Annotated in this window: 45 protein-coding genes, 2 tRNA genes and 1 other RNA gene (2 of these 48 only partly in view); 26 read left to right on the top strand and 22 right to left on the bottom strand. The window is 55.2% G+C overall.

The features are described 5' to 3' along the window. From ACI514_RS21520 to ACI514_RS21505, 4 genes are all read right to left on the bottom strand, one after another. Nucleotides 1–4,079 carry the 5' portion of a DEAD/DEAH box helicase gene (locus ACI514_RS21520; RefSeq protein WP_405122333.1) on the bottom strand. It extends 1,789 nt beyond the left edge of the window, so only the first 4,079 of its 5,868 coding nucleotides appear in the window; it begins with the start codon at nucleotides 4,077–4,079; the stop codon falls past the left edge of the window. Between the two features lie 12 nt (nucleotides 4,080–4,091). Then, the gene (locus tag ACI514_RS21515; protein WP_405122332.1) at nucleotides 4,092–6,128 is read right to left on the bottom strand and encodes a hypothetical protein; all 2,037 of its coding nucleotides are present in this window, start codon (nucleotides 6,126–6,128) and stop codon (nucleotides 4,092–4,094) included. An 81-nt stretch (nucleotides 6,129–6,209) separates the two neighbouring features. Continuing rightward, nucleotides 6,210–8,750 (bottom strand): hypothetical protein, encoded by a 2,541-nt coding sequence (locus tag ACI514_RS21510; protein ID WP_257356989.1) that lies wholly within the window; start codon nucleotides 8,748–8,750, stop codon nucleotides 6,210–6,212. Nucleotides 8,751–9,012: 262 nt separating this feature from the next. Then, nucleotides 9,013–10,233: a DNA cytosine methyltransferase gene (locus ACI514_RS21505; protein ID WP_257358465.1), complete on the bottom strand. Its 1,221-nt coding sequence runs from the start codon at nucleotides 10,231–10,233 to the stop codon at nucleotides 9,013–9,015. Between the two features lie 510 nt (nucleotides 10,234–10,743). On the opposite strand from ACI514_RS21505, the gene ACI514_RS21500 reads away from it, so the two are divergent. Then, nucleotides 10,744–11,280 carry a LasR-specific antiactivator QslA gene (locus ACI514_RS21500; protein WP_257356990.1) on the top strand — a complete coding sequence of 179 codons (537 nt, stop codon included), beginning with the start codon at nucleotides 10,744–10,746 and terminating at the stop codon, nucleotides 11,278–11,280. A 1,394-nt stretch (nucleotides 11,281–12,674) separates the two neighbouring features. Here ACI514_RS21500 and ACI514_RS21495 read toward each other — a convergent pair. The 4 genes from ACI514_RS21495 to ACI514_RS21480 form a co-directional block, all read right to left on the bottom strand. Continuing rightward, nucleotides 12,675–13,001: a hypothetical protein gene (locus ACI514_RS21495; protein ID WP_072432041.1), complete on the bottom strand. Its 327-nt coding sequence runs from the start codon at nucleotides 12,999–13,001 to the stop codon at nucleotides 12,675–12,677. Between the two features lie 349 nt (nucleotides 13,002–13,350). After that, nucleotides 13,351–14,214, bottom strand: a complete 864-nt coding sequence (locus tag ACI514_RS21490; protein WP_095125356.1) for an integrase domain-containing protein — start codon at nucleotides 14,212–14,214, stop codon at nucleotides 13,351–13,353. Between the two features lie 1,079 nt (nucleotides 14,215–15,293). Continuing rightward, complete coding sequence (locus ACI514_RS21485) at nucleotides 15,294–16,943, bottom strand: hypothetical protein (protein WP_257356992.1); 1,650 nt, start codon at nucleotides 16,941–16,943, stop codon at nucleotides 15,294–15,296. Nucleotides 16,944–17,065: 122 nt separating this feature from the next. Continuing rightward, a complete protein-coding gene (locus ACI514_RS21480) occupies nucleotides 17,066–17,590 on the bottom strand; it encodes a hypothetical protein (RefSeq protein WP_405122331.1) in 525 nt (174 codons plus the stop codon). 322 nt (nucleotides 17,591–17,912) lie between these two features. Between ACI514_RS21480 and ACI514_RS21475 the strand changes: the two genes are divergently transcribed. After that, nucleotides 17,913–18,314 carry a hypothetical protein gene (locus tag ACI514_RS21475; protein WP_257356994.1) on the top strand — a complete coding sequence of 134 codons (402 nt, stop codon included), beginning with the start codon at nucleotides 17,913–17,915 and terminating at the stop codon, nucleotides 18,312–18,314. Between the two features lie 431 nt (nucleotides 18,315–18,745). Here ACI514_RS21475 and ACI514_RS21470 read toward each other — a convergent pair whose 3' ends face one another. The 10 genes from ACI514_RS21470 to ACI514_RS21425 all read right to left on the bottom strand — a co-directional run bounded on the left by ACI514_RS21470 (nucleotide 18,746) and on the right by ACI514_RS21425 (nucleotide 30,609). Continuing rightward, a complete protein-coding gene (locus ACI514_RS21470; RefSeq protein ID WP_405122329.1) occupies nucleotides 18,746–19,117 on the bottom strand; it encodes a hypothetical protein in 372 nt (123 codons plus the stop codon). A 196-nt stretch (nucleotides 19,118–19,313) separates the two neighbouring features. After that, on the bottom strand, nucleotides 19,314–20,186 hold the full coding sequence (locus tag ACI514_RS21465; protein WP_405122328.1) for a hypothetical protein: 873 nt from the start codon (nucleotides 20,184–20,186) through the stop codon (nucleotides 19,314–19,316). A 490-nt stretch (nucleotides 20,187–20,676) separates the two neighbouring features. Beyond that, the gene (locus ACI514_RS21460; RefSeq protein WP_405122327.1) at nucleotides 20,677–21,933 is read right to left on the bottom strand and encodes an integrase domain-containing protein; all 1,257 of its coding nucleotides are present in this window, start codon (nucleotides 21,931–21,933) and stop codon (nucleotides 20,677–20,679) included. Between the two features lie 183 nt (nucleotides 21,934–22,116). Beyond that, nucleotides 22,117–22,505, bottom strand: a transfer-messenger RNA (tmRNA) gene (gene ssrA, locus ACI514_RS21455). 96 nt (nucleotides 22,506–22,601) lie between these two features. Next, the gene (locus ACI514_RS21450) at nucleotides 22,602–22,880 is read right to left on the bottom strand and encodes a hypothetical protein (protein WP_160055761.1); all 279 of its coding nucleotides are present in this window, start codon (nucleotides 22,878–22,880) and stop codon (nucleotides 22,602–22,604) included. A gap of 130 nt (nucleotides 22,881–23,010) precedes the next feature. Further along, nucleotides 23,011–25,821 carry an FAD-binding and (Fe-S)-binding domain-containing protein gene (locus tag ACI514_RS21445; RefSeq protein WP_405122326.1) on the bottom strand — a complete coding sequence of 937 codons (2,811 nt, stop codon included), beginning with the start codon at nucleotides 25,819–25,821 and terminating at the stop codon, nucleotides 23,011–23,013. Beyond that, nucleotides 25,818–26,489, bottom strand: a complete 672-nt coding sequence (locus ACI514_RS21440; RefSeq protein WP_405122325.1) for a lactate utilization protein C — start codon at nucleotides 26,487–26,489, stop codon at nucleotides 25,818–25,820. Before ACI514_RS21440 ends, ACI514_RS21445 begins: the two co-directional genes overlap by 4 nt. Then, nucleotides 26,489–27,943: a LutB/LldF family L-lactate oxidation iron-sulfur protein gene (locus tag ACI514_RS21435; protein WP_405122324.1), complete on the bottom strand. Its 1,455-nt coding sequence runs from the start codon at nucleotides 27,941–27,943 to the stop codon at nucleotides 26,489–26,491. The genes ACI514_RS21440 and ACI514_RS21435 overlap by 1 nt, the downstream gene beginning before the upstream one ends. After that, complete coding sequence (locus ACI514_RS21430; protein ID WP_405122323.1) at nucleotides 27,940–28,764, bottom strand: (Fe-S)-binding protein; 825 nt, start codon at nucleotides 28,762–28,764, stop codon at nucleotides 27,940–27,942. The genes ACI514_RS21435 and ACI514_RS21430 overlap by 4 nt, the downstream gene beginning before the upstream one ends. A 150-nt stretch (nucleotides 28,765–28,914) precedes the next feature. After that, nucleotides 28,915–30,609, bottom strand: coding sequence for a lactate permease LctP family transporter (locus ACI514_RS21425; RefSeq protein ID WP_405122322.1), 1,695 nt, complete (start codon nucleotides 30,607–30,609; stop codon nucleotides 28,915–28,917). Nucleotides 30,610–30,871: 262 nt separating this feature from the next. Between ACI514_RS21425 and ACI514_RS21420 the strand changes: the two genes are divergently transcribed. Continuing rightward, nucleotides 30,872–31,639 (top strand): FCD domain-containing protein, encoded by a 768-nt coding sequence (locus ACI514_RS21420; protein ID WP_007915207.1) that lies wholly within the window; start codon nucleotides 30,872–30,874, stop codon nucleotides 31,637–31,639. Between the two features lie 119 nt (nucleotides 31,640–31,758). Here the strand turns inward: ACI514_RS21420 and smpB are convergent, their stop codons facing one another. Next, entirely contained in the window at nucleotides 31,759–32,241 is a 483-nt protein-coding gene (gene smpB / locus ACI514_RS21415) for an SsrA-binding protein SmpB (RefSeq protein ID WP_008088297.1), read from the bottom strand. Between the two features lie 119 nt (nucleotides 32,242–32,360). Between smpB and ACI514_RS21410 the strand changes: the two genes are divergently transcribed. The 3 genes from ACI514_RS21410 to ACI514_RS21400 are packed head-to-tail and all read left to right on the top strand — an operon-like array spanning nucleotide 32,361 to nucleotide 34,513. Then, nucleotides 32,361–33,764, top strand: coding sequence for a sodium-dependent transporter (locus tag ACI514_RS21410; RefSeq protein WP_016986511.1), 1,404 nt, complete (start codon nucleotides 32,361–32,363; stop codon nucleotides 33,762–33,764). A gap of 7 nt (nucleotides 33,765–33,771) precedes the next feature. Then, the gene (locus ACI514_RS21405; protein ID WP_053117014.1) at nucleotides 33,772–34,206 is read left to right on the top strand and encodes a type II toxin-antitoxin system RatA family toxin; all 435 of its coding nucleotides are present in this window, start codon (nucleotides 33,772–33,774) and stop codon (nucleotides 34,204–34,206) included. Further along, nucleotides 34,199–34,513 carry an RnfH family protein gene (locus tag ACI514_RS21400; protein WP_405122321.1) on the top strand — a complete coding sequence of 105 codons (315 nt, stop codon included), beginning with the start codon at nucleotides 34,199–34,201 and terminating at the stop codon, nucleotides 34,511–34,513. The genes ACI514_RS21405 and ACI514_RS21400 overlap by 8 nt, the downstream gene beginning before the upstream one ends. A gap of 59 nt (nucleotides 34,514–34,572) precedes the next feature. Here ACI514_RS21400 and ACI514_RS21395 read toward each other — a convergent pair whose 3' ends face one another. Next, a complete protein-coding gene (locus ACI514_RS21395; RefSeq protein ID WP_160055773.1) occupies nucleotides 34,573–35,100 on the bottom strand; it encodes an outer membrane protein assembly factor BamE in 528 nt (175 codons plus the stop codon). A gap of 97 nt (nucleotides 35,101–35,197) precedes the next feature. On the opposite strand from ACI514_RS21395, the gene fur reads away from it, so the two are divergent. Next, entirely contained in the window at nucleotides 35,198–35,602 is a 405-nt protein-coding gene (gene fur / locus ACI514_RS21390) for a ferric iron uptake transcriptional regulator (RefSeq protein WP_064119476.1), read from the top strand. Between the two features lie 82 nt (nucleotides 35,603–35,684). Here fur and recN read toward each other — a convergent pair whose 3' ends face one another. After that, on the bottom strand, nucleotides 35,685–37,358 hold the full coding sequence (gene recN / locus ACI514_RS21385) for a DNA repair protein RecN (RefSeq protein ID WP_405122320.1): 1,674 nt from the start codon (nucleotides 37,356–37,358) through the stop codon (nucleotides 35,685–35,687). 240 nt (nucleotides 37,359–37,598) lie between these two features. On the opposite strand from recN, the gene grpE reads away from it, so the two are divergent. The 8 genes from grpE (at nucleotide 37,599) to ACI514_RS21345 (ending at nucleotide 48,070) form a co-directional block, all read left to right on the top strand. Then, entirely contained in the window at nucleotides 37,599–38,165 is a 567-nt protein-coding gene (grpE, locus tag ACI514_RS21380) for a nucleotide exchange factor GrpE (protein WP_007915219.1), read from the top strand. Nucleotides 38,166–38,267: 102 nt separating this feature from the next. Further along, complete coding sequence (gene dnaK, locus ACI514_RS21375; RefSeq protein ID WP_007915221.1) at nucleotides 38,268–40,184, top strand: molecular chaperone DnaK; 1,917 nt, start codon at nucleotides 38,268–38,270, stop codon at nucleotides 40,182–40,184. Between the two features lie 297 nt (nucleotides 40,185–40,481). Continuing rightward, nucleotides 40,482–41,606 carry a molecular chaperone DnaJ gene (dnaJ, locus tag ACI514_RS21370; protein ID WP_160055779.1) on the top strand — a complete coding sequence of 375 codons (1,125 nt, stop codon included), beginning with the start codon at nucleotides 40,482–40,484 and terminating at the stop codon, nucleotides 41,604–41,606. Between the two features lie 9 nt (nucleotides 41,607–41,615). Next, on the top strand, nucleotides 41,616–42,422 hold the full coding sequence (dapB, locus tag ACI514_RS21365; protein ID WP_160055781.1) for a 4-hydroxy-tetrahydrodipicolinate reductase: 807 nt from the start codon (nucleotides 41,616–41,618) through the stop codon (nucleotides 42,420–42,422). A 257-nt stretch (nucleotides 42,423–42,679) separates the two neighbouring features. Beyond that, nucleotides 42,680–43,816 carry a glutamine-hydrolyzing carbamoyl-phosphate synthase small subunit gene (gene carA / locus ACI514_RS21360; protein WP_007915228.1) on the top strand — a complete coding sequence of 379 codons (1,137 nt, stop codon included), beginning with the start codon at nucleotides 42,680–42,682 and terminating at the stop codon, nucleotides 43,814–43,816. A gap of 126 nt (nucleotides 43,817–43,942) precedes the next feature. Further along, nucleotides 43,943–47,164 (top strand): carbamoyl-phosphate synthase large subunit, encoded by a 3,222-nt coding sequence (gene carB, locus ACI514_RS21355; protein WP_405122319.1) that lies wholly within the window; start codon nucleotides 43,943–43,945, stop codon nucleotides 47,162–47,164. Continuing rightward, the gene (greA, locus tag ACI514_RS21350; RefSeq protein ID WP_064119469.1) at nucleotides 47,161–47,637 is read left to right on the top strand and encodes a transcription elongation factor GreA; all 477 of its coding nucleotides are present in this window, start codon (nucleotides 47,161–47,163) and stop codon (nucleotides 47,635–47,637) included. Before carB ends, greA begins: the two co-directional genes overlap by 4 nt. Nucleotides 47,638–47,665: 28 nt before the next feature. Continuing rightward, nucleotides 47,666–48,070 carry an MFS transporter gene (locus ACI514_RS21345; RefSeq protein WP_405122318.1) on the top strand — a complete coding sequence of 135 codons (405 nt, stop codon included), beginning with the start codon at nucleotides 47,666–47,668 and terminating at the stop codon, nucleotides 48,068–48,070. 9 nt (nucleotides 48,071–48,079) lie between these two features. On the opposite strand, the gene ACI514_RS21340 is transcribed toward ACI514_RS21345, so the two are convergent. Beyond that, nucleotides 48,080–48,388 (bottom strand): YhbY family RNA-binding protein, encoded by a 309-nt coding sequence (locus ACI514_RS21340; RefSeq protein WP_007915235.1) that lies wholly within the window; start codon nucleotides 48,386–48,388, stop codon nucleotides 48,080–48,082. 101 nt (nucleotides 48,389–48,489) lie between these two features. Between ACI514_RS21340 and rlmE the strand changes: the two genes are divergently transcribed. The 11 genes from rlmE to infB form a co-directional block, all read left to right on the top strand. Further along, complete coding sequence (gene rlmE / locus ACI514_RS21335) at nucleotides 48,490–49,119, top strand: 23S rRNA (uridine(2552)-2'-O)-methyltransferase RlmE (protein WP_105705404.1); 630 nt, start codon at nucleotides 48,490–48,492, stop codon at nucleotides 49,117–49,119. Between the two features lie 202 nt (nucleotides 49,120–49,321). After that, nucleotides 49,322–51,226, top strand: a complete 1,905-nt coding sequence (gene ftsH, locus ACI514_RS21330; RefSeq protein ID WP_160060049.1) for an ATP-dependent zinc metalloprotease FtsH — start codon at nucleotides 49,322–49,324, stop codon at nucleotides 51,224–51,226. A gap of 8 nt (nucleotides 51,227–51,234) precedes the next feature. After that, complete coding sequence (gene folP, locus ACI514_RS21325; protein ID WP_160055785.1) at nucleotides 51,235–52,086, top strand: dihydropteroate synthase; 852 nt, start codon at nucleotides 51,235–51,237, stop codon at nucleotides 52,084–52,086. Nucleotides 52,087–52,102: 16 nt separating this feature from the next. Beyond that, nucleotides 52,103–53,440 (top strand): phosphoglucosamine mutase, encoded by a 1,338-nt coding sequence (gene glmM, locus ACI514_RS21320; RefSeq protein ID WP_064119464.1) that lies wholly within the window; start codon nucleotides 52,103–52,105, stop codon nucleotides 53,438–53,440. Nucleotides 53,441–53,505: 65 nt separating this feature from the next. Continuing rightward, nucleotides 53,506–54,261 carry a triose-phosphate isomerase gene (tpiA, locus tag ACI514_RS21315; RefSeq protein ID WP_016986498.1) on the top strand — a complete coding sequence of 252 codons (756 nt, stop codon included), beginning with the start codon at nucleotides 53,506–53,508 and terminating at the stop codon, nucleotides 54,259–54,261. 4 nt (nucleotides 54,262–54,265) lie between these two features. Continuing rightward, entirely contained in the window at nucleotides 54,266–54,652 is a 387-nt protein-coding gene (gene secG / locus ACI514_RS21310; RefSeq protein ID WP_016986497.1) for a preprotein translocase subunit SecG, read from the top strand. A gap of 21 nt (nucleotides 54,653–54,673) precedes the next feature. Then, nucleotides 54,674–54,759: transfer RNA gene (locus tag ACI514_RS21305), tRNA-Leu, on the top strand. 97 nt (nucleotides 54,760–54,856) lie between these two features. Next, nucleotides 54,857–54,933, top strand: a tRNA-Met gene (locus ACI514_RS21300). A gap of 139 nt (nucleotides 54,934–55,072) precedes the next feature. Then, nucleotides 55,073–55,531, top strand: a complete 459-nt coding sequence (gene rimP / locus ACI514_RS21295) for a ribosome maturation factor RimP (RefSeq protein ID WP_007993601.1) — start codon at nucleotides 55,073–55,075, stop codon at nucleotides 55,529–55,531. A gap of 47 nt (nucleotides 55,532–55,578) precedes the next feature. Further along, nucleotides 55,579–57,060: a transcription termination factor NusA gene (gene nusA / locus ACI514_RS21290; protein ID WP_008088341.1), complete on the top strand. Its 1,482-nt coding sequence runs from the start codon at nucleotides 55,579–55,581 to the stop codon at nucleotides 57,058–57,060. 27 nt (nucleotides 57,061–57,087) lie between these two features. Continuing rightward, nucleotides 57,088–57,671 carry the 5' portion of a translation initiation factor IF-2 gene (gene infB / locus ACI514_RS21285; RefSeq protein WP_160055787.1) on the top strand. It continues 1,948 nt past the right edge of the window, so 584 of the gene's 2,532 nt are visible here — the first part of the coding sequence; its start codon is at nucleotides 57,088–57,090; the stop codon falls past the right edge of the window.

Raw genomic sequence — 57,671 nt, 5'->3', positions numbered from 1 at the left:
ATGGTTGTGGTAAGTGCATCATGCAGGCGCCGAGGCCAGTTCGCCGCGGTATTATGAAAATAATCTTGAGTTGATACGTATTCACCGTGAACATCAGGTGGCATTACTAGGTCGCCTGGATATAGATCGCCAACTCTTGCACACTCATCACGTAAGTATTTGAATGCGGCACGCAACCAGTTCTTGCGTACTAAACGCAGAGGAATGGGGTCGTGACCAGTAGCAAGGAAAGGAGGAGGCGGTGGGTCGCCAGTAATTGCACGTGGGTGCGCGAAATAATACGCGTCATGACTTCGACCGCGACAGAAGGTAATGACCAGTGAGAATGCTTGACCTCGGCGGCCAGCACGACCAACTCGCTGTTGATAATTGAATCTCTGCGGAGGCATGTTAGCCTGATATACACTCTGCAAGGCTCCTATGTCGATTCCAACCTCCATAGTGGTTGTGACAGATAGCATATCGATCTCTTGAGCTCGCTTTTGTATTTCACTTTCGCCATCAACAAAGATCCCTTTGAACTTGCGTAGGCGATCCGAAAAGTCATCCGTTTGCCCCGTCAGCTCTTCCACACGCAGACGGAATCGGGCAACTTTTTCTTCTTGCCCTCGAACGATCCGGCGACCTAGAAAGTTATTACGCCACAACTCTCCTGCTTGCCCCGTCGCCTGCTCGGCAAGTCCTTCTCCACAGCGAGTACACCTTCCCGGTCCACGGTGAAGATGTACTCGCTCGCAATTGTTGCAGCGCCAATAAGGATCATCTTCCTTCGCTATTTTCAGAAATAACTTTCCGACATGGATTATGCCGCTTGGATAGCCTAAAGTTGAGAGCTCATTGAGAATACTGCTAAGGCCATCGATTGAACCTTCTGGAAATACAACCTGGGCAAATCGATGCACTCGTTTATTTTTTATGTCCGTGCCTGAAAGCCACTCTACTACGTCATCGCCTTTAACAAATTTATTATCCAAAACACGATAGGCCCCAGCAAAAACCCGTAACCACGCATCGAGTCGGTCTGCTTTTTCATCATTCCCATCCATGATGGACGGATATGCCAATCCGGTTTCTTCCAATGCAAAGAAAGTGTTTGCAAAAATTACGTCGTCGATAAGTTCATATTGACCTTTTAGTATGTCAGCGTTGAGATCAGCTTTTTGAACGTCATTTAACTTATGGGAGTAAGCTGATTTCCCTTCGTGTTGAACAAACAAATCGTGCCAAATTTTCCCTTGGAAATGTTTCTTTCCTAAACGATCAAATGGATGGACACCGAGAGAGACAAAGTCTGATGTAAGGGCGCCAAGACTAGAGTCAGAGCTGCACTGAAGGAGTTTGCTAAGGGAAACCCTGTCGCTGTTTTTCTGCGTTCCTGAGGTTATTTGTTTGGTGAACTTTTCGGCAAGCAATTCCATTTCCGACTGCTTCGTAACAAGCGACTGCATAAGCTGCCCAAATTCGAGTGGATCGATCCATTCTTCTTTCGACTTCTTAACCATTTCTCTCGCTGCATTTACTAAGACTTCACGCCGCAGATCTCGCAGATGCAGAGTCTCGATCTCTAACGCCTGATTAGCTGCATCCTGTCGACTGTCAGAAAAAACAATACCTTTTGGTTCAGCCCCAATCGCGTGCAATAATTCGAAAAGCTCGGTAGCAACCAATTGGGAGGTTTTAGTCACACCTGTTCTGAATGCTCGAATTGGCGAACGGGAGCGGCTGAAAATCGGGCGGTTGGAGTAATCGGTGCCACATTTCGGACAGCAGAACGGCTGGGCCATTAGAGGCCCCGTGATTTTACCGTTACGACCTTTCACTGCTGTCTCTTGCTGACGATATAAATAACCTCCAATGTGTCCGGAGGGGACATTTGCTTTAATAGACACCAGTCCTGTTTCTGGATTTAAACTTGCAGCCTCCCAGTCATCATAATCTCGATCCGAGGCCGCCCACTGCACCCTGCGAGGCCAAAATACGGCAAACTCATCAAGTGTCATTTTGTCGTAGTATTCAGAACCTACCTTCTCAGGCATATTGTCTAAGTCTGCCGCAGAAGGGAGAAGCTCTGTCTCTATACCGTCTGCGACTTTTTGACCTCGTTGGCCGCCGATCAAAAGATCCCCACAGGCCTCACAGTACAGCAACTCAAACAATCGGCGGCCTCGCCCACCGTCTATTCGAGGCTTCGCGTGGGTTACGCCACGCTCCACGGTAAAATCCTCGAACACTGGGGTAATACCGTCAAGCGTGACTGAAGCGAAAAGTCCTTCAATATTTCGGATAAACGTGTGTACGCGAAAGGCTGTAGTGGTCGGAGAAACACTCGAATCCCACGCGCCTGATTCCGGGAGCGCGCGAGCCAATAGTAGTCCTCGTAATGCCTTGTCCTCATCACCGGAATCGGGGAGGAAGATACGACTGACCAAATCTTTCGCTGACGTAGCGCGAACGTCGCTTCCTTCACGGCAGGCTTGCGTCAATACAGCGGCAGCTAACTCGGCTAATGCTTTGACTCGGTCGACAGCTCCGCCTGAGGTACTCCCCAAAGCTCTAGCTGCGTGCTCCACAGCGGGGTTGAGAGCTTCAGCATTAGAAATTCTAGCGACGAATCCGTCTTTGCCTCTTAACGCGGTTTCGAATAAATCAACAAAGGGCTGAGCTTTTATCAACCCTCCAGAAAACTCCGGTAGGTGTGGAGTACCCACGACAATACAGTCTCGCCAGAACTCAGGATCAATGGCTCCCAGATCATTTGCGTTTTGGCTCGTACCATATGGAGCGAATAGATCGCGCAGATAAACAAGCGACTGTGCTTCAAGACTCCCGTCTATTGGCATAGAAGCGGAGGAGGCGAGTAAGCGCAATTTGTATCGATGAGCTGGTTGATCGAGCCCCAGTCGTTGAATAAGCGTCTTAACTAAAAATGCTGTCTCGGTACCTGCTGAGCCGCGAATTAAGTGCAACTCATCGAATACAAGATAAAAGTAAGAGTCATCATTACTCAGCAGCCAGTCTCGTGTCTTAGTGAACACAGATTCTTCTACTTCTCGCGAGAGCATTGTGCCGAGCATGGATGCGTTCGTAACCAGAATATCTGGTGGATCTGCCTGCATGTCCCAACGCGAAAGCATTTCACCACCGTCTACGGAAGGGAAGATGTAACGAGTCTCATCGGAAGCCTTTTTCCCCTCCTCGGTAGTTAACTCTGCCTGGCAGTCAAAAGCGAGCGCAGCATCCTGATCACGTTTGAAACCCTGCATAGCATCTCGCAGCCGCGTAACGCGCCGGGTGCGACGCTGTTTTTCCTCTTTATTGTCGGCAATGCGCGGATGACACTCAAAGCCGGTAACAGGCGTGGAGCTGGTGTACTGACCGAAGTAAAGTCGATTGCCTTTGAAGCGCTCTTGCATCACCTCTCTTGCATCGTCAGAGTCTAGTGTTTTTCGGAGGCGTTGCATTTGGTCCTCGACCAAGGCGTTCATCGGGTAGATCACCAAAGCTCTGACCGCACTTGGACGATTTTCACCATGCCTCCGGGCGGACCACTGCCCTTTATCTTCAAGCCACCAATTTTTCTTTAGATACTCGCTGCCAGGGGCAACCCAAGACACTGCCTCATTAGTAATTGCAGCTAGTACCGGCAACATGAAGCTTTCTGTTTTTCCGCTGCCGGTACGAGATGTTACGATACCCGGCTTGCCCGGCAGCAATCCGCGCCTTAGCATTTCGACCTGATGGTCGTAAGGCGCAAATAAGGATTTTCGTCTAATCTCGCCCTCGCAACGCGCACCTTGGAATAGCCCGGAAAGCGCTAGCTCGACGAAGGCTTGCCTGCCGTCTTTACTGATCGGCGCGAGCGGACCATCATCCAACTGTGCAAGCTGTTCAAGATTCTTTGAGTGCGACTGATAGCGCAGTACCGGCTCGATAAATGGATCGGTAGCCAATACGTCGACCGTCATCAGAAGATTCCGACGCGCCTCCGCTGCCGCTTTATTAGAAATGCGGAAACTTGTCTCAACATAGTTGATGACAAAATCTTGGATTCGACGGAAACCACCAATTGGGTCTAACACAGACTCATCTCCTTATGACTTTGATTTCATGCGCCCAGACTGGCCAGACTGATTAATGAAAAACTCGGCAAGAGCTAATGGAATTTGCTCGTATTGATTTCCTGGGTTCAAACGGATCCACTCCGTTGCCGCTCGGGCTAATCGCAATGAATTCGCCAGTGTGAGCTGGTTTGCAAACCGCGCAACCGTCACCATCGCTGGAGAGACATCCCTGCTACGCGCTCCCGGATCAAGCTGTCGAATATTGCTGGGTGCGAAAACAACGAGCGCCAAGGCCGCCCCCGAAGGAGTAATCGCCCCACTGGTGTCGATCCAGGGAGCTTGGCTCCGAATTGCCTGAGCCTCCTCACACTCTTCGTCTTCAACCGTTGTGCAAACAAGAAAGCGCCTTGGCAATTCACCCCGGCGGCACCGGTCCGAGAGCGCTGGTAGCCAGAAACGGGCCCCAGATCGCTCAGCATGTTCGATAATGGCAAGTACGGTTGTAGGTGACTGTCCGCAGGTGAGTTCTAGTCCATGAGTTAGGCTTGTCGGGAGCTGTGTGCCTGCTCGAAGCCAAAGGTCTTCAAAGGTAATTACAGTTGGGTCGGCCTCCAGGCGCATCGATCGTCCGGAAGAAAGTAACGTCTCAGCAGTAAGAAGAAAATCCTGCGCTTCCAATCCATGAATTACCGGCACTTCACCGGCCAGTATCAATGCAAGAAACTGGGACATTCGCTCTTTACCTACAGTCGTAAGTAGCATGCAGCTCGTGATGGCTTGTTGCATGTCCCCAACGCTGAGGATCGGAACGGTCTGTGGCGGATCGAAGCGCAGTACAGACTCAAGCTTGACACTCTTCGGCACGTGGATAGAGGCAGCCTGCTCTTGGAGCGTAGTAATCTCCAGGACTGCTTTAGACTCAAGCAATCGAAGGTCCGACAGGGTCGTTTGGCTGTCCTCTATTTGGGTGCTTAGTGTTCTCAGTTCGCCGAGTATTGTCTCGCGTTGCGCCGCAAGGAAGTCCAAGCCTTGCTGCAGGTTACCGCGCTGCGTCTCAAGTTCGCCCTCCATTACCGCTTGGCGAGCGGCAATCTCGTCGCTCATTGCCAGCAAATTGGAAGTCATATCTTGATTGAGTTGAATATTCAGTGATTCGCGCTTCTCCGCCTCAAGCAACTTCAACTCAGAATCAACTGCCAAAAAACGCTGTTCGCGCAGTGCGTTAATCTCCCTCTCTAGCTCGGTCGAGAGGGAGGCAAGGATGGATCCTCGCTCCTGCTCGGCGATCAATTGAGTTTCGCTTTCGAGACGAGAACGCAGCCGTGGATCAGCTAAAAGCGCTTCAGTCAGTTCCCCAAGTAGTTCTTTGTCAGCCAATAAGCGCTTAGCTAACTCACCTGATCTCGCGTTTTGTTGGGCTGCAAGGCAATCTACCAGACTGGTTCCTACTTGGCCGGTTGCCTCGTCAGCATGGCGCTTCAACCAATCTATGACTGTGTCAGCACGTGAGTCGTGCACAGCTGCCATAGCACGCACAATTCGCTTAATGTAATCCTCGTCAGATGCCCAATCTAATTCCTCAATGCATTCTCCGCCTCTTTTTAGCTCGTAGAGACCAACATCAGCACCATCTGACGGCACGCTATGCAAATACTCGGGTTCGTAGGCATAGACATTGAAACAGCCGCCAGTCGCCATACGGTACCGATTGTCTGATGAGCGCATGAGGCCGAGCATGAGGATGCGATCTCCTGTATAGCGAATCACCCAATTGCCGCTATGACTTGGTCCATCTAAGCCATCCACAGTCAAACGACTACGCAATACTTCAAGACTGCCAATATCCTGGAGATCAAAAAAGGGTATCAGGTGGCGGTAGGTCGAAGCCTTCCATTTCCCACGTGGCTCTCTTTGAGCTACCTGAAAGATAATCCAATCGTTTATATGGTGTTCTGAGATGTTCTTTAAGCGAACTTCCACTTCGCCCATTTTTGGAAAAAGCTTTTGGGGATTATCGAGAAGCGACCATCCTTCTTCTGATCGAATGGCAACCACTTTCACAGTCATATTGACATCATGCCGTTTTACGCATTGCCCGATATACCACGCCAAGTTTGCCGCCATGGTGAACCTGATTCCAAATAAATACTAAATTGTGGTTGAGCCGTTACGCCACTGTAGGCGCAAACGACCAGAGGAGCGACGAGTGACCCCAATAAGGCTCAGCTTAGCCTGCTGCGGGCCATGGAATGACCCGCCAATGCAACCGGGTAGTACCCTATCTAGCCAGCACACCATCTCGCGATTCGCGGGATATATATATTCCCAGCTAGAAGGCCCCCCATTGCGTAGCATTCGCCGGCGCATTGCTGCAGCTAGTGCGTCGGGAAGTCCGCCCTCAAGCGTTGTAAGGACGATTAGGTTTTTTTCGGAACTCCATTTAAACAATGGCTTTCGGGCCAAAGCATAGGCCGAGACGATGGCTGCTGTATGCGAGAAATAGTGACGTATGAGCCCATTTTGTTCGACGCTGTAGACATCGTGGTCACGCTCGCCGGTATGGGTCAGGCGCACTAGACGAACGCTCTCTTGAGTTTCGTCAATAGATACAAAACGACCTTTCGTCCAAGACCAGGCTCTAGTCTGTTCGTAGTGCAGGGCCTGATGCGGTGTTTCCACAAACGCTAGCGGTTTCTCAGATGGCGATAAAAACGCGCTCTCGAAGCGCCAGCCAAGACATTCGGCAATGGCTTGACCTTGAACGTTCTGCGCACCGAATAGAGGCACGGCCCAATCTGTAACTCCTAAACGTCGGAAGGGAATCCCGCCCAGTCCTTCAGCTGCTAGCTTGAAGTCTTCAACCATTCGCGTGCAAAGTGCACCTTCCACCAGCACTAAAGTCTGCCCATCGAGATAAACCTCGATGATCACTGGTTCCCTTAATGTCCAAACTCGTCCTTTCCAGCCGCTGCGTAGGCGCGGCTCAACAATGCCCGCATCTCTGAGACTACGCAAAAGCAGCCAAGGACTCATAACATCGTCGGCACATTTGAGGAGCGCAATAATCTGCGCCTCCTCCCATCCGCTTTGTCCGCTTGCGTAAACCGCCTCAAGAAGATCTACACAGGCGGGCTCACCCAACTCCCAGCCCAATATGTCCTGAGTACTAACATCGACAGGAAGGCTCTGATCCGCAATCCAGTCCTTTAATGGTGACAGTCTGTAGCGTGCGCCGTCGAGCATCGGGTGTACAAAAGCATTGCGGACGAACTGCAGGCGAATATTCCATGGGGCTTGATCTTCACCGCGAAGCTTTACAGGATGAATGAAGAAGGCGCCATCAATTGATTTAGGGGCCATGAGCTGCCCCTTCTCAATTTTCAGCAAACAGCCCGATCCTCGTGGCAGTGCATCCCGTATTACATAGTCACAGGTATCGGAATCGAGGCTTGGGAAGAAACGCGGACGGCCCAGCCAAATACCACCGCTACGAATGCCGCCAGAAAGACACGGTCGTACGATCAACTCCTTCTTGGAAGGAAGCAATTTTGCTTCATTAAGCGCATCCTTGAGCACTTCAACGCTCAGAGGATTAGTTGTGATCGCCCAATCACCGCTAGTTGCAAGGGGCCCCAGTCGATCACCTATTTTTCGTTTATGTCTATCAGCAACAGCGATATGCAACCCGAACGCTGAATCGCGTGCCTCGGGCTCTGCTCGCCAACGGCCAGTACCGATCAAGCGGAAGAACACTATCCCCAGTGAGGCGGCTGTCGACAAGTTCTCGCTATTTTCAGCGCCGACTGCAACCAGCGCACTATTTAGAGTAGTGAAAGGCGCAGCCTCGCCATGCTCATCACGATAAGCAAAAAAAAGCGCGCACTTATCTGCGTCAAAAAGCATCTCGATCGTGACACTACTGCGTGACGGACGACCAATAAGGGTGGAAGCACGCTCCAGGAGTCGCCAGAAGCGAAGGTCGCCCAAGGCGCGGCGTTGCAAGTAGTAAGCGCCTCGAAACTCTTCAAACGCATTGCGAAGCCCCCAAGAGGCACGATCATCCACCAGTTCTCTCGGAAACGCTGCGATGCTGATGTGCAGATCTCTATTTGCTCCTGGATGACCCTGACAGAAGTTGGTTACAAGCTTCAGATCTGCCTTGCTCGGAAAGGACAGACGGCGTGTATAACCTATATGTGTCCAATTGCCGGGGTCTGGCAAGACTAGGCGACGAAACGGTTCGCCTGCTTGAATGCGCTTGTCCAGCCATCGCTCCAAGCCCTCCCACATCAGAGCAATGCCACGCAGGTTGGAGACAGTAGTGTTAGCCCCCAGCCATTTCACAAGCTTATGACGATATTCACCGCTCTGCGGTGCATTGCCCTCTAGCAGATTGTCGATCAGCAACGTGAATGCGAGGTAGGAAAAGCAGTTGGGCACATTGTTATTTTCAAACCGCTGAGCACCGTCGCGAAGCGAATCCATCAATAGAGGATCACGCGATAGCATTTTGCGAAAGAGCTCTTCAACCGTTGCTTCGTTTCCGCGCTCGGCACCGCAAGCAAGGGTCAACGTGCTCGAGGTGACTTCAAAGGCTCGGATTGGGCTAGCATCGCCATCTGGGCCAATTGCCAGAAAATAGTCGACGAGACGCTTCTCCCAAGCGTCAAAAGTACCTGGCAAATCCACTTGATTTCATCCTTGTCGAAATATAAACCCCAGCTTAATTGAGAACATAAGTCTGCCAGATTCTTTTGTAACACGAATTGCTGCGACGTTCGATGGCTGTCATCGGAACATATTAGGACAGTACAAATTGTACGCCATCTGCCATGATTTAAAAAAACTCCATCTGCTCATTTTGAGCATAAGTAACTGAATATTGCGGCAACGAGAAGAGGATCTTACCGGATTTATGATCCCCCTAATTTCAATGATCCCATTGAATCAGTCAGGCGAATGCGGCAGTCTGCTTTGTGGCTCCTTCAAAACCCCGCCCAATGTCCTCCCGAGCGGCCAGAATTAGAGGCTCAAGAAGTCGATCAGCGAGAAAACGCACGGGGGGGACAGCGACACCATCCCCTATAACTTTAAAAGCATGTTGATAAGCTTCAGGCAATACGTAGGTATCTTCTAGTCCCATCAACGCTGCGGCCTCCCGAATTGAAAGCAGGCGAGTTCTAACTTGACCATTTCCTGCCACAATTAGCCTTGAACGTGAGCCACCACCTCTCGGCGTTCTTAGGCAACCCAAGACATCAGAGAAAGTTATCTCCGCGCGCTGCTTATTGATGCCTCCCTCTCTTCGCATTCGATAATAAAGGCTACCAACGCTGATATTTTCAGCAGCCATAGCTTTCTCAAGACGTGCTATATGAATGGGAGTCATCCTACTTATTATTTTTGTAGTTTCCTCAGGTGTATGCCAGTCAATCCCTTCAAGTTTAACAATGCTCTGTAGAGCATTTTTCTTTAAAGTTGGCACTAATCCCAAATCCCACCAAACCCAGTCTGCATGTATCTGCGGAGATAATGATCCGTATGCACGCATCAACGTCGGCGTATGCCAAGACTCCGTTGCCATTTCACGATAAAGGTGGTGCGGTGTGTCAATGTTGCGTAGGACAGCAATAATGAACACCCGAGGGCGAGACTGGGGCAAAAAGTGCCTGGTATCAATAACTACGGCGCCGTAGCGGTATCCAATTTCACCAAGGCGTGAGCAAATCGCTGCAAAGTCACGCCCACCCTCAAGAGACAGCAAGCCTACGACATTTTCTAATACTAATAGTCGGGGTTGACGTGACTCTTGGCGGAGCCCATCAATCAACTCAAGAAAGGGCCATAAGGCACCAGATCTTGTAACTCCCTCGCTACTAGTATTTCCAATGCCTAAACCATTTCCAGCTACAGATAAATCTTGACAAGGAAATGATGCCCAAGCTAAGTCGGCGTGGACTTGTAAATCCTCAATTTTAACTTCGTGAATATCACGATTATCAAAATGACTATCTCCCCAGTTTTTTTTATATGTTGCAGCTTTGATCCGATCCATGTCGTTGGCAAACATGCACTCCCACTCGTCACCAAGACCCGAACGAGCCATTCCTCCGCCTGCGAAAAACTCAAAGAAACTATATTTTTCGCTTATTTTGTCACTGGTATCTAACATCGATCTGGATCTCAGCCTGCCAATTTTATCTGGAAAATAATCTGTTGCTTTTTGGACGCAGCGCATAGGTGCAGCTTTATATCGTTCGCCACCAGCTAAGTCGGCTCTGTCAGCGTGGACGGAATTTGTAGTCGCTACTTTAGACCTGATGCGGTAGAACTGCCATCCGCCAGCAAACGTTAGCTTCTTGGTATCAGATTTCATTCGGTTTCTGAGCTTATTGGTGCCGTACTTTTGTTTTTTTCCGGCTTCATATTTATGCTTTGCTCCGTCGCGGTCAATCCCGTGGCCGGCTGTCAGAACCTGAATTGTTCGAGGCGCATAGCGCCATAGCTAGTAATTAAGTGCTTACTGAGGCTTAGCTGCTGCTTTTCTATGGCGGTCCGTGCGGGGCAGGCTTCGGCCTGGCCGGTTCCCTCGGACGACGGTTTCTGCCCCCGTACAGTTTTAAGCTCGTGCGCCGCCCTAGCCATTGGATTCAAGCTGCAAACTATCTCGGAGGATTCCGCGATGTTTGAGCTCTCGCTTCTCATTGGTCTCCCTAAACCGAACAGCATTGATCCCGCATCGCTTACAACTGAAGATGCCACGATTAAACTTCGCCAGGCTGCCACGCTTCGGCTCAATAGAGCGCAGAGTATTCTGCCTCATTTTCCGCAAGACGTTGAGCTAGCGGTAGTGCTGTTGGATGACGCGGCAGAGTTGTTCGACAAGGCATTCCGGTATCTGTCGGGTATCCCTGCCCAGCGCGTTCATCAACAGATTGGGGAGTACGTTTCTGTCCCTTCAGCTGAAGGCTGTGCCGGTATCCGAACACTGTGGAACGATGAATTCCGCCCGATGATTGAGGAAGGCGTTCGATGCGGTGAGACCTGGCTCGATGGTTCATCATTGCCGCTGTGGTGGGTTCTGGCGCAAAACGGAAAGCATCATCATCCGGGTGATCCCCAAGAAGCATTTGAAGCAGGCTTTCTGCTGCGCTTGCAGCAGACGCTAATCATGCGACGTGAGGCAGACACTTCCCTATCAACCAGCTTCGATGCCTGAGTTTATAGTTAACGTTTGAGACTTTGCTTTTCCCGCCAAACCCTCTGATCAAGCGATCTTTGATCGCGCCGATCAGAGGGTTCACTCGCTTTTCCTTGCGGCCACCGCGTTTTCCCCCATTCATTTCAAATATGATTAGCGCAGCCTTCTTTTACCCGTCATTAATTGCTCGTGATCTGTATCGGGCGCAGAGCCGGTTCAGTGTCAAGACGGATATTTTCGTTGGGCATGGATATAGGTGTGGCGACAGCGGCGACAGCGGCGAAAACCGGCGTAGAACATAGGCTGGAGCATGGCGACAAAAGTGGCGACAGTCGCTACATTCTGAGCGCTTTGGCGGTGACGTTTGACCGCCTTTTCGAGTGAGTATAACAATTGGCGCAAGGACCGCTGTCGTTGACAGCTCCAGCCCAGGTAGCCAGAACCTCCAAGGCTACACCACTTGTGTGGTGGTTCTTCCCGAAGTGCGATTAGCGTTCGGTGGCTCGCACGGTCACTCCCCATCAGTGATGGATGCCTATTCTACCAATCTGCCCACTGCGGCAGACAATGGACCTACTTCGCTGCTCTGCAGCAGCCTCACCTCTCTGCACACTTCGCTGCGCCAGACTGCGTTCGTCTCTTTCTCCTGGAAAGAGACGGACGCTCGTAGCGCTGCTGCAAGAGACGTCGTACAGGGCATTGCCGCAACTCTCATCCTGACAATCGGCCTGACAAATCCGATTCGTCTCCATTCGCAACGACACAGCCACCGGTGCCGCAGCCAATGGAAAGGCTGCGCCTGACTGACAGTCAGGCATGCCCCAGGTGTCTAGGTCTTTGCCTTCTCCCACCCATGATCTCCAAGCACCGAACTCGTCAGCCGGCACAGCATCCACTCGCCCGCATCTTCGGATGCGCCAAGGAGGTCAGGTTCATGGATTCATACCCTTGCTCCCGGTTGTAAGGAGCAGTTCGTTCCGCGTAAGTGAACACCTCACAGGCCGCAGGGGCCTTGATCTCTGATAACACTTAACAGCCGTGGCGGGACTACGTAAGGACAACCGGCAATGATGAGGAGAGGGTTCATGCAGCAGTTAGATCTGAGGCTTGAACCATCACAGCCACCTCGACCGTTGATTGAGTCGAATTCCGTGGCTCAGCCTTATCCGGTGCAGGCACTGGGTGGAATTCTTGGGCCTGCGGTTGGGTGCATTCCCAGGTGATTGGCGTGGATGCGGAGATTCTATCTGAGGGAATACGTATCTTCTGTTACCTCCGAGTTGCTTGAGCGTTTCTAGTATCCAATCGAAGTAGTGATTGATCGAACGCACTGTCTTGCCCGTTGCCAAAAATCGCAAAAAAATCACCTGTCGAAGGACAGGTGATTTTCGTGTTCAGAATCGCTGAGAGAACTATAAGAAGACTTTCATCGCCCCGATCAAGATGCCGATCGTCACGGCTAGCATGGAAGCCATGCGAATGGACAACTTGAGATCAGATTTAGCTATCTCTGCAGTCAGCCGATGATTTGTATTAGCGATCTCAGCAGTCGCCTTGCCAATTTCAGCAGTTGTTCTAGCGATCTCGGCTGTCAACCGCTGGTCAAGGTTTGTGAGATCACTTTTCGTAGCGAGTAGTGTGAGCATGTCAGATTCCAATGCTTGGATAACCGCTTCGGCTTTGAGCTCAGGCACGTCGATTGCGCGCAGTGCTTGATACATCGCCAGTTCCATTTTCATTAAGGCCTCCTAAAACAAAAAAAGGCCTTCCCCACGACGGGAAAGGCCCGTCGTGGGTGGGAAAGTCATACTTCCATCGACATTCAAGTCGACTGTCCGCGCTGCCGGAAGCTATGCGGTCATTTGGTGGATCCTACGGAGAACCGCAGCGCCGTCTTGAAGATCCTGGCGGCTTGGGGTGCTGAACGAATCAGCTAGATGCATAGCAAAAGTGCCCCTGAGGACTTCGGCTGTCAATCCGGTAATCGGTTTCCGACTGTTTCCTAATGTTGTATGAGGCTCCTTCCTGCCTGCGCTCACCACCACCTTCGGACTCGGGTTGTTGAGGATCGACGTCGAGCGGCCAGAATTATCGGCCGAGGTACGTAGCGGTAATTTGTGTTCTCTCATGCCCGAGTTCACGGCTGATAATTTGTCGAGCGGTACGGTCTTGAGAACGCTGCATTGGGGTCAATTCCTTGGACGATATACCTCCTGCAGCCGGAGCCTTCCATCCTGTCAAAGCTACGTAACGGCTTTGTGCATAATGATGACGCAGTCCATGCATGTGGCTCAGGCCTGCTGCCTTGCACTGACCATCGTAGGTGTTTCTCTGCTGGATGTACGTTTTGTGAGCCGGGATTAATGAGCCGGCTCCCGCTAACTGATGTGCCGCGTTCAGAACCTCGCGCTGTTGCGAAGTAGTGATCGGAACAGAGCGATCACGCCCACCCTTCGTCCATGAGCCCTTGAGGAGAATGTGATCTCCTTGATCCGCATATTTGGGCTGAAATTTGATCGCTTCCTCACGGCGTAATCCAAACGTGGACTGAAGCTGGAGACTTATGCGTACATGGGCATCGGTGATCTTGCCAAGGTCTGTACCCAGTTCCTGAGCTTTGCTGACGTTAGTGACGAAGCGCCGTTCGGCCACACCCAGTTGCGTGTTGTCCGCGGGGAGAATGCCAGCCTTGCCGATCTTTTCAGCCCACCATCGAAGGTGCGCAAGCCGATTTTTGATGGTGCCAACTGACAGGCCTTCGCCTTGCCAGCGATCCAGCAGTGCCAGTACGTGTTTGCCCTTGAGCGAGGGGGCTTTCATCTGGCGGAAACCAACCTCCCGCAGCTGGCGAGCGATCAGCCCCAATGAGCGGATACGGTCGGCCTGAGTGTTGTGACTGCCATCGCGATTGCGCCGGCAAAGTTGCCGCAGGGTGTAGGTCAAATCGTCCATATCCCATCCACTCACTGGCTTTGTTTTGTGCTGTTGTCCTGTCCTGAAAATCATTGGTAAGTGTTGGTGCCAACTCGCTAGGCGAGATCCCCGAAGGGCAGGGGCATGGTGTTCAGGAAACACCGGTGTCTCGGCTGAGACGTCCGTCTTCCTTCCTGCTGGAAGGTCGGACGGAGATGGAGCGGGATGAGTTAGTTTTTAATGTTGATGAGTACTCCAAGGAAATGGATGGGATTGTTAAGTGGAAGCAGTTGCCATTGCGAAAAGGTCCGCTATTTAGGACAGCGTAGTAGCGGCATATTAGGGAATAGGTCTACAGACAAAGGCGGCTCCGTCCCATGGGTATGGGTCGGTATGCTTCTGGAACCTTGCATACTTGGCTAGCTCCATCCTGCTGGATCAGCGCTTGCAGGAGTCTTGCGCTGTTGGGACGACGACTCTCGAACCTGTCGACTTAGGTTTTTGCTGGGCCAGTGTATCGGGGGCATCATCATGTATGCCGCACGTTTTAGGATTCAGTATTTGCCCGTGATGTTGAGGCGTCCGCGGGGCCGTCACTGCGGTTTGCAGTGACGGCCCATCTCATGAGTTGCGCTTCATTGGGCAGGGGCAGCCGGGGTGATAGGTGCATATGCATCGATTGCCTGTGGTGCTGACGCGGCCTTCGGCCTTGTCGGCTCCCTGCCGCAGGGGTGGCATGGTCCCCAAGCCACCCCTGCGCAGGGAGCTATGGGAAAGGCGAAGCACGGAGCTGCCTTACCGATCGACGCCGTGAATCGCAAGGGCGTGCAAGTTGACAACATTGTTATACAGGTTGACCGAGAGCTTTCGGCCGAAGGTCTGGGGCGGATGATAACTAGCAGTCACAATGGGGTAGTTAGGGGCTTTTTTCTACCGTTTCGCGACGGGCAGAAAACGGCCAGAAGCGGACATTGGGAGCCGACCGCTACCGGCCAAAAGCGTCAGTGGAATCATCAAGGAGCTCAACAGGCATTCAAATCAGTCAGCCTCGGGAAATTTAGGTGCTCATGATGGAACGCCCGCATAGCAAATAATTTTTCTGATGCTTATCTTCAACACTAGTCATTCAAATCAAATCGCTCTTTCAGCTCACCAAAATCTGACCATCTCTTTGTATTGACTCCAATTAGATTGGCGCCATAGTAGCTAAAAAATGACGAATAATGGTTCTGCTTAGTGATAGCATCCATACAAGCACGAATAATTATCTGCCTCTCTATGGTCGCAGTGTCTTTTCCATAAAGATCCACCATCGGAAGCCAGTCATACAGGGATCTGCAGTTATCAAAAACAAACATATCAAGATACATTTCCCGTTCTTTTGCTTTATACCTAGCTCGCCAATGCGCGTCCGTGTTTATGTGGTGCGTATTCCCAAGGTGATTTAAAGCAAGCTCTATCCATAAATGCGGCATCGGTACATCACAAAAAACGCCTCCGCACGGATCAGGAAGAGATTTAATTATTTCTTTTATCGATCGAGACAAGCTTTCCGACAGAGTGCTTTTATATGAGTACTGTGCGTATCTAAGCAAATCATAAAGTTGCACGCTATCTAGATATGACAGAGCCCCATTCTTTTTTGAAAACTGCTCGTACCAGTACTGCCCCAGCTTACTTTTAGATTCCTTCAACCTTAGCAAGAAATTCCAAATTGGAAAGTCTTCGGGCGGCTCGAAAATTTCACCTCCTGACAAATCCAAATCTTTGAGGGTGGCCTCATCAACCTGTCCATCTTCGAAATCATAGTTTTGGGGGGTGGACATTTTTTTAATAATGGATTTTATTTGAGCTTCATCCATTTTCAAAAACATGCGTTTTAAGGCTGGGCTACTACCAACCTTAAGCATCGGACTTATGTAGCTAGCAAAGATTGTTGGATAATGCGTTGAGAATGCACTGTATGCAGAGTCGAAGTGCGAGCTTATCAAGTCCTCAAACAAACGTTCCTCGCAAGGCTCGCCGAGGGCCTCAAGCTCCTCTTGGTAGGCCTTGTCAACAAACCCATAGCAATCGACCCCTTCCCAAAAGCCAGTATCTTTAGTGTCACCTGAACGGATACAGTTCTCTAGAAATGGATGACTACGAAAATAAGAAGACAAGAACTCAATATTTTCTTCGGTTTTTTCGGGGAGAGAGCTATTTATTACCAGAATCCCCAAATCACTCAGAGAGCTGTTTTCAAAAACAGCGTTTATAGTTAGAAGCGGCTTTGACTGCTGACTAAAAAGAGGGCCAGTGAAATCAAGGTAAATTATATCAAACTTAAAAGAAGTGACTCGCATGAGCTCAGATATTGCGCCATTGAATATCTTTAAGGTTGGATATTTTTTTTGTGCCTTAATCAGTGCCGAAGAGTACATTTTTCTATCTGACTCAATAGCCCAAACATTCTCAATCTGAACACCTAGCGCCACTATAATTCGCAAATCATTTTCAGGCTCCGGCCCGCAAAAGTATGCAATTTTCAAGTTTTGCGGTTGCTTGGTCTCGTAAAGATTGTTTGAAAATCTAGTCCAGGACTCAATAAAATCCTCGTTAGGGCTTTCATCTTGTAGAACTTCGTCAAAAGCGTAATCCCAAAGGCGTCTTATATAATTCGGCTTTAAAATCCTATGTTTTTCCCTGTCAGTAGTCAGTTTTCTAACAGCCCTGGTCCATATTTCTACTCTGCTTTTTTCTTTTACACTCTGTGTATAAGTAACCACTGCATCCCTCCAGAGGTTCTAAAAATTCAAATTGTGCTGCAAGCAACACTTAAAACGGAAAAAAATGCCTTTGCCGCACAGCAACTTGCATAAACACGAGCTTTGGAAAAAAAGGGACTGATTTATTTCTCAGAAACTAAATCAGTCCCTTTTTCTTTGATCGCAGGACGGATGTTGTAGCGCCCATATTCCACTCGCTGGATTTTTATCGAGATCATCACGAAAAGCATGAGGATACCGAGCCCTCCGGCAGTTGCCACAACCACGGAAAAAGCCCCCCAAATATTAGGAATACTGCCGGTGCTCCTGAGCGCAGCGAAGACGAGACACAAAAGCGAAATCACGAATCCTAGAATCGCAATGGCCAACGAGCACTCCCGTTCAAATTTGTCTTGAACCGGATCCCCCCCGACGAGTGTTCTCGGAATTTCCCTAATGCAAGCCGCCCAGATAGAAACACAGAAAAAAGAGAACGCCGGAAACTGCAGGGAAATCTCAAACTCGGGCTTCGAAAAATAGATGATGAAAAGCCAAATAAGCACAGGCATCAACGTCAGAAGCACCTCATACGTAGCCCAAACCGATGACCGAGTGATGATGATTCCCTTCGACAATGGCGCCTTTCCGCTCCCATTTCCTTCACTCAACGTCTTTCTCCTGCCAACAAATGAATGATAAAAGATCATCCGCATACCGGCGGTAACCGCGATAGCGGCCCCCGGATTGACGGACAACCTATGATATCAAACAGATATCACCCATGACAGGGATTGGAGCAGGCCTCGGTTCGGCGGTGTGCTGGGGTGAAAATGCAATTCAAATGCCCCTCCATACCACGTGACATCGCTAGGTGATCGTACAAAAGGGGATTACGAAAGGCGGATGCTCGGCAGCACAACTGGCAATATGTTTTCTAACAGGGTTGCGCTGAATCCATCGAGTAACTGAATTGAAGAGTACTGTCATCTCATGGACAAAGGTCTGAGTGATGCCAACCTTAATTACGTACTTGCGGTTATTGAAAGTGCCCCAAACACTGAGTTAGGTGTGATGTGTGAGCAACTACAGATCGACAATCGCGATCTTTTGAATCAGTTGGCGATCTCAGTAGCAAGACTGTTTTTTACAGGCCCCCGCGATTTTCATCACTGTGATGAGGTGATGAATACTGTCGTCAGCGATATCGTCGGCTTGTCCATGCATGCGGATATGCCCCAGCCGGCATTCTCTATCTACCAGGCATTTGATGCATGCGAGTATTGGCACAGCGACGACGACCGGGACGTATTTCCTTGGAAGAGGTGGACGCGGCCTGAGCTCGAGAGAATTTTGTGGGAGGTCGACGACGGCGCAAACGGGCTTTCGAAGTAGGTACGATTTGAGCCCCCACAGGACCGATTTTGGCCGGTAGCGATCGCCTGCCAACGTCCGCTTCTGGCCGACTTCTGCCCGTCGTAACCCGTAGAAACCAACCATGGCCAGCATCGGTATAGGGCGCTGATAATGGTGAGCTGTGTCGTGAACACCACGATTAGAGGGGGCAGCGCAAGTCCCTCTCATGGACATAGCCAATCCCTTCGAGTGGCCACCAGTCAGCAAGCCCATCAAATCAGCGCAGATGTCATGAACGATTAATTTAGATGTACCCGATTTTAACCAGGTGTCCTTCTGCCTTTGGATAAAGGCAAAGGCGAGTGCTGTCGCTCGCTCGCGTAGCATTACACGCTTAGCTTTCTGGTTCACAAGAAAAAACCACCTGCCATAGGGTGGGTGGTTCTCGGTACTGCCGAAAAAGTAGATCGTTAATCAATCATCGCCATAAAGACGAAGACCGCTGCCACCACCGGGAACATCATCGTGCCAATGTTGAGGGTGAGATCAGATGCGACGCGAGATAGCTCTGTCCGAAAGTGTTCTACGTCTGGATCGGATTTAACGGTAGGAGGTGACTGCAACGCAGTCTCCATGGCTTGGATTACAGCATCGATTTTTGGCTCAGGCACGTCGATCGCTTTCAGTGCTTGATACATTGCCAGTCGAATGTTCATTAAGGCCTCCGAATAAACAAGAAAGGCCTTGCCCGGACGGGAAAGGCCCGTCGTGGGTGGGGGGAATAACATGCTTCCATCGACATTGATGTCGACTGTCCGCGCTGCAGGAAGCGATGCGGTCATTCGGGAGGATCCTGCGGGAAACCGCAGCGCCGTCTTGCAGATCCTGGCGGCTTTTGGGTGCTGATCACATCAGCGAGACGAGATGTGAAGTTGCTCCCTGCGGTGTTCGCTGTAAATCCGAAAACGGTTATTCGGAATTTCCTAATGTTCCCCGACTGCTTGATAACCAGTTGCGCAGGGATTACTGACGCATGCTCTAGGCAGGAAGCGGCTGGCAGGCCAAGCTTTTCATGATCTGTGCAGCCAGATCGTCTGCAATCCTTGGCCCCTTCATGATCTTGCGCATCTCGGCAACGTGCGGCAGGCCCTGCTGAATTGTCTTCGATCTTGTGGCGGGCTTTTGTTTGACCTCAGCGGCAGCCGAGGCCACTGGATGGGGCGTAATGGGGGCGACAGCTTTCTGCTCTTTTTTACGGCCTGCCCACGGTCGAAATTCGCCGGCTAATGCTCGATTTATCAACCCGAAGAAGTAGGCGACGACGTTACGCACCGACCCACGTTGACTGCGCGCCTGGAGTTCGTCCAGCACTTGCTGGCGATGTTGGAGTGGCAGTCGAGTCAGGGCTGCCAGCACGTCTTGTTGCTGATCCGCTTTGGCGTTTGCCAGGCATTGCGGCAGTGTCACTGGCCCTTGTGTCAAATGGCGTTCCGCACGTGCGCGTGCGCGGTACGTACGTATTTTTTTATATTTGTTTTTATACGTACTGTCGCCGGTGCTGAGGTGTTTCTGGTCGGTCTGCTGCGTGACGGAGGTTCTTGTTGCGGGATGACTCGGTACAGGTTTTCTGGGGGAGAGCGGGCGTTCTCCTGAGGGGGGCGGCTCATCGTCCTCGTCACGTTGTGCCGGCGTGAGTGCGGCATTGTCTTTGGACGTTTGCTCCCGCGTAGCTTCGATGTGCTTCGCGATGCAATCGAGATGGGTGTGCTTATGGCCGATGCAGTTCTCGAGAAGCGCTGGAAGGGTGGCGTCTAAAGCGCAGGCTTCGCGGAAGTTCAGGGCACTCTCGTTGATCTGATAGAGCTCGTTCAGAACGTTGCCCGTAATGAGGTCGCTATTCTGGCCGGCCAAGCTTATCCAACCAGTTAGGCGCAGAACTGTTAGCGCTCGCGAGGCGGTTTCGTAAGAAGCTCGTTTTGCCAACGGGGCGCACGCGAGATATGAACGCAATTGACCCATTCCTGCCAAGGTGTACAGACCTCCAGCCGACCGTAGCGAGTGCATCACGTGCCAGCAATTGCGATCCAGAGGTGTCAGGCGGTTATCGACCATAAGCGATAGGACCGCAGAGCGCGGAGCGTCTTGAGCCTGCAAGGTATGGGAGGTGTGTCGGTTGGTCATGAGGTGTCTCCGAGGTCTGGGCCACGTTGGCCTGTTACCCGACATCTCATCTAGGACTGTTCCGTATGTCAGCCAACAATGCGATCTCTGCTACGGACACATTGTTTGGCCTTTGTGATGATTGGTATCTGGGGAGTGATCTAGAACGCTGTGTTAATGATCTTGGGTGATCTGGCAGGCGAATGCCTCAGTAGTGAATACCAGACGAGCGTTATTGCGTCTATCTCACCGAGACTACGTTAAGTCCCCTGGCGCTCTGAACGGCTGAAACGGACAAGCTCCCGGTTGCCGCTTGCTGGATGTGTTCACTCCACCAAGCCATCATCGGGCGTCTTCGCTCTATGTAGTCCGCCCGGTTGTAGGCGCTACGGACTTCGTCTTTGTCCACATGCGCAAGCGCGACCTCGATCAGCTCCGCATCCCACCCGTGTTCATTCAAGATGGTGCTCGCCATGGAGCGCATTCCGTGGCTTACAAGTCGCCCCTCAAACCCCATCCGTTTCAGCGCCATGTTGGCGGTCTGGCTGTTGCAATGAGTGCGGGGATTACGGTCGGCAGGAAACACGTACTCCCTGTGTCCGCTGTAGGGCTTGATGGCTTCCAGAAGCGCCAAAGCTTGCTCCGTGAGCGGGATGATGTGTGTGCGGCGTTTCTTCATGCGCTCCGCTGGGATCGTCCAGATCTTCCTCTCGACGTCGATGTCAGCCCATCGGGTGGTCGCAGCTTCTGCTGGCCGAGTCATCGTGTGGAGCTGCCACTCGATGAGGCATCGGGTGGTTCTTTTGATGCTGGCGTTGGCAATTGCCACCATGAGTTCATTGAGCTCATCGGGGGGCAATGCTGCCATGTTTTTCTTCTTTGGTTTTTTGAAGACCGATCGAATTCCGCTCAGGGGGTTGGCATGAATGAGTCCGTAGTTCACCCCGTAAGTCATGATTTCGTTGAGGCGTTGGCTCAGGCGCTTGACCGTTTCCAAGCTGCCTTTGGTTTCAAGTGGCCTAAGCAACTTGATGACCTGAGGCGCGCTGATTTCAGAAATCGGGGTTGCGTGTAGATCCGGAAAGATGTGCAGCGTGAGCGAGCGCCAGATGTCTTCAGCGTAGGCGGTTGTCACGGAGTCTTTCTTGAGCTCAAACCAGGCTGTCGCGACGTTTTGAAAGGTGTGCTCTGTCGCGGCTTTTTTCGCTTGGCGATCTGCATCGCGCTGCTCTTTCGGGTCCAGTCCTTGGGCAACCAGCTCCCTGGCTTCAACCGTGCGTTTTCGCGCATGAGCCAGGCTGAGTTCTGGGAACGTCCCCAGTCCCATGTTGATCCGTTTCTTGGTCACGGGATGGATGTAGTTGAAATTCCAAAGCCTCGAACCGTTGGTTCGGACTCGTAACTGAAGGCCGTCGCCGTCGGTCAATGTGTAGTCTTTGTCCTTGGGCTTGGCGGCTTTGATTTTTAGGTCTGAAAGGCGTGTGGCTCGGGCTCCCATGGGTACTCCAACGCTGTTTGTGTATTCCAAAATTTACCAGTCAGGGGCTTGGAATACGCCTTGGAATACATTTCAAAATGGATCTGCATGAAACGCTGTGGAGCCCAATAGCCCTGAAATCCCCGTATTCACTGGATTTCAGGCACAAAAAAAGACGTCCGTGGACGTCTTTAGATGATGAAATGGTGGAGCCGGGGGGATTTGAACCCCCGTCCGCCAGTACTCCGCTGTCGGTACTACATGCGTAGCCGTTTCTATTAAGTTAACCCTCAGCGACCCGAAGGGCAGGGTGCTTTGGGCGAGTTGTGTAAGTTTTAGCCGCTTCGTCCACAACGTACTGCACGGCGATTCTGTTCTATATGACAATCATTTTGGGTTTACAGACATCCCCTGATGATTGCTGGACCCGAAGGTACCAGGAGCATTGTCAGCTGCAATTAAGCAGCGAGAGCAACACCGTATTGGTCGTCATTGGCAACTATAAGTAGTTGCAACAGTGGATTTACGACTTCTGTTACCAAGTCGGCATGCACCTAAAGTTTCGCAACCGGCGTCGAATCCTAAACGGCCCCGAACTCATTGCTCAGTACATCTGTTTGAGCAACAAGCGTGTGCAGTGTACGCCAATCGGCCCACAAGGCCAACCCGAAGGTTGGCCGGGACGCTGATCAGTTGTTGGTGCCGGTAGCTTTGCGCAATTCCACGATGGTTTGCGAGGTTTCCGCAACACAGTCATCAATCTTGCCCTCGGCCTTGAGCGACTGAGCTCTGGCTACACTGGTTTCAGCACGTTGACTCAGTTCAGGGTTAGCCGACAGCTGCCCTTTGGAATTGTTAATCGTCTGAATATTGGCATCACACAGGTCCGCAGGCTTGTCAGCGGCAAACGAAGTGGACGCCATCATCGATGCAGTAACGAACAGACCTAACAGTACAGAACGTTTCATGTGTATCTCCTTGAACCGAGTGGGTCCAGACTTCGCTGGCCGTCAGGACGGGCAACCGTATGGAAGAAAAACCCCGATCAGTCGGGGTTAATCTGTGGACTACAGTCGAACTCAAGGGTTCTATTTTTCTTCAGCAGGCCTTCGCCCGGGTCACGCGATCCACCAGATAGACCAGCCCGTGGTAGTCGATTCCGCCGTGTTGCGTCAGACCGATCTCACAGGTGCGGCTGGTGGATATTCCCTCGCTGCAATGTTGCACCGCATCCTTGAGCGTGCGCAGCGAGTGGCTGTTCAGCTCCGGTGTGGTGAAGCCTTTGTCGCCGGCAAACCCGCAGCAATGAATGCCTTCCGGAATCACCACGTTGTTGCTGCACCTGCGCGCCAGATCGATCAACGCCTGGCTTTCGCCCAGATGTTGTGTGCTGCAGGTCACGTGTACGGCAATCGGTGCGTCTTGTGGGGTGAAGTCCAGTCGATCAAGAAGGTGCGTACGGATGAAGCGCACCGGGTCGTACAGATCCAGACGGGTTTCTCCTACGTCCTGCACCAGCCGCAGCGTGCAAGGACTGGTGTCGCAATAGATCGGATCGAGCCCGCCGCGACTGGCGTGGAGCAATGCGCTGATCAGCTCCTGACGCTTGTGTTCTGCCTGCTCGGCGTAGCCTTTCGAGGCGAAGGGCTGACCGCAGCAGAGGTTGTCCTGATTGTCCGGAAAGACCACTTGGTAACCGGCCTTTTCCAGCAAGCCACGGGTTTTGTCGTACAGAGACATCTGCTCTTTATCGCCCGCCGCCGGGCCCATGACTCTCGATACGCACGCGGCTAGATAGACCACACGCGGACGTTCATCCGAGACGCTGGGGCTGAAGCGAATCGCTTTTTCCGGTTGCGGCATCGCGTTTGTCCACAACGGCACCTGGCCTTTGGACAGGCGCGTAATGGCTGCTGAAAGCTTCGCCAGACGCGGTGCGCCGAGCATCATCCGCGCACCGTTGGCCACGTGCAGAGTGAAGCGTGCGCCTTGCAGGGTCTTGGCGAAATTTCCTTCGATCCAGTCGGCGGTTTTCTGATGCGTCGCGTGTCGGCCACGGAGCTTTTTCACCAGCTCACCGGTATTGATGCCTACCGGGCAACGTTGCGCGCACAGACCCGTTGCGGCGCAGGTGTCGATGCCTTGGTACTCGTAGGCTTCTTCCAGTTCGCGGGTGTCGATGCCCGCACGTTTTTTCGCCTGAATATCGCGCCAGATGACGATGCGCTGGCGCGGGCTCAGGGTCAGGCCTTTCGAAGGGCAGACAGGCTCGCAGAAGCCGCACTCGATGCACTTATCGACAATCTCGTCGGCCGCCGGCAGCGGTTTCAGGTGTTTGAGGTGGATCTGCGGATCTTCGCTGAGCACCACGTCCGGGTTGAGAATGCCGTTCGGATCGAGCAGACGTTTGAGCTGCCACATCAACTGATAGGCGTCGCTGCCCCATTCCAGTTCCACGAATGGCGCCATGTTGCGGCCGGTGCCGTGTTCGGCTTTCAGCGAACCACCGAATTCCACCGCGACCAGTTGCGCGACGTCGTCCATGAACGCTTGATAGCGTGCGACTTCTTCTGGGTTGTTGAAGCCTTGGGTGAAGACAAAGTGCAGATTGCCTTCCAGCGCGTGTCCGAAAAGGATCGCTTCGTCGTAGGCATGTTTGTCGAACAGCTCGATCAGGCGATTGACGCCGATGGCCAGTTGTTCGACCGGGAAGGTCACGTCTTCGATGATCACCGTGGTGCCGGTTTTGCGCACGGCGCCGACGGCGGGGAAGGTGTCTTTGCGGATGGCCCAGAGCTTGGCGTTCTCGGCAGGGTCTTCGGTGAAGTCGACCTGCTTTTCCACCGGGAAACCGCTGAGCGACGCCATGATTTGCGCCAGTTGTTCCTGCAACAAAGTAGAAGACGCGGCGCGGGATTCGATGAGTAACGCGCAGGCATTGTTCGACAGCTGTTGTACGAAAGCGGGCATGCCCGGTTTGTCCTGCACCGACCGCAGGCTGCGCCGATCGAGCAGTTCTACGGCTGACACCGGTTGGCTTTTCAGCACGGTGACCGCGTTGCAGCAGGTTTCCACATCCGGAAACACGATCAGCGCCGAGGCTTTGTTCGGGTGATCGATCACCGTGTCGTAAGTCACCGCGCTTATAAAACCGAGGGTGCCTTCGGAGCCGACCAGCAAATGGCTCAAGATATCCACAGGCTCATCGAAATCCACCAAGGCGTTGAGCGACAGGCCGGTGGTATTTTTCAGACGATATTTGTGGCGGATTCGTGCAGCCAGTTCGGCGTTGGCGCGGGTCTCGCGGCCCAATGTCGCCAAGCGTTCGAGCAGATCGCCGTGGCTCACGCGGAATGCCGCGACACTTGTAGCGTCTTCGGTATCCAGACGTGTGCCATCGGCCAGCACCAGGCGAATCCCGGCCAGCGTGTGGTAGGTGTTTTGCGCGGTGCCGCAGCACATGCCGCTGGCATTGTTAGCGACGATGCCGCCGATCTTGCAGGCGTTGATCGATGCTGGATCCGGGCCGATCTTGCGCCCGAACGGCGCCAGCCACGCGTTGGCCTGCGCGCCGATCACCCCGGGTTGCAGGCGGATTTGCATGCCTTGGCCGCGAATCTCGCGCGCGTTCCAGTTATCCCCAAGCACGATCAAAACGGAATCGCTGATCGCTTGGCCGGACAGGCTAGTGCCGGCCGCACGGAAGGTCACCGGAACATGGTCGCGCTGAGCCAGTTTCAGCAGAGCCACAACTTCATCTTCGGACTCGACGCGGATTACCAGTTTCGGAATCAGCCGATAAAAACTTGCATCAGTGCCGAAGGCCAGCGTCGATAACGGATCATCAAAGCGGCGCTCGGCCGGAATCAGTTGTTGCGCATCACGCAGGAAATTCACTGGAAGCGTCATTGGTCCTCCAGAATCAGCACCACCAGATCTTTCGGGCCGTGGGCGCCGTATGCCAGCACTTGCTCGATGTCAGCAGTTTTCGACGGGCCGGACACCAGCAACGCGTTGGTCGGCATGCCTTGCGCCCATTCGAATTCCTGTTGCACCTGATAGAAGTTGTCGCGGATTTCACTGGCCTTGAGCAGGGCGAAATGCACCGGTGGCACCAGGCTCATCAAACGCGGTTCTTCGCGGGTCGGCCACATGATGAGGCTGCCGGTGGCGGCGATCGCGCCGAGGGTGCCGGTGAGGCTGGCCGGGGTGTCATTGAACAGTTCGGCTTTCCACTCTTCCATCGGCCGGTCGTAGGACTTCAGCGCTGGCAGATCAGGATTGTTCGCCCAGTGCTGTGTGATTTTCTGCCCGTGCGCTGTCGTCGGCGCGATCAACAGGCTCGGCAACTGACGATCGCGCAGCAGTTGCGCGAGCAGTGCCGGCCAACCTTCGCCCGAGGTCATGTGAATCTCGGTGTGCACTGCTTCCATCAATTTGCGCAGCTGCGGGATGCGCTGTTCAGCAGTGTAGGTGTAAGGCTGCGTCACCAGATCGACATCGAAGTTGTCGGCAATCGGCGTGGTGCCGGTCAGACTTTTCCGCAGTTTGCCGAGGATATTTTGCTTGGCGCTCATCAGCGGTCCCCCTGTTTGGCCAGATGCTCGCGGGCCATGTCGTGCAGTGAACGGGCGGCGGGTTTCGGCGCGCTGTGGTTTTGCGTCCACGGGCCGACGTTACTCGGAGTCAGGGCACGCAGGCGCGTGGCGAAGAAACCGAACAATCGATACAAAGTCGGAGAGCTGTTGAGCCTGGCCCAGGCGTTCCAGATAAAACGTTCCTTGCGCGAATACTTGCTGCCCTGACCGCGCATCACTTGATTCGGGCTGTCCGGGGCTTTGACGTTTTCTTCGCGCAGGCGCCGCAGGATCGCCGGGATCGGAATTTTTACCGGGCACACTTCACCGCAGGCACCGCACAGCGACGAAGCGCTCGGGTGATCGGGTACTTTGGCCAGACCGACCATGTGCGGGGTGATGATTTTGCCGATCGGTCCCGGGTACACCTCGCCATAGGTGTGGCCACCGACGCGGGTGTAGACCGGGCAATGGTTCATGCAGGCGCCGCAGCGGATGCAGTTCAAGGTCTGGCGCAGTTCACTGTCGGCAAACGCCTGGGTGCGACCGTTGTCGAGCAGGACTAGATGGACTTCCTGCGGGCCGTCGAGTTCGTGTTCCTTGCGCGGGCCGGAAATCATGTTGACGTAAGTGGTGATCGGAATGCCCAGCGCCGAGCGCGTCAGCAGTGACAGCAGCGGCACCACGTCACGCAGGTTTTCCACGACTTTTTCGATGCCGGTGACGGCGATGTGCACCGGTGGCACGGTGGTGGTCATGCGGCCGTTGCCTTCGTTTTCCACCAGCAGCAGGGTGCCGGTTTCGGCCACGGCGAAGTTGACACCGGAGACGCCGATGTCCGCTTCGAAGAATTTCTGCCGCAGGACCCTGCGACCGATCTGAATGAGTTGGTCAACGTCCTTGGTGTATTCCACGCCAAGTTTGTCGTGGAACAAGGACGCGACCTGACCGGCATTCTTGTGGATCGCCGGCATAATGATGTGTGAAGGCTTCTCGTGGTCGAGCTGGACGATGTATTCCCCCATATCGGACTCCAGACATTCAATGTCCCGAGCCTCGAGGAAATGGTTCATCTCCATCTCTTCGCTGACCATCGATTTGCCCTTGATCACTTGCCGCGCCTCGTGAGCGCGGATGATCGATAAGACGATGCCATTGGCCTCGTCCACCGTTTCCGCCCAGTGCACTGTCACACCGTTGCGGGTCAGGTTCTGTTCCAGTTGCTCGAGCAGGTCGGGCAGCTTGGACAGCGCGCGGGCCTTGATCGAATTGCCCAGTGCGCGCAAATGTTCTCTTTCGTGGGCATCACTGAAAGCGGCTGCCCGCTTGACCATCAGTGAGTCCATGGCAGTGCGGAAGTTGTTCCGCAACTGCTGATCACCCAAGGCGTTGTGTGCCCGGGTGCGGAAATCTTCTTCTACGGCGACCGTAGGAATAATCGCGGAAGTGCTCATTGCGCACCCCCGGTTCGTTGCCACAAGAAGCTGGCCAGATGTTGCCCGCGTAGCGTTTCTTTTTGTTTCTCCAATGCGCCGTTGATGTTCATCAAACAGCCACAGTCGGCGCTCAACACCTTATGCGCGCCGGAATCCTTCAACGCTTTGGTCTTGTCAGCCACCATTGCGCCGGAAATGTCTGGCATACGGACGCTGAATGTTCCGCCGAAGCCACAGCATTCGCTTTCATGGTCGTGATTGACCCGTTCCACATTGCTCAACTGCGCCAACAACTCGCGACCGTGCAGGTGGGTGTTCATTTCGCGACGTGCCGAACACGAAGTGTGCAGCGCGACTTTAACCGGTGCGCCACTGTCCTTGAGCTGCACCTTGCAGACAAACAACAGGAACTCGGCCAGTTCATAGGTGCGGGCCGCAAGGGCCTGAACCTGTTTCAACGTCTCCGGCTCGTCCTTGAACAAGTCGGCGTAATGCTCGCGCAGCATGCCCGCGCAGGAACCCGACGGCACCACCACCGGATAATCCCCGGCAAACAGCGCCAGTTGCGAGCGCGCTACCGTCCGCGCCTGCTCGGTGTAACCCGAGGTGTAGGCCGGTTGGCCGCAGCAACTCTGCCCTTGCGGATACTCGACCCGGATCCCTTCGCGCTCCAGCAAGCGGATCGCGTCCATCCCGGCTTCGGGGTAGAACAGGTCGACCACGCACGTGCCGAACAGGTAGACCCGCGAGGGTTTCTCGCTGGGGTATTGCCGAGGTTCGGGCAGTGGCGGTGCCACACGGGTCGCGTTTAGCACGGCGTTGTAAAAAAGCTCGCTCATCAGGCGTGTCTCCGGGTGGGCCCGGTTATCCGTCTGTGGCGGCTGCTGAATATAAAGAGCATTGCTTTCAGCAGCCTTACAGACCGGGTTGTGAATTGCTGACGCCGAAATCACGGATCGGCGTCGGTTTTTTCCATGCTTCTTGTAGGTTTAGTGGACCAGCATGCCGGTGAACCAGTAGGCCTGAGCCAGGGTGATCAAGCCGACAATCGTTGCAAAGAATAGGCTGTGCTTGAGGGTGAAGCGGAACAGATCTGATTCCTTGCCCACCAGTCCGGTCGCGGCGCAAGCCACGGCGATCGATTGTGGCGAGATCATCTTGCCGGTCACGCCGCCACTGGTGTTCGCCGCCACGAGCAAGGTGTCGTTGACGCCGATCTGGTGCGCAGTGGTTGCTTGCAACGAACTGAACAGGGCGTTGGACGAAGTATCCGAACCGGTGAGGAATACGCCCAGCCAGCCGAGGAATGGCGAGAAGAACGGGAACGCTGCGCCCGTACCGGCCAGCACCAGCGCCATGGTCGAAGACATGCCGGAGTAGTTGGTGACGAAGGCGAACGCCAGCACCATGCCGATCGACAGGATTGGCCAGCGCAGTTCGTAGAAGGTCTCTTTCAAAGTGGTCAGACCAGTTTTGAAATTGATCTTCAGCACTAACATCGAAATCAGCGCGGAGAAGAAAATAGCGGTGCCGGTCGCGGAAATCGGATCGAGTTTGAACACCGCTGGAATGGCAGTCGGGACGGCTACGATCGGTGCGGTTTTGATCACTAATTGATCAAGGTGTGGGATCGCGAAGTTGAACACCCAGCTGTACATTGAACCGCCAGCGGCGAACATCGCCTTGAAAGGCTTCAGCGTCCAGATCGTTACCAGCACGGTGAGGATCAGGAACGGTGACCAGGCTTTGAAAATTTCCCCGAGGCTGTAAGGCGACGCCACGGTGGTGCGCTTCTGGCCGAAACCGCCGAGGCTGGCGGTGATCGCTGCGCTCGACGTGGCGCCGGCGATTTGCGCGCCTGCGGTGCGTTTTGGCTGCCAGATTTTCAGGAACAGGGTCAGCGATATCAGGCTGGCCAGCGCCGAGGTGATGTCCGGCAGTTCTGGCCCAATGAAGTTCGAGGTGAAGTATTGGGTGATGGCGAAGCTCAGGCCCGCAACCAACGCCGCTGGCCAGGTTTCACGTACGCCGCGCAGGCCGTCCATCATGAACACCAGCCAGAACGGCACGAACAGCGACAGCAGCGGCAGTTGGCGACCGGTCATGGCGCCGATCTTGAACGCGTCGATACCGGTGACTTGGCCGGCGACGATGATCGGGATCCCCAGTGCACCGAACGCTACCGGTGCGGTGTTGGCGATCAGGCACAGGCCAGCGGCGTACAGGGGGTTGAAGCCCAGTCCGACCAGCAACGCGGCAGTAATCGCCACGGGTGCGCCGAAACCGGCGGCACCTTCCAGGAACGCTCCGAAGCAGAAACCGATCAGTAGCACTTGCAGGCGCTGGTCGTCAGTAATCGATAACACCGAGCTGCGAATGACCTCGAACTGACCACTTTTGACCGTCAGTTTGTAGAGGAATACCGCCGCGACAATGATCCAGGCAATCGGCCACAGACCGTAGGCGAAGCCATAACCAGCTGCGGCGAAGGCCATGTCGACCGGCATCTGGAACGCGAAGATTGCCACGGCAATCGACAGCGCGAGGGTGATGCTCCCGGCCACATGGCCTTTGAGGCGGAACACCGCCAATGCGAGGAAAAAGAACACGATGGGGATGACGGCCGCGAGTGCGGACACGCCGAGACTGCCGAGCGGGCTGTAGAGCTGTTGCCAGGTTTGCATATGGGGTGGCCCCTAATTGTTGTTGGTCAGGCACTGTCAGCGTTCTTGGGTAATTGGTAATACCAATTTACAATCGCTGTTGGCTAGGGTAAAAGCCTTGATGGCGGTGTGTCAATTTGTCGCCCTGAAACTTTTGTCGAACAAGCGGTGCAGAGCGCATCTGATCTGGTTTGGGCAAGTGGCGTCTGGTAGGTGTCGGCAAGGCGCCGATAGGCCAGAATAGAGAGCCCGGCGAGCGGTCGGGATCGTGGAGAAATGAGTTATGGGGTTTGATCAGATACGTCAGCGCCGTTTGTCTGACGATATTGTCGAGCGACTCGAGGGGATGATCCTCGAGGGCACGCTGAAGTCCGGTGAACGGCTTCCGGCTGAGCGCACGCTGGCCGAACAATTTGGCGTATCACGGCCATCATTGCGTGAGGCGATTCAGAAACTGGCGGCCAAAGGTCTGCTCGTCAGTCGTCAGGGCGGCGGCAACTATGTCGTGGAAAGCCTCGGCTCGACGTTCAGTGATCCGCTGCTGCAGTTGCTCGAAAGCAATCCTGAAGCACAGCGCGATCTACTGGAGTTTCGGCATACTTTGGAGGCATCGTGCGCCTATTACGCCGCATTGCGCGCCACCGATGTCGATCGTGAGCGGCTGACCGCCGCGTTTGAAGAGTTGCAGGACTGCTATTCGCGTCACGATGAAGTCAGTCGGGCAGAGGAGGGCGCGGCGGATGCGAAATTCCATCTGGCGATTGCTGAAGCCAGTCATAACGCGGTGTTGCTGCACACCATTCGCGGGCTGTTCGATCTGCTCAAGCGCAACGTGGTGACCAACATCGGAGGCATGTATAAGCAGCGCACGGAAACTCGCGACATGCTGATTACCCAGCATCGGGAATTGTACCTGGCGATTATTGAAGGTCGTGCGGAGCAGGCACGGGAAGTCTCCAGCCGACATATCTTGTATGTGCAGGAAGTACTGGAAGAGGTGCGGCAAGAGGTTCAGCGCATGGCCCGGGCGGAGCGACGCAAGGGGATGTGATTTTTTAAAGCAAAAGATCGCAGCCTGCGGCAGCTCCTACACAGGAATATGTATTTCCCTGTAGGAGATGCCGCAGGCTCGGGCCGCGATCGGACGATCTTTGCTTTCGGGGGGGAAGACTAGTCTTCCTTGCCCTTGTTGCGCACCGCACGCTGCAGTTCACGACCGGCGTCGCGTTCGCGCTCGGTGTCACGCTTGTCGTATTCCTTCTTGCCCTTGCCCAGAGCGATCTCGCACTTGACCATGTGCTTGCTCCAGTACCAGGACAGGCAGACGCAGGCGTAACCCTTTTGCTGCACCATCGCTGCAAGCTTTTCCAGCTCGCGGCGGTTGAGCAGCAATTTGCGTGTGCGCACCGGGTCAGCGATGACGTGGGTGCTTGCGGTCATCAGAGGCGTGATGTGGCTGCCAAGCAACCACGCTTCGCCATCCTTGAGCAGGACATAGCTGTCGACCAGCTGTAGCTTGCTTGCCCGCAGACTTTTTACTTCCCAGCCGGCCAGGACCAGACCAGCCTCGAACTTATGCTCGATGAAGTAATCGTGTCGCGCCTTTTTGTTCTGCGCGATGGTCCCTGTTGGGTGTTTCTTCTGTTTAGCCATAGGGGCGGCATTATATGGAGATAAACCGCTGTCGGCTACGGTGATGCTGCGTGCTTGAGCAGGTTGAGTGAATCCCGGACAATGCGGCCTCTTTTTCTAACGCTTGGGCGTGATAAACGATGTCGACAGACAAGGTTTCTGTCCACGGCAGTTGGGCTAGCCGCTGGGTATTCATACTCGCCGCGACCGGTTCGGCCGTGGGACTGGGTAGTATCTGGAAGTTCCCCTACATGGTCGGGGTCTACGGCGGCGGTGCGTTCGTGCTGATGTTTCTGGCGTGCATCGCGCTGATCGGTATCCCTGTCATGCTCGCGGAAACCCTGATCGGCCGGCGCGCCCGGCAAAGTCCGGCGAACGCCTTGAAGGTGCTGGCGCTGGAAGCCGGGCACTCGGGCAAGTGGTCGTGGGGGGCCTTTGCCGGGATGATCACGGCATTGCTGATCCTGTCTTTCTATAGTGTGGTGGGCGGCTGGTCGCTGGACTACATCGTCGATATGGGCCGCGGCGACTTCCAGGGCGCCACGGCCGATCAGGTCGGTGCGTATTTCGGCAATGTCATTTCCAATCCATGGCGTCTGACACTTTGGCATACGATTTTTATGCTGCTGTCGGCCTTCGTCATCGCCAAAGGCGTGGTCGCCGGGCTTGAGCGCAGCCTGCGTATCATGATGCCGCTGCTGTTCGTGATGATCCTGGTACTGCTGGGTTACAGCATGACCACCGGGCATTTCATGGAAGGCGTGCATTTCATGTTCGACTTCCACCCGGAAAAAGTCCTCGACGGCTTGTTGCCGGCGATGGGGCATGCGTTCTTCTCGCTGAGTGTCGGTGTCGGCTCGATCATGATCTATGGCGCTTATATGCCGAAGAGTTCGTCGTTGTCGGGCACCGTTGTCGGCGTGGCATTGCTCGATACCTTTGTTTCGCTGATCGCCGGCCTGGCCTTGTTCCCGATTGTATTTGCCGGCGGCCTGAACCCTAGTGAAGGGCCGGGGCTGATGTTCGTCAGTCTGCCGTTTGCCTTTGGTAATGTGGCGTTCGGTCAGTTGATGGGCGTGGTGTTCTTTGTGCTGGTGGCGATTGCTGCCTGGAGTTCGGCGATCTCGCTTCTGGAACCGATGGTTGCCTATCTGGTTGAGCGCACGAAAGTCAGTCGCGCGTGGGTGACTTTCTGGCTGGCGTTCATCTGCTGGTTCGTTGGTCTGGGCACAGTGTTCTCCTTCAATATCTGGAAGGAGGCCAAATTTTTCGTGAACGAAGGCGGGATGTTCCACCTCTACCAATGGGGCGCGCAGAGCGGTCTGGACTTCTTTGGCGTGATAGATTTCTTCACCTCGCGGATCATGTTGCCGCTCGGTGGTCTGTGTTTCGTGCTGTTTGCCGGATGGGTGATGGGGCGTGAAGCGGTACGCGACGAGTTGTCGATCCGCAATCCGGCACTGTTCGCCCTGTCTTTGTTTTTGATGCGCTACGTGGCGCCTATCGGCATTGTTGTAGTGTTTGCCGCTCAGCTCTGGAAGTAACGCTTACATGACGACACATATTCAACGATCGGCGTTGCTGCCGTACCCGGCGCAATTTCTCTACGACCTGGTCAACGACGTGGCCCGTTACCCGGAATTTCTGCCGTGGTGCTCGGCTGCCGAAGTGCTGGAAAGCTCGCCGGAGCATATGCGCGCCAGCGTTGGCGTGGCCAAGGGCGGCCTTAGCCAGCATTTTGTCACGCGCAATACATTGGTGCCGGGACAGTCGATCGAGATGAACCTTGAAGAAGGGCCGTTCAATCAACTGCACGGCGTTTGGGTGTTCAAGGCGTTGAACGAGAAGGCCTGCAAGATCAGTCTGGATCTGTCGTTCGACTATGCCGGGCCGCTGGTGCGCGCCACGTTGGGTCCGCTGTTCAATCAGGCGGCCAATACGCTGGTGGATGCGTTCTGTCAGCGCGCCAAGCAGATACATGGTTGAACCGGTGATCGAGATAGAAGTGGTGTACGCGGCCGTGGATCGTCAGGTTTTACGCGCTGTCAGCGTAAATGAGGGCGCCACGGTGCGGGCTGCGGTGCTTGCATCGGGTATTGGTAGCGAGTTTCCTGAGCTGAATCTGGCGGAGTGCGCGCTGGGCATCTTTGGAAAAGTAGTTGCTGACCCGGATTCGCGGGTGATTCAGGCGGGAGATCGCATCGAGATTTATCGCCCGTTGCTTGCCGATCCTAAAGAGGTACGGCGCTTGCGGGCGGCCAAGGCTGCCGAAGCCAAGGCTCGAAACGCGTAAAAGCCAAATCACAGGCAATAAAAAACCCGGTATTTCCGGGTTTTTTATTGCCTCGCAAATTATTGCGGCGAGGTGTCCAGCGGCTCTGGTGTCGGAACCGGAACGGTTTCCACACCATCGACGTCCTTCTGGATCTGATCCAGCAAGGAACCTGGCTTGACCGGTTTTTCCGGTTCTGGCTTCTCGGCGTTTTCAGCAGGAGTCGACACGGTCGTGCCACTGTCCTTGCCGAGAATGGCTTCGTCACGGCTTACGCCCGGCATAAAGTCACCGGACAGGCTGACAAGCTGGTCGTTTGAGTTGAAAATAACGCTGACGCGTTCCTGTTGGCGTTCACCGCCACCCGGTTGCAGGCTGTACAGATAATCCCAGCGATCGGCATGGAACGTGTCGACAAGCAGAGGGTTACCCATGATAAACCGTACTTGCGGCCGGGTCATTCCCGGGCGTAACTGGTCTATCATGTCCTGCGTGACGACATTGCCCTGCTGGATGTCGATTTTGTAAACCCCGGGGAATGAACAACCGGCGAGTGCGAGCAGTCCCACAAAGGTGAAACTGGTTAGCAAGAGCTTGGTGTTTTGCATCGGTGGGCGACTTCCACTATCTTGGCTGGGACAACGTAAACGCCGATCATACCCGCATTAAGAGAAGCTGCGAAGCAGCATCGCGAGAAAGCTGACCATGGTTGAAAATAGCGAACTACGCAAAGCCGGCCTTAAAGTGACCCTGCCACGGGTCAAGATCCTGCAAATGCTCGACTCCACCGAGCAGCGTCACATGAGTGCCGAGGACGTCTACAAGGCGTTGATGGAAGCTGGCGAGGACGTCGGTCTGGCCACGGTTTACCGTGTTCTGACCCAGTTCGAAGCGGCTGGCCTCGTGGTCCGTCACAACTTCGACGGCGGCCACGCGGTATTTGAACTGGCTGACGGTGGCCACCACGACCATATGGTCAACGTGGAAACCGGTGAAGTCGTCGAATTCGTCAGCATTGAAATCGAAAAGCTTCAGAAGGCAATTGCCGAGGAGCACGGTGTCGAGTTGGTGGATCACAACCTGGTGCTGTACGTGCGCAAGAAAAAGTAAGCATGTCGCGCGAATTTCACATTCGCGAAACGAACGAAGGCGACCCAAGGGTCGCCTTCGTGCTTTCTATTGTTTCCAAATCTTAAACTTTCGCGGTGACGACCATTTTTTTCGCGTGAGCCAGGGATTCCTTGGTCAGGTCGATGCCGCCGAGCATCCGTGCCACTTCTTCTATACGATCATTTTTGCTGAGCTTGGATACGGCGGTATGCGTTGCCTGATCGCCGCGCACCTTGTGCACGAACAAGTGTTGATGACCCTGCGCCGCGACTTGCGGCAGGTGCGTCACCGTCAAAACCTGGCCGCGCTCACCCAAGCGACGTAGCAACTGACCGACAATCTCCGCTGTCGGGCCACCAATACCCACATCGACTTCGTCGAACACCAGCGTTGGTACGCGGGATGTCTGCGCGGTGATCACCTGAATCGCCAGGCTGATCCGTGACAGTTCGCCGCCGGAAGCGACTTTTGCCAGCGCCTTTAGCGGTTGGCCCGGGTTGGCGCTGACCAGCAGCTCAACCTGTTCCAGCCCGTTGGGCAATAACTCATCACTGCTGTTGGCCTTCAATTCGATGGTGAATCGACCACCCGGCATACCCAGTCGCTGAATCTCCTGCTCAACCGCGCTGGCGAGACTGCCGGCAGCCTGATGCCGCAAATCGCTCAGTTCCCGCGCCTTCTCTTGATAGTGGCGGGCGTATGAGGCCAGCTCTTCACCCAGGCGCTCGATGGATTCGTCATTGGCGTTGAGGGTTTCGATTTCATCCAGCAGTTTCTGCTGCATTTCACCGACTTCGGTGGGTTGAATTCGATGCTTGCGCGCCAAGGTGTAGATCGCGTCGAGACGTTCTTCCAGATATTGCAGGCGCGCCGGATCGGCATCGAAGTTGTCGAGGAAACGATTGAGTTCGCCTACGGCCTCTTCGACCTGGATCTGCGCGCTGGTCAGCAAACTGCTGGCTTCGCCCAGTGCGCCAACGGAATTGTTCACGCTCGACAGGCGATTGAGGCTGGCGGTCAGCGCATTCAGCACATTGCCGGAATCGCTTTCGCTGCATTGCTCGACCACTTGCCGACAGATGCCTAGCAGGGTTTCAGCGTTGGTCAGGTTTTTGTGTTCCTGCTCCAGTTGCTCCAGTTCGTTATCGCCCAAGCCGAGATTTTCCAGCTCTTCCAGTTGATAGCTGAGTAATTGATGGCGGGCGCGTTGTTCGTCACCGGAATTGGAGAGACGTTCCAGCTCCTGGCGAGTCTGGCGCCAGCGCTGGGCGGCGAGTTGAACCTGGCGGGCAAGATCGTTGGCGCCGGCATATTCGTCCAGCAAGCGGCGATGAGTATCGGTTTTCAGCAGGGATTGGTGTTCGTGCTGGCTGTGGATATCGATCAACAACTCGCCCAATGACTTGAGGTCGCCGAGTGGGCAGGGCGTGCCATTGATGTATCCGCGTGAACGACCTTCCGAGGTGATTACCCGGCGCAGAATGCACGGGCCATCAGTATCCAGATCGCGCTCGGCCAGCCACGCGCTGGCTTCAGGAATGTCCGCCAAATCAAAGGTTGCGAGGATATCTGCCTTGTCAGCGCCGGGACGGACCACGCCGCTGTCGGCGCGATCACCCAAGGTCAGGCCCAGTGCGTCGAGCATGATCGACTTGCCGGCGCCGGTTTCGCCCGTGATCACGCTCATCCCGCGATCGAGTTCGAGATCGAGATGTTCAACGATGGCGTAGTTATGTACGGACAGGTGCACCAGCATAAAGGCCGCTCCCAAGCTAAAGGTCTGGTTATTTATACAGTGTTTCGTTTCGCGCTGACAATGCCCTCCCTTAGCTCGATTTGCTTGAACCGCAGATTTGCTTAGCTCATCGAGGAATGAAGATTCGACACTTTTTTGTAGGGTTAATGTTTGCAGGCCCTTGAAGCCTGATTTTGCGGCCCCATATATCGGGGCAGAAGCGCGAGTCAGGCTCGCGGACGAAATTGAAAGGAGAATTCTATGGCTGACGAACAGACAGTAGATACGCAAAACCCAGAAGCCAATCAGGCGCCCGAAGGTTCGGGTGATGACCTGGCGACCCGTGTACAAGTGCTCGAAGAGCAATTGGCCGCCGCGCAGGATCAATCTCTGCGTGTTGCTGCTGATCTGCAGAACGTCCGTCGCCGTGCCGAGCAGGACGTCGAGAAGGCGCACAAGTTTGCCCTGGAAAAATTTGCCGGCGACCTGTTGCCGATCGTCGACAGCCTGGAGCGCGGCCTCGAGCTGTCGAACCCGGACGACGAAAGCATTCGTCCGATGCGCGAAGGCATTGAGCTGACGCTGAAAATGTTCCACGACACCCTCAAGCGTTATCAGCTGGAAGCGATCGATCCGCACGGCGAACCGTTCAACGCCGTTCAGCATCAAGCGATGGCCATGCAAGAAAGCGCCGACGTAGAACCGAACAGCGTTCTGAAGGTGTTCCAGAAGGGCTACCAGCTCAACGGTCGCCTGCTGCGTCCGGCCATGGTTGTGGTCAGCAAGGCGCCTGCGCCAATTTCGCCTTCGATTGACGAGAAGGCTTGAAATTAGCCGCAAGGCCCCCATTTAGAAGTCAAGCGTTTAAGTATTACCGCAGTCAGCCACCACTGCTGCGGCAAAAAAATCCAAAGTTTCGGGAGAGTTAACATGGGCAAAATTATCGGTATCGACCTGGGGACTACCAACTCCTGCGTCTCCGTGCTGGAAAACGGCAAAGCAAAAGTTATTGAAAACGCTGAAGGCGCGCGTACCACGCCGTCGATCATCGCTTACGCCAACGATGGCGAAATTCTGGTAGGTCAGTCGGCCAAGCGTCAGGCTGTGACCAACCCGCACAACACCCTGTACGCAGTAAAGCGTCTGATCGGTCGTCGTTTCGACGAAGAAGTTGTGCAGAAAGACATCCAGATGGTCCCTTACAAGATCGTCAAGGCTGACAACAACGACGCCTGGGTTGAAGTGAACGGCCAGAAAATGGCACCGCCACAAATCTCGGCTGAAATTCTGAAAAAGATGAAGAAGACCGCCGAAGACTACCTCGGCGAGACCGTGACCGAAGCGGTGATCACCGTTCCGGCCTACTTCAACGACAGCCAGCGTCAGGCGACCAAAGACGCCGGCCGCATCGCCGGTCTGGACGTAAAACGCATCATCAACGAACCGACCGCAGCTGCTCTGGCTTACGGTATGGACAAGGCCAAGGGCGATCACACCGTGATCGTTTATGACCTGGGTGGCGGTACCTTCGACGTTTCCGTGATCGAGATCGCTGAAGTTGATGGCGAGCACCAGTTCGAAGTTCTGGCCACCAACGGTGACACGTTCCTCGGTGGTGAAGACTTTGACATTCGTCTGATCGACTACCTCGTTGACGAATTCAAGAAAGAAAGCGGCATGAACCTCAAAGGTGACCCGCTGGCCATGCAGCGCCTGAAAGAAGCCGCTGAGAAAGCCAAGATCGAGCTGTCGTCCGCTCAGTCGACCGACGTCAACCTGCCGTACATCACTGCAGACGCGACCGGTCCTAAGCACCTGAACGTGAAGATCTCGCGTGCCAAGCTCGAAGCACTGGTTGAAGACCTGGTTCAGCGCACCATCGAACCTTGCCGCATCGCCATGAAAGACGCTGGTCTGGACGTTGGCGCGATCAACGACGTGATTCTGGTCGGTGGTCAGACCCGTATGCCGCTGGTGCAGAAGCTGGTTACTGATTTCTTCGGTAAAGAAGCGCGTAAAGACGTTAACCCGGACGAAGCTGTTGCCATGGGTGCAGCGATTCAGGGCGCCGTTCTGGCCGGTGACGTGAAAGACGTTCTGCTGCTCGACGTCAGCCCGCTGACCCTGGGTATCGAAACCATGGGTGGCGTGATGACCGCGCTGATCGAGAAAAACACCACGATTCCTACCAAGAAATCGCAAGTGTTCTCGACTGCCGACGACAACCAGGGCGCTGTGACCATTCACGTGCTGCAGGGCGAGCGTAAGCAAGCCACTCAGAACAAGTCCCTGGGCAAGTTCGACCTGGCCGACATTCCACCTGCTCCACGTGGCGTGCCGCAGATCGAAGTGACCTTCGACATCGACGCTAACGGCATCCTGCACGTTGGTGCGAAAGACAAGGCGACCGGCAAGACTCAGTCGATCGTGATCAAGGCCAACTCCGGTCTGTCCGACGAAGAAATCGAGCGCATGGTGCGTGACGCCGAAGCCAACGCTGAGGAAGACCGCAAGTTCGAAGAGCTGGCCGCTGCCCGTAACCAGGGTGATGCACTGGTTCACTCGACGCGCAAAATGATTGCTGACGCGGGCGACAAAGTCACCGCCGAAGAGAAGACTGCGATCGAAGCCGCTGTGGTTGCTCTGGAAGCCGCTGTCAAAGGCGACGACAAGGCTGCTATCGAAGCCAAGGTTGAAGAGCTGTCGAAAGTCTCCGCTCCGGTTGCTCAGAAGATGTACGCCGAACAGGCGCAGCCAGCTGATGGTGCAGCCCCGCAAGGCGAATCGGCTGAGAAGGCTGACGACGTTGTCGATGCAGAGTTCGAAGAAGTCAAAGACCACAAGTAAGTTGTTGGTCGGCCGGTTGACTGCCTTTAGGCAGTGACTGGTAGGATGTCGCCGCGCGGGAGCTAGCTCCCGCGTTGGCGTATCTGGAATACGCGAATTTTTACAGCATGCGACAAGGTTCGGATGTTGGTGGTATGGCCGGGAATGCTCCTGCTTTTCGTGCCGAAAGTACCGCAAGAAACAAAGACCAGGATCGTTGAATTGACGTGAGTTGGGTCCGGGCCTGTATTGGGGCTCAACGAGTTTGGCGATCCTCAGGAGGGGTTTGCCGAACGTCCTCAAGAGTGCAGAAGACTTATGGCAAAGCGTGACTATTACGAAGTGTTGGGTGTTGAGCGCGGCTCAAGCGATGCGGACCTGAAAAAGGCTTACCGTCGTCTGGCGATGAAGCACCACCCGGACCGTAATCCCGATGACAAAGCGTCGGAAGAAATGTTCAAAGAGGCCAACGAGGCCTACGAAGTGCTGTCCGACTCCAGCAAGCGTGCGGCGTACGACCAGTACGGTCATGCCGGTGTCGACCCGAGCATGGGTGGCGGCGGTGCCGGTTTCGGCGGTCAGAACTTCTCGGACATCTTTGGTGATGTCTTCAGTGATTTCTTCGGTGGCGGTCGCGGCGGTTCCCGTGGCGGCGCTCAGCGTGGCAGCGACTTGCGCTACACCCTGGAGCTGAATCTGGAAGAAGCGGTGCGCGGTACGTCGGTGAATATCCGCGTTCCGACACTGGTCAATTGCAAGCCGTGCGACGGTTCGGGTGCCAAGAAGGGCTCCTCGCCATCGACGTGCCCGACCTGTGGTGGCATCGGTCAGGTGCGCATGCAGCAGGGCTTCTTCTCGGTGCAGCAAACCTGCCCGCGTTGCCATGGCCAGGGCAAGATCATTTCCGATCCGTGCGACTCCTGCCACGGTGACGGTCGCGTTGAAGAGTACAAAACCCTGTCGGTCAAAGTGCCGGCCGGCGTCGACACCGGCGACCGCATTCGTCTGTCCGGCGAAGGCGAGGCGGGTTCGCAGGGCGGGCCGACTGGCGACCTGTATGTAGTCATCAACGTGCGCGAGCACGACATCTTCCAGCGTGATGGCAAACATCTGTTCTGCGAAGTGCCGATCAGCTTCGTCGATGCGGCGTTGGGCGGCGAGTTGGAAATTCCGACCCTCGACGGTCGCGTCAAACTGAAAATTCCCGAAGGCACTCAGACCGGCAAGCAGTTCCGCGTGCGCGGTAAAGGCGTGGCGCCGGTACGTGGCGGCGGTGCGGGCGACTTGATGTGCCGTGTGGCAGTCGAGACGCCGGTCAATCTGAATCGTCGTCAGCGCGAACTGCTGGAAGAGTTCCGCAGCTCGCTGGCGGACGACAACAGCCACTCGCCGAAAACCACTGGCTGGTTCGACGGTGTGAAGCGCTTCTTCGGCGATCTGTAAGGAGTCCGCATGCGACGTATAGCTGTGATGGGCGCTGCTGGGCGCATGGGCAAGATTCTGGTCGAAGCCGTGCAGCAGCGCGCGCCGCTGACCGGGTTGACCGCTGCCGTGGTTCGTCCGGGCAGTACGCTGATCGGCGTTGATGCCGGTGAGCTGGCCTCGCTGGGTCGTATCGGCGTGCCGCTGTCCGGGCATATCGAAGCTGTGGCTGAAGAGTTCGATGTATTGATCGACTTCACCCTGCCGGAAGTTATGCTGAAAAACCTCGCGTTCTGCCGCAAGGCAGGCAAAGCGATGGTTATCGGTACCACTGGCCTCGACGCTGGGCAGAAACAGTTGCTGGCCGAGGCGGGCAAGGATATTCCGATCGTGTTCGCGGCCAACTTCAGTGTCGGCGTCAATCTGTCGCTGAAATTGCTCGATATGGCGGCGCGCGTGCTGGGTGATGAAGCGGACATCGAAATTATCGAAGCTCATCACCGTCACAAGATCGATGCGCCGTCGGGTACGGCGTTGCGCATGGGTGAAGTGATTGCCAGTGCGCTGGATCGTGATCTGCAGAAGGTTGCTGTTTACGGTCGAGAAGGTCACACCGGCGCTCGTGAGCGTGAAACCATCGGCTTCGCCACTGTGCGTGGTGGTGATGTGGTCGGTGATCACACCGTGCTGTTCGCCTGTGAAGGTGAGCGTCTGGAGATCACGCACAAGGCTTCGAGTCGCATGACTTTTGCCAAGGGCGCGGTACGTGCTGCGTTGTGGCTGGATGGTCGTGAGCCGGGTCTGTATGACATGCAAGACGTGCTCGACCTGCGTTGATACACTGCTGAACCCGGCGCAAACGCCCTGTTTGCGCTGGTTTTTCTCCGCTTGGCGACGACCTGTCGCATTCTCCGGCCTTTTAGGCTCTTTAGCGGTGGACCAAAAAAGCCTTTTTCTGTAAGCTACAGCTTTAGTGTGTCCACTAAAAGCGCGCAGAATAATTCAGTGAAGAAGCGGGGTGACGTGTCCATACGTCACTCCGCTTTTTTACAACCTGCGATCGCCCTTTCATGCGTTATTTACGGGAGGTCTTCTTGACTAAGCCAGCCATACTTGCCCTTGCTGATGGCAGCATTTTTCGCGGCGAAGCCATTGGTGCCGACGGTCAAACCGTTGGTGAGGTGGTGTTCAACACCGCAATGACCGGCTATCAGGAAATCCTTACCGATCCTTCCTACGCCCAACAGATCGTTACCCTGACTTACCCGCACATCGGCAACACCGGCACCACTCCGGAAGATGCCGAGTCCGACCGCGTCTGGTCCGCTGGCCTGGTCATCCGTGACCTGCCGCTGGTAGCGAGCAACTGGCGTAACACGATGTCCCTGTCCGACTACCTGAAAGCCAACAACGTTGTGGCCATCGCCGGTATCGACACCCGTCGCCTGACCCGTATCCTGCGTGAAAAAGGCGCTCAGAACGGCTGCATCATGGCCGGCGACAACATCTCCGAAGAAGCGGCCATCGCCGCTGCGCAAGGCTTCCCGGGCCTGAAAGGCATGGACCTGGCGAAAGTCGTCAGCACCAAGACCCAATACGAATGGCGCTCGACTGTCTGGGATCTGAAGACCGACAGCCACGCGACCATCGACGCTTCCGAGCTGCCTTACCACGTGGTTGCTTACGACTACGGCGTCAAGGTCAACATCCTGCGCATGCTGGTCGAGCGCGGCTGCCGCGTCACCGTGGTGCCGGCTCAGACCCCGGCCGCTGATGTGCTGGCACTGAAGCCGGACGGCGTGTTCCTGTCCAACGGCCCGGGTGACCCGGAGCCATGCGACTACGCGATCAAGGCGATCAAGGAAGTGCTGGAAACCGAAATTCCGGTATTCGGCATCTGCCTCGGTCACCAACTGCTGGCTCTGGCCTCCGGCGCCAAGACCCTGAAAATGGGCCATGGCCACCACGGTGCCAACCACCCGGTGCAGGATCTGGACACTGGCGTGGTGATGATCACCAGCCAGAACCACGGCTTCGCGGTCGACGAAGAAACCCTGCCAGCCAATGTGCGTGCGATCCACAAATCGCTGTTCGACGGCACCCTGCAAGGCATCGAGCGCACCGACAAGAGCGCGTTCAGCTTCCAGGGCCACCCTGAAGCGAGCCCCGGCCCGAACGATGTCGCGCCACTGTTCGACCGCTTCATCAACGAGATGGCCAAGCGACGCTAAGCGTTCGCCTTGAGACTGTAGAGAGAAGCCCCTCGAGGGCGGCCCCGACACCGGTGGCCCCCTCGAGACTTCAGAAATCGATCAAGACGGCTTGCCGACTGACCTGCGGATTTGAGTGACAAACCCATGCCAAAACGTACAGACATTAAAAGCATCCTGATTCTCGGCGCTGGCCCGATCGTTATCGGCCAGGCCTGCGAATTCGACTACTCCGGCGCCCAGGCCTGCAAAGCCCTGCGCGAAGAGGGTTACCGCGTCATCCTGGTGAACTCCAACCCGGCCACCATCATGACCGACCCGGACATGGCCGACGCCACCTACATCGAACCGATCAAGTGGCAGACCGTTGCCAAGATCATCGAAAAAGAACGTCCGGACGCGGTGCTGCCAACCATGGGCGGCCAGACCGCTCTGAACTGCGCCCTGGACCTCGAACGCGAAGGCGTTCTGGAAAAGTTCGGCGTAGAAATGATCGGCGCCAACGCTGACACCATCGACAAGGCTGAAGACCGTTCGCGTTTCGACAAGGCGATGAAATCCATCGGCCTGGCGTGCCCGCGTTCCGGTATCGCCCACAGCATGGAAGAGGCCAACGCGGTTCTCGAAACCCTCGGCTTCCCGTGCATCATTCGTCCGTCCTTCACCATGGGCGGCACCGGTGGCGGTATCGCTTACAACCGTGAAGAGTTCGAAGAAATCTGCGCCCGTGGTCTGGACCTGTCGCCGACCAAAGAGCTGCTGATCGACGAATCGCTGATCGGCTGGAAAGAATATGAAATGGAAGTTGTCCGCGACAAAAAGGACAACTGCATCATCGTCTGCTCGATCGAAAACTTCGACCCGATGGGCGTGCACACCGGTGACTCGATCACCGTTGCTCCAGCGCAAACCCTGACCGACAAGGAATACCAGATCCTGCGTAACGCCTCCCTGGCGGTACTGCGCGAGATCGGCGTCGAGACTGGCGGCTCCAACGTTCAATTCGGTATCTGCCCGAACACTGGCCGCATGGTCGTGATCGAGATGAACCCGCGCGTATCGCGTTCCTCGGCCCTGGCTTCGAAAGCCACCGGTTTCCCGATTGCAAAAGTCGCGGCCAAACTGGCTGTGGGCTACACCCTCGACGAACTGTCGAACGACATCACCGGCGGCAAGACTCCGGCGTCCTTCGAGCCGTCGATCGACTACGTTGTGACCAAGCTGCCGCGCTTTGCCTTCGAGAAATTCGCCAAGGCTGACGCGCGACTGACCACTCAGATGAAGTCGGTTGGTGAAGTCATGGCCATCGGCCGTACCTTCCAGGAATCCCTGCAGAAAGCTCTGCGCGGTCTGGAAGTCGGCGTTTGCGGTCTGGACGAGAAGCTCGACCTGAGCAACCCGGAAAGCATGAGCGTGCTCAAGCGCGAACTGACCGTGCCGGGCGCCGAGCGTATCTGGTACGTGGCGGACGCTTTCCGCGCCGGCATGACCGTCGAAGAAATCTTCGCCATGAACATGATCGACCCTTGGTTCCTGGTACAGATCGAAGATCTGATCAAGGACGAAGAGAAGGTCAAGACCCTCGGTCTGTCCGCGATCGACCGCGACCTGATGTACAAGCTCAAGCGCAAAGGCTTCTCCGATCAGCGTCTGGCCAAGCTGCTGGGTGTGACCGAAAAGAACCTGCGCACGCACCGTCACAAGCTGGAAGTGTTCCCGGTTTACAAGCGCGTTGACACCTGCGCCGCCGAGTTCGCCACCGACACCGCATACCTCTACTCGACTTACGAGGAAGAGTGCGAAGCCGCGCCTTCGGGTCGCGACAAGATCATGATTCTGGGTGGCGGTCCGAACCGTATCGGCCAGGGCATCGAGTTCGACTACTGCTGCGTGCACGCCGCCCTCGCTCTGCGCGAAGACGGCTACGAAACCATCATGGTCAACTGCAACCCGGAAACCGTTTCCACTGACTACGACACTTCCGACCGTCTGTACTTCGAATCGGTAACCCTCGAAGACGTGCTGGAAATCTGCCGCGTCGAGAAGCCGAAAGGCGTGATCGTCCAGTACGGTGGTCAGACTCCGCTGAAACTGGCGCGTGCCCTGGAAGCGGCTGGCGTGCCAATCATCGGCACCAGCCCTGACGCTATCGACCGTGCCGAAGACCGTGAGCGCTTCCAGCAAATGGTTGAGCGCCTGAACCTGCGTCAGCCGCCAAATGCCACCGTGCGCAGCGAAGACGAAGCGATTCGTGCCGCCAGCAAGATCGGCTACCCGCTGGTAGTGCGCCCATCCTATGTCCTGGGTGGTCGCGCGATGGAAATCGTTTACGAAGAAGAAGAGCTCAAGCGCTACCTGCGTGACGCGGTGAAAGTGTCCAACGACAGCCCGGTGCTGCTCGACCACTTCCTCAACTGCGCCATCGAGATGGACGTGGATGCGGTCTGCGACGGCAAAGACGTGGTGATCGGCGCGATCATGCAGCACATCGAACAGGCTGGCGTTCACTCCGGTGACTCCGCTTGCTCGCTGCCGCCGTACTCGCTGCCGGCGCACATCCAGGACGAGATGCGCGAACAGGTCAAGAAAATGGCTCTGGAACTGGGCGTTGTCGGCCTGATGAACGTGCAGTTGGCTTTGCAGGGCGAAGACATCTACGTCATCGAAGTCAACCCGCGCGCTTCGCGTACCGTACCGTTCGTGTCGAAGTGCATCGGTGTCTCCCTGGCCATGATCGCTGCCCGCGTGATGGCTGGTAAGACCCTGAAAGAAATTGGCTTCACCAAGGAAATCATCCCGAACTTCTACAGCGTGAAAGAGGCGGTGTTCCCGTTCGCCAAATTCCCTGGCGTTGACCCGATCCTCGGCCCAGAGATGAAGTCGACCGGTGAAGTGATGGGCGTCGGCGACACCTTCGGTGAAGCATTCGCCAAAGCCCAGATGGGCGCCAGCGAAGTGCTGCCGACCGGCGGTACTGCGTTCATCAGCGTTCGCGACGATGACAAGCCTCTGGTTGCAGGCGTGGCCCGCGATCTGATCAACTTGGGTTTCGAAGTGGTTGCCACTGCCGGTACTGCCAAGCTAATCGAAGCCGCAGGCCTGAAAGTGCGCCGTGTGAACAAGGTGACCGAGGGTCGTCCGCACGTGGTCGACATGATCAAGAATGACGAAGTCACCCTGATCATCAACACCACCGAAGGTCGTCAGTCGATCGCTGATTCGTACTCCATTCGTCGTAATGCCTTGCAGCACAAGATTTACTGCACCACCACTATTGCTGCTGGCGAAGCTATCTGTGAAGCGCTGAAGTTCGGTCCGGAAAAGACCGTGCGTCGCTTGCAGGATCTACACGCAGGATTGAAGGCATGATCAAATACCCAATGACTGTCCAGGGCGCTAAAGCCCTGGAAGAAGAACACGCTCACCTGACCAAGGTCGTTCGTCCGAAGCTCAGCCAGGACATCGGTACGGCCCGCGAGTTGGGTGACTTGAAAGAAAACGCTGAATACCATGCCGCACGCGAACAGCAGGGCATGGTCGAAGCGCGGATTCGTGATATCGAAGGCCGGATTCAGAATCAGGTCATCATTGACGTCACGTCGATTCCGCACACCGGCAAAGTGATTTTCGGTACTACCGTCGAAATCGCCAACGTCGAGACCGATGAAAGCGTCACTTACCACATCGTGGGTGAGGATGAGGCTGACTTCAAACTCGGCAAGATTTCGGTTGGCTCGCCTTTGGCCCGTGCCTTGATTGGCAAGGAAGAGGGCGATGTGGTCGCCGTGAAAACGCCGAGCGGCGTGATCGAGTACGAGATTGTCGAAGTCCGTCACATCTGAAAAAGGGCGCCCGCTGCATGCGGGCGCCATGCTTTGGCAGCTGGCCCAGATGCTTTGGGTCGGCGGTCTATGGCTGATACATCTCGGTTTGCAGCCGGCTCTGGGCCAGATTGGCCTGGCACCGTTGCTGATCGATGAAGTCGCCAGTGCATTTGAAGTGCTGGTGGTAGGTTTTGCCGCAGCATGCGTTATTTTTCAGGCTTTGGTGCTGGTACAGGCCGAGGGCCTTGCCAGTCTATGGCGAGATTTTCGTGGGCAGGTGCTGTTGATGGCTTTGTATGCGTGTGCGATGTTTGTCGCAGTGCGTGTCGGCTGGCCGGATGCGCAGCGCTGGCAGGTGTTCAGTTATCTGGTTCTGGGGTTTTCCGGGCTGGTGCTGGTAATGCAGCCGGTGCCAGGATGGAGTGGCAGGGTGCGCGAAGCACACCCTTGACCCTTGTCATCACTTGAAGCGATGAACGTTCGACAGTTGCTTGTTGACGCTGAAGTTCTTGCGGTAAATCAGTGCCATCTTGCCGATGACCTGCACCAGGTCCGCTTTGCCAACCTTGCACAGCTCTGCGATGTGCGCGAGGCGCGATTCGCGATCGAGGATATTGAGCTTGATTTTGATCAGCTCGTGATCCGCCAAAGCGCGTTCAAGTTCGGCTAAAACACCTTCAGTCAAACCGTTGTCAGCTACCGTCAAAACTGGTTTGAGGTGGTGGCCAATGGATTTGTACTGTTTCTTCTGCTCTGGAGTGAGCGGCATAATCTGACCCTTTCGTCTGGATTCTGTAAAATGGCGGCCATTTTACCCGAGGGCTCGTGGATCCGCCCAATTAATCACGACCCTTATCAACGAGGTGCCCAATGGCGCGTTCCAAGACAAGCCTTGGTTGGCTGAAAAGACATGTCAACGATCCTTATGTGAAACAAGCGCAGAAGGATGGCTACCGCTCGCGTGCGAGTTACAAACTTCTGGAAATCCAGGAGAAATACAAGCTGATCCGCCCTGGCATGAGCGTTGTCGATCTAGGTGCAGCGCCCGGGGGCTGGTCGCAGGTCACCAGCCGCCTGATCGGCGGTCAGGGCCGTTTGATCGCATCGGACATTCTGGAAATGGACAGTATTCCTGACGTGACCTTCATTCACGGAGACTTCACCGAGGACGAAGTGCTCGGGCGAATCCTTGAGGCTGTGGGTAATTCGCAGGTGGACCTTGTGATTTCCGATATGGCCCCCAATATGAGTGGTACGCCTGAAGTGGATATGCCGAAGGCCATGTTCCTGTGCGAGCTGGCACTTGATCTGGCGGAGCGGATCCTCAAGCCAGGTGGCAATTTTGTGATCAAGATTTTTCAGGGTGAAGGATTTGATGTTTACCTGAAGGACGCTCGCAAGAAGTTCGACAAGATCCAGATGATCAAGCCGGACTCCTCTCGTGGCACCTCTCGCGAGCAATACATGCTGGCTTGGGGTTATCGCGGGCGTAGTGAGTAAAACGAGGTTTTTGTGCGGGGTGATAGGTTTTTAGTATTTCGCCCGGCTAGCATTAACGAATATTGTGTAGAAAGTGTTTCACAAAGGGTTACAGACGGCGCCTGCCAGAGTCGTAGGTAATGTAGTAAGTTAGGCCGGTGAATATCATGCGAAGCGCGCGCCAGTAGCGGAGCTTGCTTCAGAGGGTAGTTAATTGAACGATATGGCAAAGAATCTGATCCTGTGGTTGATCATCGCGGCTGTCCTGGTGACGGTGATGAACAACTTCTCCAGCCCTAACGAGCCGCAGACCCTCAACTATTCCGACTTCATCCAGCAGGTCAAGGATGGCAAGGTCGAGCGCGTAGCGGTTGATGGCTATGTAATCACCGGCAAACGCAATGATGGCGACAGCTTCAAGACCATTCGTCCGGCAATCCAGGACAATGGCCTGATCGGCGATCTGGTCGACAACCACGTTGTGGTTGAAGGCAAGCAGCCTGAACAGCAAAGCATCTGGACCCAGCTTCTGGTGGCCAGCTTCCCGATCCTGGTGATCATCGCGGTGTTCATGTTCTTCATGCGCCAGATGCAGGGCGGTGCTGGCGGCAAGGGCGGACCGATGAGCTTCGGCAAGAGCAAGGCGCGCCTGCTCTCCGAAGACCAGGTAAAAACCACATTGGCTGACGTCGCCGGTTGCGACGAAGCCAAGGAAGAAGTCGGTGAGCTGGTTGAATTCCTCCGTGATCCGGGCAAGTTCCAGCGCCTGGGCGGCCGTATTCCTCGCGGTGTGCTGATGGTCGGTCCTCCGGGTACCGGTAAAACCTTGCTGGCCAAGGCGATTGCCGGCGAAGCCAAGGTTCCGTTCTTCACCATCTCCGGTTCCGATTTCGTCGAAATGTTCGTCGGTGTCGGTGCCAGTCGTGTACGTGACATGTTCGAGCAGGCGAAGAAGCACGCGCCTTGCATCATCTTTATCGATGAAATCGACGCCGTCGGTCGCCATCGTGGCGCCGGCATGGGTGGCGGTCACGACGAGCGCGAGCAGACTCTTAACCAGTTGCTGGTTGAGATGGACGGCTTCGAAATGAACGATGGCATCATTGTTATCGCTGCAACCAACCGTCCAGACGTACTCGACCCTGCGCTGCTGCGTCCGGGCCGTTTCGACCGTCAGGTCGTGGTTGGTTTGCCGGATATCCGTGGTCGCGAACAAATCCTCAAAGTACACATGCGCAAAGTGCCAATGGGTGACGACGTCGCTCCGGCCGTTATCGCGCGTGGTACTCCGGGCTTCTCGGGTGCTGACCTGGCTAACCTGGTCAACGAAGCGTCTTTGTTCGCTGCACGTAGTGGCAAGCGCATCGTCGAAATGAAAGAGTTCGAACTGGCCAAAGACAAGATCATGATGGGCGCCGAGCGCAAGTCGATGGTCATGTCCGAAAAAGAGAAGCAGAACACCGCTTATCACGAAGCTGGCCACGCCATCGTGGGTCGCGTCGTGCCTGAGCATGATCCGGTGTACAAGGTGTCGATCATTCCGCGCGGCCGTGCGCTGGGTGTGACCATGTTCCTGCCGGAAGAAGATCGCTACAGCCTGTCCAAGCGCGCATTGATCAGTCAGATCTGCTCGCTGTACGGCGGCCGTATTGCAGAAGAAATGACTCTGGGCTTCGACGGTGTAACTACAGGCGCCTCTAACGACATCATGCGTGCCAGCCAGATCGCACGGAACATGGTGACCAAGTGGGGTCTGTCGGAAAAGCTCGGTCCGTTGATGTACGCCGAAGAAGAGGGTGAAGTATTCCTCGGTCGCGGTGGTGGCGGTCAGGCTGCCAGCTTCTCCGGCGAGACAGCCAAGCTGATCGACTCCGAAGTGCGCAGCATCATTGACCAGTGCTATGGCACGGCCAAGCAGATCCTCACGGACAACCGTGACAAGCTCGATGCCATGGCTGATGCACTGATGAAGTACGAAACGATCGATGCTGAACAGATCGACGACATCATGGCTGGTCGTACACCTCGCGAGCCTCGTGACTGGTCAGGTGGCACCGGTACGCCGCCACCTGTGGTTCGAGACGAGCGTCCGGAAACACCGATTGGCGGCCCGGCTGCTGACGTTTAAGGTTTGAAATGACTTCTGTACAGTCCCTGACCCGGTTGCCTTGCGGCAACCGGGTTCTTGATTTGGCCCAGACGCATGTCATGGGTATCCTCAATGTCACCCCTGATTCTTTCTCCGACGGCGGCCAATACAGTCAGCTGGATGCGGCGTTGCGTCACGCCGAAGCCATGGTTGCAGCCGGTGCGACGCTGATTGATGTCGGTGGCGAATCCACGCGTCCTGGCGCGCGAGCAGTCTCTCCGCTTGAAGAGCTTGAGCGCGTCGCACCGGTCGTCGAGCTGATCAATCGCGAGCTTGATGTGATCATCTCGGTGGATACGTCTACACCTGCCGTCATGCGCGAAACTGCGCGGTTGGGTGCCGGGTTGATCAACGACGTGCGCTCGCTACAGCGCGATGGTGCGCTGGATGCAGCGGCGGCTACCGGTTTGCCTGTGTGTCTCATGCATATGCTCGGTGAGCCCGGGGATATGCAGGACAATCCGCAGTATCGGGATGTCACGCGCGAAGTCGGCGAGTTTCTCGCTGAGCGTATGGCGCAATGTGCGGCGGCAGGTATTCCTGCCGAGCGGATCATTCTCGATCCGGGTTTCGGTTTCGCCAAAACCCTGCAGCACAATCTAAGCTTGTTCAAGCACATGGAAGCCCTGCATGCATTGGGCAGGCCCTTGCTTGTCGGAGTTTCTCGAAAGAGCATGATCGGACAGGCTTTGAATCGTCCTGTCGGCGAGCGGCTGCATGGTGGCCTGGCGCTGGCGGCACTGGCGTCGGTAAAAGGTGCGCGCATATTGCGTGTCCATGATGTTGCAGAAACGGTAGACGTGGTGCGGATGATCGCGGCCGTGGAATCAGCCGAATAAGAATGATGGAGCACTTATGAGCAAGAAATACTTTGGTACTGACGGCATTCGTGGTCGAGTCGGTGAATACCCGATTACTCCTGACTTCATGCTCAAGCTCGGCTGGGCGGCCGGCATGGCCTTTCGCAAGATGGGTGCCTGTAAGGTACTTGTCGGCAAGGACACGCGGATTTCCGGTTATATGTTCGAATCGGCACTTGAGGCTGGTCTGACATCGGCGGGAGCCGATGTCATGCTGCTGGGTCCTATGCCAACGCCGGCTATCGCTTATCTGTCACGCACGTTCCAGGCTGAGGCCGGTATCGTGATCAGTGCTTCGCACAACCCGCATGACGATAACGGCATCAAATTCTTCTCCGGTAAGGGCACAAAGCTGCCGGATGAGCTGGAGTTGATGATCGAAGAGTTGCTCGATACCCCCATGACGGTGGTTGAATCGAGCAAGATCGGCAAAGTGTCGCGAATCAATGATGCGTCAGGTCGCTACATTGAGTTCTGCAAGAGCAGTGTGCCAACCGGCACCAGTTTTTCCGGCCTTAAAATCGTCATCGACTGTGCGCATGGCGCGACCTATAAAGTTGCTCCGAGTGTCTTCCGGGAACTGGGTGCAGAAGTCGTCGTATTGTCGGCCCAGCCCAATGGTCTGAACATCAACGAGAATTGCGGCTCGACTCATATGGGGCAGTTGCAGGCGGCGGTGCTTGCAGAGCACGCCGATCTGGGTATCGCTTTTGATGGCGACGGCGATCGGGTGTTGATGGTCGATCACACTGGCGCCATCGTTGATGGCGATGAATTGTTGTTCATCATCGCCCGTGATCTGCACGAGCGTGGCAAATTGCAGGGCGGTGTCGTCGGCACCCTGATGAGTAATCTGGGGTTGGAACTCGCGCTGGCGGATCTTTCGATTCCGTTCATTCGCGCCAATGTCGGCGACCGCTACGTGATCGCCGAACTGCTTGAGCGCAATTGGCTGGTCGGTGGCGAGAATTCGGGACATATCGTTTGCTTCAATCACACAACCACCGGTGATGCGATCATCGCGGCTTTGCAAGTGCTGATGGCGCTTAAGACCCGTAATGAAGGACTTGCGCAAACACGCCAGGCTTTGCGCAAGTGTCCTCAGGTGCTGATCAATGTACGTTTCGGTGGTGGCGAGAGTCCGCTGGAGCACCCGGCTGTCAAGGAAGCAAGTGCACGTGTAACCCAGGCAATGGCCGGGCGTGGTCGCGTGCTTTTGCGCAAGTCCGGGACAGAGCCGTTGGTGCGCGTCATGGTCGAAGGTGAGGACGAAACTCAGGTTCGCAACTATGCCGAAGAGCTGGCAAAACTGGTAACTGAAGTTTCTGCCTGATACGGCTTGCAAGCCATGATTGTGTTGGGTAACATCTGCGCCCACTTTGACCGACGAGGTACAGCATGCGTCGCCCTATGGTAGCTGGTAACTGGAAGATGCACGGTACCCGCGCCAGCGTCGCTGAGCTGATCAACGGCCTTCGTCATCTGGCCTTGCCAAGCGGTGTTGATGTCGCGGTATTCCCGCCTTGCTTGTATATCAATCAAGTGATTGATGGCTTGAAAGGCAAGTCGATTTCGGTCGGCGCGCAGAATTCTGCGGTGGAATCCATGCAAGGTGCATTGACCGGTGAAATTGCTCCGAGTCAGTTGGTAGATGCAGGTTGTTCTCTTGTGCTTGTCGGGCACTCCGAGCGCCGCCAGATAATGGGCGAGCGGGACGGTATGCTGAATCGCAAGTTTGCAGCTGCGCAGGCATGTGGCTTGATTCCGGTGTTGTGTATAGGGGAAACCCTTGAGCAGCGCGAAGCCGGGAAAACTCTTGAAGTTGTCGGGCGTCAGCTGGGCAGCATCATCGAGGAGCTGGGTGTCGGTGCTTTTGCCAAGGCAGTTATTGCTTACGAGCCGGTCTGGGCTATTGGTACCGGACTGACTGCGACGCCACAGCAAGCTCAGGATGTGCATAAAGCCATTCGCGAGCAGCTGGCGGCAGAGAATTCTGAAGTCGCACGAGGTGTGCGGCTTCTATACGGCGGCAGCGTGAAGGCGGCCAATGCGGTCGAACTGTTCGGCATGCCGGATATCGATGGGGGGCTCATTGGTGGGGCTTCCCTGAATGCAGATGAGTTCGGTGCGATTTGTCGCGCCGCGGGAAACTGAAAAAATGCTGGAAACAGTCGTAGTCGTTTTTCATCTGCTGGGTGCATTGGGCGTAGTTGCTCTGGTTTTGCTGCAGCAGGGTAAGGGTGCGGACGCTGGCGCGTCTTTCGGAGCAGGTGCTTCAAATACTGTGTTCGGAAGCCAAGGTTCCTCTACCTTTCTTAGTAAGTTTACTGCTATACTTGCCGCCGGTTTCTTCATAACCAGCTTGGGGTTAGGTTACTTTGCTAAAGAGAAGGCTCATCAGCTAACTCAGGCGGGTCTCCCAAATCCAGCAGTGTTGGAAGTACCTAAGCAACAACAACCGGCTTCTGATGATGTCCCGGTGCTTCAAGAGCAAAAGTCGGCTACTCCAGCGACTGACGTACCTCCAGCTCAAGAGCAGAAGTAAGAAGAGTTTCAACGTAGTTTTGCCGAGGTGGTGGAATTGGTAGACACGCAACCTTGAGGTGGTTGTGCCCATAGGGTGTAGGGGTTCGAGTCCCCTTCTCGGTACCAATTAGTCAGGAGAGCCCGCTGTTGCGGGCTTTCTTGCAGGTGGAAGGTTACATTGACCCTATAAGGGATCGGTCGTATACTTCCGCCCCAGCTTTGTCGCGGGGTGGAGCAGTCTGGTAGCTCGTCGGGCTCATAACCCGAAGGTCGTCGGTTCAAATCCGGCCCCCGCAACCAGTTTAAGGAGCCCCTTTTAAGGGGCTTTTTGTTAGCTGGACACTTTCAACGCCGCTGTTCGACGGCGTTTCAAGGATGGGCGTTTCGCCCATTTTTTTATTTTGCAAAGCATGCACATATCATGCACTAGGGGGTTCAGGTGTCGAGCAAGCTAGAAGAGTTGCAGGCCTTGCTGGCCCCGGTGGTCGTGGCCCTGGGCTATGAATGCTGGGGTATCGAGTTTTCGGCTCAGGGTCGTCACTCGATGTTGCGCGTTTATATCGATAAAGAGGGTGGCGTGCTGGTGGACGATTGCGCCATTGTCAGCCGTCAGATCAGTGGTGTGCTGGATGTTGAAGATCCAATCGCCGTTGAATACACCCTTGAAGTTTCCTCGCCTGGCATGGAGCGCCCACTGTTCACTCTTGAGCAGTTTGCAAAATTTGCCGGTGAACAAGTGAAGATCAAGCTGCGCTCGCCTTTTGAAGGTCGACGCAACTTTCAGGGCCTTCTGCGCGGTGTAGAAGAACAGGATGTCGTGGTGCAGGTAGAAGACCATGAGTTCCTGTTGCCGATCGATATGATCGACAAGGCCAACATTATTCCCAGTTTTGACTGAGACGCGGATCCCGCGGATCCAATGGCTTGCGAAAGGCGAGGCGTACGATGAGCAAAGAAGTACTGCTGGTTGTTGAGTCGGTATCCAATGAAAAGGGCGTACCGGCAAGCGTAATTTTTGAAGCGCTGGAGCTGGCTTTGGCCACTGCTACCAAAAAGCGTTTTGAAGACGAAGTTGACCTGCGTGTGGAAATTAACCGCCACACCGGGGCATACGAAACTTTCCGTCGCTGGACGGTCGTCGAAGAGAATGATCTCGACGATCCGGCCATCGAAACCTGGCCGAGCAAGGTTGCCGAAACGCATCCGGGTGCCAACGTTGGCGACGTCGTTGAAGAAAAGATCGAATCCATCGAGTTCGGCCGCATTGCTGCACAGACTGCCAAGCAAGTCATCGTGCAGAAAGTGCGTGAAGCCGAGCGCGCTCAAGTGGTTGACGCTTATCGCGAGCGCCTTGGGGAAATTATCTCCGGCACCGTGAAAAAGGTCACTCGCGACAACGTGATCGTCGATCTGGGTAACAACGCTGAAGCGTTGCTGGCCCGTGAAGACATCATTTCTCGCGAAACTTTCCGTGTCGGCGTGCGTTTGCGTGCGCTGCTCAAGGAAATCCGCACCGAGAACCGCGGCCCGCAACTGATCCTGTCGCGTACCGCGCCGGAAATGCTCATCGAGCTGTTCCGTATCGAAGTGCCGGAAATCGCTGAAGGCCTGATCGAAGTAATGGCTGCGTCCCGTGATCCGGGTTCGCGTGCCAAGATCGCCGTCCGCTCGAAGGACAAACGCATCGACCCGCAGGGCGCTTGCATCGGTATGCGCGGTTCGCGCGTCCAGGCAGTGTCGGGTGAGTTGGGCGGTGAGCGTGTTGATATCGTCCTGTGGGACGACAACCCGGCTCAGTTCGTGATCAACGCCATGTCCCCGGCTGAGGTTGCGGCAATTATCGTTGACGAAGATGCCCATGCAATGGACATCGCCGTTGGCGCAGACAATCTGGCTCAGGCCATCGGTCGCGGTGGTCAGAACGTGCGTCTGGCCAGCCAGTTGACTGGCTGGACCCTGAACGTGATGACCGAATCGGACATCCAGGCTAAGCAGCAAGCAGAAACCGGCGACATCCTGCGCAACTTCATCGACGAGCTGGAAGTCGACGAAGATCTGGCACAGGTGCTGGTAGATGAAGGCTTCACCAGCCTGGAAGAGATTGCCTACGTACCGTTGGAAGAAATGCTCAACATCGACGGCTTTGACGAAGATACCGTCAACGAGCTTCGCGCTCGTGCCAAGGATCGTTTGTTGACCAAAGCCATCGCTACTGAGGAAAAGCTGGCAGACGCCCATCCGGCCGAAGACCTGCTCTCGCTTGAGGGTATGGACAAGGATTTGGCGATGGAACTGGCGGTGCGCGGCGTAATTACCCGCGAAGACCTGGCCGAGCAGTCTATTGACGACCTGCTCGACATCGACGGCATTGACGATGATCGTGCCGGCAAGTTGATCATGGCCGCCCGAGCCCACTGGTTCGAGTAATTAGGCGCGGCCTGAGGAGAGAAGTGCATGACGCAAGTCACGGTGAAACAACTGGCCGATGAGGTCAAAACACCGGTAGAGCGCCTGTTGCAGCAGATGCGTGAGGCAGGTCTGCCGCACACCGCCGCCGAAGAAAATGTGACTGACAGTGAGAAGCAGTCCCTGCTGACTCACTTGAAAAGCAGCCACAAGGCGAAAGTGGAAGAACCACGCAAGATCACGCTGCAGCGTAAAACCACCAGCACCCTGCGTGTGGCTGGTAGCAAGAGCATCAGCGTAGAAGTTCGCAAAAAGAAAGTTTTCGTACAGCGCAGCCCGGAAGAAATCGAAGCCGAGCGCAAGCGTGAACTGGATGAGCGTCGCGCAGTAGAAAATGCTGCCCGTCAGAAAGCTGAAGAAGAAGCCAAGCAACGCGCCGAAGTAGAAGCGCGTAACCAGCCTGCTGCTGCGCAGGATGCTAACAGCGCCGCTGCTGCTGCGCCGGTTGCCGCTGCCGAACCTGTTCGTGAAAGCGCGCCGGTGGTTGCCGCTGCTCCAGCTCCGTCTGCTGACGTTCGCAACAAGCAGAACGAACAGCGCCGTCCGGACAAGCCACGTGCCGACGACAACAA

The organism is Pseudomonas sp. M20, from assembly GCF_045037865.1.
Lineage (GTDB): Bacteria > Pseudomonadota > Gammaproteobacteria > Pseudomonadales > Pseudomonadaceae > Aquipseudomonas.
This window is presented reverse-complemented; position numbering and strand designations above follow the sequence as displayed.

Excerpts from the sequence above, each read along its gene's own strand:
- ACI514_RS21515 (WP_405122332.1), bottom strand. The coding sequence starts at position 6,128 with ATGACTGTGAAAGTGGTTGCCATTCGATCAGAAGAAGGATGGTCGCTT.
- ACI514_RS21505 (WP_257358465.1), bottom strand. The coding sequence starts at position 10,233 with ATGTTAGATACCAGTGACAAAATAAGCGAAAAATATAGTTTCTTTGAG.
- ACI514_RS21500 (WP_257356990.1), top strand. The coding sequence starts at position 10,744 with ATGTTTGAGCTCTCGCTTCTCATTGGTCTCCCTAAACCGAACAGCATT.
- ACI514_RS21495 (WP_072432041.1), bottom strand. The coding sequence starts at position 13,001 with ATGAAAATGGAACTGGCGATGTATCAAGCACTGCGCGCAATCGACGTG.
- ACI514_RS21490 (WP_095125356.1), bottom strand. The coding sequence starts at position 14,214 with ATGGACGATTTGACCTACACCCTGCGGCAACTTTGCCGGCGCAATCGC.
- ACI514_RS21475 (WP_257356994.1), top strand. The coding sequence starts at position 17,913 with ATGGACAAAGGTCTGAGTGATGCCAACCTTAATTACGTACTTGCGGTT.
- ACI514_RS21470 (WP_405122329.1), bottom strand. The coding sequence starts at position 19,117 with ATGACCGCATCGCTTCCTGCAGCGCGGACAGTCGACATCAATGTCGAT.
- ACI514_RS21460 (WP_405122327.1), bottom strand. The coding sequence starts at position 21,933 with ATGGGAGCCCGAGCCACACGCCTTTCAGACCTAAAAATCAAAGCCGCC.
- ACI514_RS21450 (WP_160055761.1), bottom strand. The coding sequence starts at position 22,880 with ATGAAACGTTCTGTACTGTTAGGTCTGTTCGTTACTGCATCGATGATG.
- ACI514_RS21445 (WP_405122326.1), bottom strand. The coding sequence starts at position 25,821 with ATGACGCTTCCAGTGAATTTCCTGCGTGATGCGCAACAACTGATTCCG.
- ACI514_RS21440 (WP_405122325.1), bottom strand. The coding sequence starts at position 26,489 with ATGAGCGCCAAGCAAAATATCCTCGGCAAACTGCGGAAAAGTCTGACC.
- ACI514_RS21435 (WP_405122324.1), bottom strand. The coding sequence starts at position 27,943 with ATGAGCACTTCCGCGATTATTCCTACGGTCGCCGTAGAAGAAGATTTC.
- ACI514_RS21430 (WP_405122323.1), bottom strand. The coding sequence starts at position 28,764 with ATGAGCGAGCTTTTTTACAACGCCGTGCTAAACGCGACCCGTGTGGCA.
- ACI514_RS21425 (WP_405122322.1), bottom strand. The coding sequence starts at position 30,609 with ATGCAAACCTGGCAACAGCTCTACAGCCCGCTCGGCAGTCTCGGCGTG.
- ACI514_RS21420 (WP_007915207.1), top strand. The coding sequence starts at position 30,872 with ATGGGGTTTGATCAGATACGTCAGCGCCGTTTGTCTGACGATATTGTC.
- smpB (WP_008088297.1), bottom strand. The coding sequence starts at position 32,241 with ATGGCTAAACAGAAGAAACACCCAACAGGGACCATCGCGCAGAACAAA.
- ACI514_RS21410 (WP_016986511.1), top strand. The coding sequence starts at position 32,361 with ATGTCGACAGACAAGGTTTCTGTCCACGGCAGTTGGGCTAGCCGCTGG.
- ACI514_RS21405 (WP_053117014.1), top strand. The coding sequence starts at position 33,772 with ATGACGACACATATTCAACGATCGGCGTTGCTGCCGTACCCGGCGCAA.
- ACI514_RS21400 (WP_405122321.1), top strand. The coding sequence starts at position 34,199 with ATGGTTGAACCGGTGATCGAGATAGAAGTGGTGTACGCGGCCGTGGAT.
- ACI514_RS21395 (WP_160055773.1), bottom strand. The coding sequence starts at position 35,100 with ATGCAAAACACCAAGCTCTTGCTAACCAGTTTCACCTTTGTGGGACTG.
- fur (WP_064119476.1), top strand. The coding sequence starts at position 35,198 with ATGGTTGAAAATAGCGAACTACGCAAAGCCGGCCTTAAAGTGACCCTG.
- recN (WP_405122320.1), bottom strand. The coding sequence starts at position 37,358 with ATGCTGGTGCACCTGTCCGTACATAACTACGCCATCGTTGAACATCTC.
- grpE (WP_007915219.1), top strand. The coding sequence starts at position 37,599 with ATGGCTGACGAACAGACAGTAGATACGCAAAACCCAGAAGCCAATCAG.
- dnaK (WP_007915221.1), top strand. The coding sequence starts at position 38,268 with ATGGGCAAAATTATCGGTATCGACCTGGGGACTACCAACTCCTGCGTC.
- dnaJ (WP_160055779.1), top strand. The coding sequence starts at position 40,482 with ATGGCAAAGCGTGACTATTACGAAGTGTTGGGTGTTGAGCGCGGCTCA.
- dapB (WP_160055781.1), top strand. The coding sequence starts at position 41,616 with ATGCGACGTATAGCTGTGATGGGCGCTGCTGGGCGCATGGGCAAGATT.
- carB (WP_405122319.1), top strand. The coding sequence starts at position 43,943 with ATGCCAAAACGTACAGACATTAAAAGCATCCTGATTCTCGGCGCTGGC.
- greA (WP_064119469.1), top strand. The coding sequence starts at position 47,161 with ATGATCAAATACCCAATGACTGTCCAGGGCGCTAAAGCCCTGGAAGAA.
- ACI514_RS21345 (WP_405122318.1), top strand. The coding sequence starts at position 47,666 with ATGCTTTGGCAGCTGGCCCAGATGCTTTGGGTCGGCGGTCTATGGCTG.
- ACI514_RS21340 (WP_007915235.1), bottom strand. The coding sequence starts at position 48,388 with ATGCCGCTCACTCCAGAGCAGAAGAAACAGTACAAATCCATTGGCCAC.
- rlmE (WP_105705404.1), top strand. The coding sequence starts at position 48,490 with ATGGCGCGTTCCAAGACAAGCCTTGGTTGGCTGAAAAGACATGTCAAC.
- ftsH (WP_160060049.1), top strand. The coding sequence starts at position 49,322 with ATGGCAAAGAATCTGATCCTGTGGTTGATCATCGCGGCTGTCCTGGTG.
- folP (WP_160055785.1), top strand. The coding sequence starts at position 51,235 with ATGACTTCTGTACAGTCCCTGACCCGGTTGCCTTGCGGCAACCGGGTT.
- glmM (WP_064119464.1), top strand. The coding sequence starts at position 52,103 with ATGAGCAAGAAATACTTTGGTACTGACGGCATTCGTGGTCGAGTCGGT.
- tpiA (WP_016986498.1), top strand. The coding sequence starts at position 53,506 with ATGCGTCGCCCTATGGTAGCTGGTAACTGGAAGATGCACGGTACCCGC.
- secG (WP_016986497.1), top strand. The coding sequence starts at position 54,266 with ATGCTGGAAACAGTCGTAGTCGTTTTTCATCTGCTGGGTGCATTGGGC.
- nusA (WP_008088341.1), top strand. The coding sequence starts at position 55,579 with ATGAGCAAAGAAGTACTGCTGGTTGTTGAGTCGGTATCCAATGAAAAG.